This is a genomic window from Mesorhizobium sp. L-8-10 (assembly GCF_016756635.1).
GTDB lineage: Bacteria > Pseudomonadota > Alphaproteobacteria > Rhizobiales > Rhizobiaceae.
This window is the reverse complement of sequence record NZ_AP023263.1, coordinates 6,017,759-6,074,037: the sequence shown is the minus strand read 5'-3', so window position 1 is coordinate 6,074,037 and position 56,279 is coordinate 6,017,759. Positions and strand designations below refer to the sequence as shown.

General features: G+C 63.6%; 51 protein-coding genes and 1 tRNA gene. 30 read left to right on the top strand and 22 right to left on the bottom strand.

Annotated features, from left to right (window positions below; genetic code table 11):
* Positions 1 to 43: 43 nt before the first annotated feature.
* The 5 genes from JN280_RS28455 (at position 44) to JN280_RS28435 (ending at position 4,217) form a co-directional block, all read left to right on the top strand.
* Positions 44 to 181: a hypothetical protein gene (locus tag JN280_RS28455; protein ID WP_202307294.1), complete on the top strand. Its 138-nt coding sequence runs from the start codon at positions 44 to 46 to the stop codon at positions 179 to 181.
* 28 nt (positions 182 to 209) lie between these two features.
* The gene (locus JN280_RS28450) at positions 210 to 698 is read left to right on the top strand and encodes a TRAP transporter small permease (protein ID WP_202307293.1); all 489 of its coding nucleotides are present in this window, start codon (positions 210 to 212) and stop codon (positions 696 to 698) included.
* Complete coding sequence (locus JN280_RS28445; protein ID WP_244742187.1) at positions 695 to 2,011, top strand: TRAP transporter large permease; 1,317 nt, start codon at positions 695 to 697, stop codon at positions 2,009 to 2,011. Before JN280_RS28450 ends, JN280_RS28445 begins: the two co-directional genes overlap by 4 nt.
* Before the next feature lie 35 nt (positions 2,012 to 2,046).
* A complete protein-coding gene (gene dctP / locus JN280_RS28440; protein ID WP_202307292.1) occupies positions 2,047 to 3,009 on the top strand; it encodes a TRAP transporter substrate-binding protein DctP in 963 nt (320 codons plus the stop codon).
* A gap of 83 nt (positions 3,010 to 3,092) precedes the next feature.
* Positions 3,093 to 4,217 (top strand): alpha-hydroxy-acid oxidizing protein, encoded by a 1,125-nt coding sequence (locus JN280_RS28435; RefSeq protein WP_202307291.1) that lies wholly within the window; start codon positions 3,093 to 3,095, stop codon positions 4,215 to 4,217.
* A gap of 237 nt (positions 4,218 to 4,454) precedes the next feature.
* Here JN280_RS28435 and JN280_RS28430 read toward each other — a convergent pair whose 3' ends face one another.
* A complete protein-coding gene (locus JN280_RS28430) occupies positions 4,455 to 4,943 on the bottom strand; it encodes a hypothetical protein (protein ID WP_202307290.1) in 489 nt (162 codons plus the stop codon).
* A gap of 753 nt (positions 4,944 to 5,696) precedes the next feature.
* Between JN280_RS28430 and JN280_RS28425 the strand changes: the two genes are divergently transcribed.
* The 5 genes from JN280_RS28425 to JN280_RS28405 all read left to right on the top strand — a co-directional run bounded on the left by JN280_RS28425 (position 5,697) and on the right by JN280_RS28405 (position 8,599).
* The gene (locus tag JN280_RS28425) at positions 5,697 to 6,002 is read left to right on the top strand and encodes a DUF982 domain-containing protein (RefSeq protein ID WP_202307288.1); all 306 of its coding nucleotides are present in this window, start codon (positions 5,697 to 5,699) and stop codon (positions 6,000 to 6,002) included.
* A 210-nt stretch (positions 6,003 to 6,212) separates the two neighbouring features.
* Entirely contained in the window at positions 6,213 to 6,887 is a 675-nt protein-coding gene (locus JN280_RS28420; RefSeq protein WP_202307287.1) for an FkbM family methyltransferase, read from the top strand.
* A gap of 225 nt (positions 6,888 to 7,112) precedes the next feature.
* Positions 7,113 to 7,418: an ETC complex I subunit gene (locus JN280_RS28415; RefSeq protein WP_202307286.1), complete on the top strand. Its 306-nt coding sequence runs from the start codon at positions 7,113 to 7,115 to the stop codon at positions 7,416 to 7,418.
* Positions 7,419 to 7,468: 50 nt separating this feature from the next.
* Positions 7,469 to 7,545 (top strand) — tRNA-Arg (locus JN280_RS28410).
* Between the two features lie 313 nt (positions 7,546 to 7,858).
* The gene (locus JN280_RS28405; RefSeq protein WP_202307285.1) at positions 7,859 to 8,599 is read left to right on the top strand and encodes a hypothetical protein; all 741 of its coding nucleotides are present in this window, start codon (positions 7,859 to 7,861) and stop codon (positions 8,597 to 8,599) included.
* A gap of 460 nt (positions 8,600 to 9,059) precedes the next feature.
* Here the strand turns inward: JN280_RS28405 and JN280_RS28400 are convergent, their stop codons facing one another.
* A complete protein-coding gene (locus JN280_RS28400; RefSeq protein WP_202307284.1) occupies positions 9,060 to 9,305 on the bottom strand; it encodes a hypothetical protein in 246 nt (81 codons plus the stop codon).
* A 416-nt stretch (positions 9,306 to 9,721) separates the two neighbouring features.
* Between JN280_RS28400 and JN280_RS28395 the strand changes: the two genes are divergently transcribed.
* Positions 9,722 to 10,903: a phosphopentomutase gene (locus JN280_RS28395; RefSeq protein ID WP_202307283.1), complete on the top strand. Its 1,182-nt coding sequence runs from the start codon at positions 9,722 to 9,724 to the stop codon at positions 10,901 to 10,903.
* A gap of 224 nt (positions 10,904 to 11,127) precedes the next feature.
* On the opposite strand, the gene JN280_RS28390 is transcribed toward JN280_RS28395, so the two are convergent.
* The 7 genes from JN280_RS28390 to JN280_RS28365 form a co-directional block, all read right to left on the bottom strand.
* A complete protein-coding gene (locus tag JN280_RS28390; protein WP_202307282.1) occupies positions 11,128 to 12,471 on the bottom strand; it encodes a calcium-binding protein in 1,344 nt (447 codons plus the stop codon).
* Between the two features lie 170 nt (positions 12,472 to 12,641).
* The gene (locus tag JN280_RS28385; RefSeq protein WP_202307281.1) at positions 12,642 to 12,932 is read right to left on the bottom strand and encodes a hypothetical protein; all 291 of its coding nucleotides are present in this window, start codon (positions 12,930 to 12,932) and stop codon (positions 12,642 to 12,644) included.
* 159 nt (positions 12,933 to 13,091) lie between these two features.
* Positions 13,092 to 13,220: a hypothetical protein gene (locus JN280_RS40035; protein WP_274609041.1), complete on the bottom strand. Its 129-nt coding sequence runs from the start codon at positions 13,218 to 13,220 to the stop codon at positions 13,092 to 13,094.
* Entirely contained in the window at positions 13,217 to 14,479 is a 1,263-nt protein-coding gene (locus tag JN280_RS28380) for a hypothetical protein (protein WP_202307279.1), read from the bottom strand. The genes JN280_RS40035 and JN280_RS28380 overlap by 4 nt, the downstream gene beginning before the upstream one ends.
* A 9-nt stretch (positions 14,480 to 14,488) precedes the next feature.
* Positions 14,489 to 15,730, bottom strand: a complete 1,242-nt coding sequence (locus JN280_RS28375) for an MBOAT family O-acyltransferase (RefSeq protein WP_244743619.1) — start codon at positions 15,728 to 15,730, stop codon at positions 14,489 to 14,491.
* Between the two features lie 109 nt (positions 15,731 to 15,839).
* Positions 15,840 to 16,073: an acyl carrier protein gene (locus JN280_RS28370; protein WP_202307275.1), complete on the bottom strand. Its 234-nt coding sequence runs from the start codon at positions 16,071 to 16,073 to the stop codon at positions 15,840 to 15,842.
* 59 nt (positions 16,074 to 16,132) lie between these two features.
* Positions 16,133 to 16,636: a VOC family protein gene (locus JN280_RS28365; RefSeq protein WP_202307273.1), complete on the bottom strand. Its 504-nt coding sequence runs from the start codon at positions 16,634 to 16,636 to the stop codon at positions 16,133 to 16,135.
* A 191-nt stretch (positions 16,637 to 16,827) separates the two neighbouring features.
* On the opposite strand from JN280_RS28365, the gene JN280_RS28360 reads away from it, so the two are divergent.
* The gene (locus JN280_RS28360; protein WP_202307271.1) at positions 16,828 to 17,748 is read left to right on the top strand and encodes a class I SAM-dependent methyltransferase; all 921 of its coding nucleotides are present in this window, start codon (positions 16,828 to 16,830) and stop codon (positions 17,746 to 17,748) included.
* Positions 17,749 to 18,335: 587 nt separating this feature from the next.
* Here JN280_RS28360 and JN280_RS28355 read toward each other — a convergent pair.
* The gene (locus JN280_RS28355; protein WP_202307269.1) at positions 18,336 to 19,508 is read right to left on the bottom strand and encodes a cystathionine beta-lyase; all 1,173 of its coding nucleotides are present in this window, start codon (positions 19,506 to 19,508) and stop codon (positions 18,336 to 18,338) included.
* A gap of 187 nt (positions 19,509 to 19,695) precedes the next feature.
* On the opposite strand from JN280_RS28355, the gene JN280_RS28350 reads away from it, so the two are divergent.
* The 5 genes from JN280_RS28350 (at position 19,696) to JN280_RS28330 (ending at position 25,037) form a co-directional block, all read left to right on the top strand.
* Complete coding sequence (locus JN280_RS28350) at positions 19,696 to 20,397, top strand: phosphatase PAP2 family protein (protein ID WP_202307267.1); 702 nt, start codon at positions 19,696 to 19,698, stop codon at positions 20,395 to 20,397.
* Between the two features lie 256 nt (positions 20,398 to 20,653).
* A complete protein-coding gene (locus JN280_RS28345; RefSeq protein ID WP_202307265.1) occupies positions 20,654 to 21,682 on the top strand; it encodes an amino acid ABC transporter substrate-binding protein in 1,029 nt (342 codons plus the stop codon).
* 63 nt (positions 21,683 to 21,745) lie between these two features.
* Complete coding sequence (locus JN280_RS28340) at positions 21,746 to 22,936, top strand: amino acid ABC transporter permease (RefSeq protein ID WP_202307263.1); 1,191 nt, start codon at positions 21,746 to 21,748, stop codon at positions 22,934 to 22,936.
* A gap of 6 nt (positions 22,937 to 22,942) precedes the next feature.
* A complete protein-coding gene (locus JN280_RS28335) occupies positions 22,943 to 24,094 on the top strand; it encodes an amino acid ABC transporter permease (RefSeq protein WP_202307261.1) in 1,152 nt (383 codons plus the stop codon).
* A gap of 139 nt (positions 24,095 to 24,233) precedes the next feature.
* Positions 24,234 to 25,037, top strand: coding sequence for an amino acid ABC transporter ATP-binding protein (locus tag JN280_RS28330; RefSeq protein ID WP_274609040.1), 804 nt, complete (start codon positions 24,234 to 24,236; stop codon positions 25,035 to 25,037).
* A 300-nt stretch (positions 25,038 to 25,337) separates the two neighbouring features.
* Here JN280_RS28330 and JN280_RS28325 read toward each other — a convergent pair whose 3' ends face one another.
* Together JN280_RS28325 and JN280_RS28320 are read right to left on the bottom strand one after the other, a co-directional pair.
* Positions 25,338 to 26,558 carry an FAD-dependent monooxygenase gene (locus tag JN280_RS28325; RefSeq protein ID WP_202307258.1) on the bottom strand — a complete coding sequence of 407 codons (1,221 nt, stop codon included), beginning with the start codon at positions 26,556 to 26,558 and terminating at the stop codon, positions 25,338 to 25,340.
* 27 nt (positions 26,559 to 26,585) lie between these two features.
* The gene (locus JN280_RS28320) at positions 26,586 to 26,831 is read right to left on the bottom strand and encodes a zinc-finger domain-containing protein (protein WP_202315084.1); all 246 of its coding nucleotides are present in this window, start codon (positions 26,829 to 26,831) and stop codon (positions 26,586 to 26,588) included.
* A gap of 174 nt (positions 26,832 to 27,005) precedes the next feature.
* Here JN280_RS28320 and JN280_RS28315 point away from each other — a divergent pair, with 174 nt between their 5' ends.
* Both JN280_RS28315 and ppx read left to right on the top strand, forming a co-directional pair.
* Complete coding sequence (locus JN280_RS28315; RefSeq protein WP_202307256.1) at positions 27,006 to 29,213, top strand: RNA degradosome polyphosphate kinase; 2,208 nt, start codon at positions 27,006 to 27,008, stop codon at positions 29,211 to 29,213.
* Positions 29,210 to 30,724, top strand: coding sequence for an exopolyphosphatase (ppx, locus tag JN280_RS28310; protein ID WP_202307254.1), 1,515 nt, complete (start codon positions 29,210 to 29,212; stop codon positions 30,722 to 30,724). The genes JN280_RS28315 and ppx overlap by 4 nt, the downstream gene beginning before the upstream one ends.
* 38 nt (positions 30,725 to 30,762) lie before the next feature.
* Here the strand turns inward: ppx and rnd are convergent, their stop codons facing one another.
* Entirely contained in the window at positions 30,763 to 31,920 is a 1,158-nt protein-coding gene (rnd, locus tag JN280_RS28305) for a ribonuclease D (RefSeq protein WP_202307252.1), read from the bottom strand.
* Positions 31,921 to 32,035: 115 nt separating this feature from the next.
* Positions 32,036 to 33,274: an MFS transporter gene (locus JN280_RS28300; protein ID WP_202307250.1), complete on the bottom strand. Its 1,239-nt coding sequence runs from the start codon at positions 33,272 to 33,274 to the stop codon at positions 32,036 to 32,038.
* A gap of 207 nt (positions 33,275 to 33,481) precedes the next feature.
* On the opposite strand from JN280_RS28300, the gene JN280_RS28295 reads away from it, so the two are divergent.
* From JN280_RS28295 to JN280_RS28285, 3 genes are all read left to right on the top strand, one after another.
* Positions 33,482 to 33,898, top strand: coding sequence for a GNAT family N-acetyltransferase (locus JN280_RS28295; RefSeq protein WP_202307248.1), 417 nt, complete (start codon positions 33,482 to 33,484; stop codon positions 33,896 to 33,898).
* Positions 33,899 to 34,100: 202 nt separating this feature from the next.
* The gene (gene aspS / locus JN280_RS28290; RefSeq protein WP_202307246.1) at positions 34,101 to 35,891 is read left to right on the top strand and encodes an aspartate--tRNA ligase; all 1,791 of its coding nucleotides are present in this window, start codon (positions 34,101 to 34,103) and stop codon (positions 35,889 to 35,891) included.
* Between the two features lie 4 nt (positions 35,892 to 35,895).
* A complete protein-coding gene (locus tag JN280_RS28285; protein ID WP_202307244.1) occupies positions 35,896 to 36,558 on the top strand; it encodes a pyroglutamyl-peptidase I in 663 nt (220 codons plus the stop codon).
* Between the two features lie 230 nt (positions 36,559 to 36,788).
* Here JN280_RS28285 and JN280_RS28280 read toward each other — a convergent pair whose 3' ends face one another.
* Positions 36,789 to 37,994 (bottom strand): hypothetical protein, encoded by a 1,206-nt coding sequence (locus tag JN280_RS28280; protein WP_202307242.1) that lies wholly within the window; start codon positions 37,992 to 37,994, stop codon positions 36,789 to 36,791.
* Positions 37,995 to 38,286: 292 nt separating this feature from the next.
* Between JN280_RS28280 and parC the strand changes: the two genes are divergently transcribed.
* The 6 genes from parC (at position 38,287) to JN280_RS28250 (ending at position 46,602) form a co-directional block, all read left to right on the top strand.
* On the top strand, positions 38,287 to 40,539 hold the full coding sequence (gene parC, locus JN280_RS28275; RefSeq protein ID WP_202307240.1) for a DNA topoisomerase IV subunit A: 2,253 nt from the start codon (positions 38,287 to 38,289) through the stop codon (positions 40,537 to 40,539).
* Positions 40,540 to 40,709: 170 nt separating this feature from the next.
* Complete coding sequence (locus tag JN280_RS28270; protein WP_202307238.1) at positions 40,710 to 41,036, top strand: ArsR/SmtB family transcription factor; 327 nt, start codon at positions 40,710 to 40,712, stop codon at positions 41,034 to 41,036.
* Positions 41,037 to 41,047: 11 nt separating this feature from the next.
* A complete protein-coding gene (locus JN280_RS28265) occupies positions 41,048 to 41,314 on the top strand; it encodes a hypothetical protein (RefSeq protein WP_202307236.1) in 267 nt (88 codons plus the stop codon).
* 188 nt (positions 41,315 to 41,502) lie between these two features.
* On the top strand, positions 41,503 to 42,213 hold the full coding sequence (locus JN280_RS28260; protein WP_202307235.1) for a TetR/AcrR family transcriptional regulator: 711 nt from the start codon (positions 41,503 to 41,505) through the stop codon (positions 42,211 to 42,213).
* Positions 42,214 to 42,238: 25 nt separating this feature from the next.
* Positions 42,239 to 43,465 (top strand): efflux RND transporter periplasmic adaptor subunit, encoded by a 1,227-nt coding sequence (locus JN280_RS28255; protein ID WP_202307234.1) that lies wholly within the window; start codon positions 42,239 to 42,241, stop codon positions 43,463 to 43,465.
* Positions 43,462 to 46,602 carry an efflux RND transporter permease subunit gene (locus JN280_RS28250; RefSeq protein ID WP_202307233.1) on the top strand — a complete coding sequence of 1,047 codons (3,141 nt, stop codon included), beginning with the start codon at positions 43,462 to 43,464 and terminating at the stop codon, positions 46,600 to 46,602. Before JN280_RS28255 ends, JN280_RS28250 begins: the two co-directional genes overlap by 4 nt.
* 187 nt (positions 46,603 to 46,789) lie before the next feature.
* Here the strand turns inward: JN280_RS28250 and JN280_RS39605 are convergent, their stop codons facing one another.
* Entirely contained in the window at positions 46,790 to 49,450 is a 2,661-nt protein-coding gene (locus JN280_RS39605) for a calcium-binding protein (protein ID WP_274609039.1), read from the bottom strand.
* A gap of 555 nt (positions 49,451 to 50,005) precedes the next feature.
* Here JN280_RS39605 and JN280_RS28225 point away from each other — a divergent pair.
* Entirely contained in the window at positions 50,006 to 51,181 is a 1,176-nt protein-coding gene (locus JN280_RS28225) for an AI-2E family transporter (protein ID WP_202315081.1), read from the top strand.
* Between the two features lie 125 nt (positions 51,182 to 51,306).
* Positions 51,307 to 52,002 carry an SDR family NAD(P)-dependent oxidoreductase gene (locus JN280_RS28220; RefSeq protein WP_202307232.1) on the top strand — a complete coding sequence of 232 codons (696 nt, stop codon included), beginning with the start codon at positions 51,307 to 51,309 and terminating at the stop codon, positions 52,000 to 52,002.
* A 32-nt stretch (positions 52,003 to 52,034) separates the two neighbouring features.
* Here JN280_RS28220 and JN280_RS28215 read toward each other — a convergent pair whose 3' ends face one another.
* The 6 genes from JN280_RS28215 to hemB all read right to left on the bottom strand — a co-directional run bounded on the left by JN280_RS28215 (position 52,035) and on the right by hemB (position 56,170).
* Complete coding sequence (locus JN280_RS28215) at positions 52,035 to 52,931, bottom strand: DMT family transporter (protein ID WP_202307231.1); 897 nt, start codon at positions 52,929 to 52,931, stop codon at positions 52,035 to 52,037.
* A gap of 56 nt (positions 52,932 to 52,987) precedes the next feature.
* Complete coding sequence (locus JN280_RS28210) at positions 52,988 to 53,743, bottom strand: arginyltransferase (RefSeq protein ID WP_202307230.1); 756 nt, start codon at positions 53,741 to 53,743, stop codon at positions 52,988 to 52,990.
* Between the two features lie 116 nt (positions 53,744 to 53,859).
* Entirely contained in the window at positions 53,860 to 54,330 is a 471-nt protein-coding gene (locus JN280_RS28205) for an RDD family protein (protein WP_202307229.1), read from the bottom strand.
* Positions 54,331 to 54,430: 100 nt separating this feature from the next.
* Positions 54,431 to 54,670, bottom strand: coding sequence for a DUF2188 domain-containing protein (locus JN280_RS28200; RefSeq protein WP_202307228.1), 240 nt, complete (start codon positions 54,668 to 54,670; stop codon positions 54,431 to 54,433).
* Positions 54,671 to 54,759: 89 nt separating this feature from the next.
* Positions 54,760 to 55,113: a DUF423 domain-containing protein gene (locus JN280_RS28195; RefSeq protein ID WP_244742181.1), complete on the bottom strand. Its 354-nt coding sequence runs from the start codon at positions 55,111 to 55,113 to the stop codon at positions 54,760 to 54,762.
* A gap of 25 nt (positions 55,114 to 55,138) precedes the next feature.
* Complete coding sequence (hemB, locus tag JN280_RS28190) at positions 55,139 to 56,170, bottom strand: porphobilinogen synthase (protein WP_202307225.1); 1,032 nt, start codon at positions 56,168 to 56,170, stop codon at positions 55,139 to 55,141.
* Positions 56,171 to 56,279 lie beyond the last annotated feature (109 nt).

The window sequence follows — 56,279 nt, the reverse complement described above, 5'->3', positions numbered from 1 at the left end:
GCAGCCCTGAACCCCTTTTCGACCTGGTCATGCGCAGGCGCGCATGTTTGTCGCGCTGCAGGCGATCGCGCCGGACGTGGCGGAGAATGGCGTTGACAGCGCTGACGCGTCACCGCTCGGGACAGAGGCCATTTTCTTCATGCTTAAAATTTCTATTGAAGGAATTTTAAGTCTAAAGTAATTTCCTCCGATCGGGAGAGGGAGACTCCATGCAGCGGCAGCCATTCCGCGCGGCATTCCAGGCCGTATTCAAGTTCTGCGGGATAATTGCCTGCGCCGGGTTCGGTGCGCTGACCGTGATCGTCACCGCCGACATCCTGTTTCGTAACCTCGCCATCGCCAAATGGCCGTGGCTGAACGAAATCACCGAATACCTGCTGACCATCTCCACCTTCTTCGGAGCGCCATGGCTGTTGCGCGAGTACGGCCACATCAACGTCGACGTCGTTTTGCGGCTCGTGCCCCGCGCTGCGGCGCAAGTCCTGGGGCGGCTGGCCAATCTTTTCGGCCTGATGATCTGCGGCCTGCTTTTCTATGAAGCGTCAAGGGTGATCGTCGATACGCGCGGGGCGGGATCGCTGGTCTTCAAGAATCTGATCTTCCCCGAATGGTATCTCCAGATTCCCATAGTGGTTTGCTTTGGCCTGTGCACGCTGGAATTCCTCGGTCGGGTGATCGAGCGGAGGACCGAGGCATGATGACCTGGTGGGTGACCTTGCTCCTGCTCGGCGGCCTTCTGGCGGTGCTGTTCGCCATCGGCATGCCGGTAGCTCTGGCCTTCCTGGGTGCGAACATCGTGGGCGCCTGGCTGTTCCTGGGCGGAGAAAGCGGCCTGGAACAGTTGATCCGCAATGCCTCGATGTCGGTCAATTCCTTTGCATTGGCGCCGATCCCACTCTTCGTTCTGATGGGCGAGCTTCTGTTCCACTGCGGTCTCGCCTACCGTGCCATCGATGCCATCGAGAAGCTGCTGGTCCGGCTGCCGGCACGACTTGCCTGTGTCTCGGTCGTCGGCGGTACCGCCTTCGCGGCGCTCTCGGGATCATCCATCGCCAACACGGCGCTCCTTGGCGGAACCCTGTCGCAAGAGATGATGAAGCGCGGCTATTCCACCACGCTTTCGCTTGGCCCGGTCATGGCGGTGGGCGGGATCGCCGTGCTCATCCCGCCGTCGACGCTGGCGGTGATGCTCGGCTCACTGTCGGGAATCTCGATCTCGGAACTTCTGATCGGGGGCATCATGCCGGGCGTGCTGATGGCCGGGCTGTTTCTGGCCTTTGTGGTGTTCGTTGGTCTCTTCGTTCGCGCTTCGGCGCCGCGCGAGGCGTTGGATGCCATCCCACCGCTCGGTCAGCGGATCTGGCCCTTCATGCGCGACGTGGTGCCACTGTTCGGCATCTTCGTCGCCGTGATCGGCGGGATGCTGGCCGGCATTGCCACCCCGACCGAGGCTGCCGCGCTCGGTGTGCTCGGAGCCTTCATCGCGACGCTGGCCTATCGCAGCTTCACCTTCGCATCCTTTGCCAAGGCCATGACTGAAACGGCAAAAATCTCCGTCGCGATCCTGTTCATTATCGTCGCCTCGACGACCTTCTCGCAGATCCTGTCCTTTTCCGGCGCCACGACGGGGCTCATCCATCTCGTGACATCGGCCGACCTTCCGCCGATGGCGCTGGTTCTTGCGATGCTGGCGGTGCTTCTGGTGCTGGGCTGCTTCATCGATCAGATCTCGATGATGATGATCACCCTGCCGCTCTTCATCCCATTGGCCAAGGCTGCCGGGATCGACCTCGTCTGGCTCGGTCTGATGATGCTGGTCGCCATAGAGCTGGGTCTGCTGACGCCGCCCTTCGGCATTCTTCTGATGGTGATGCAGGGCGTGGCGCCCAGCACTCCGCTGACGAAGATCTACCGTGCCGCGGTGCCCTTCATCCTGATCGAACTTCTGGTGCTGATGGTGATGATCCTGGCGCCCCAACTGACACTCTATCTTCCTTCGCTCATCCGCTGAGACACACGAGCGGCGAACCAATAGGAGACTGACCCATGACCTTTGCCCGCCCCTTTTCGCTGGCCCTTGCACTGGCCGCCCTTGCCAGTGCCGCCAGCGCCGAAGAAGTCACGTTGCGTGCGATTTCGGCGTTCCAGGCCGGCACGAGTTTTGCCAAGCCGTTCGAGGAATTCGTCGCCAATGTGAACGAGAACGGCAAGGGCGTGGTGCAGATCCAGATGATCGGCGGCCCCGAGGCGATGCCGCCGATGGAGATCGGCAACGCCCTGCGCGGCAAGGTCGTCGACCTGGCCAACTCCACGGCGGTCTTCCATGCCAATCTGGTGCCCGAAGGCGTCGCGCTGACGCTGACCAACCGCAGCATGGCCGAACTGCGCGAGAATGGCGGCTACGAGTTGATGAACAAGCTTCACGAGGAGAAGGCCGGCATCCACTGGCTGGGCCGGCTGGCGCAGAACATCCCCTACCATATCTATCTCGCCAAGGCGCCCGAGAATGAAAGCGTCAAGGACCTCAAACTGCGCTCGGTGCCGGTCTATCAGGCCTTCTTTGCCGCGCTCGGCGCGCAGCCGGTGCAGATGGCGCCTGGCGATGTCTACACGGCGCTCGAACGCGGGGCGGTCGACGGCTACGGCTGGCCGGCAATCGGCGTCTTCGACCTCGGCTGGCAGGAAAAGACCAAGGCCCGCATCGACCCGGGCTTCTACAACGTCGAGACCGGCATCTACATGAGCCAGAAGGCCTGGAATGCCCTGTCCGACGAGCAGAAGGCGTTCCTTCAGAAGGAAATGGTTGCCATGGAGGATGCCGCGGGCAGCTTCATCACGCTGGCCGAAGAAGAGGGCAAGAAGCAGCAGGAGGCCGGCATCGCCATGGTCGGCCTGCCGGCAGACAAGGCCGCTGCATTCGAACAGACGGCACAGGACGCCGGCTGGCAGATGATCATCTCGGCCAGCCCCGAGAATGGCCCCAAACTGCGCGAACTGCTGACGAAGTGATCCGCCGGTCAAGAATGCCTGACCGATATCTGCCGGCCCCGGACGCTGATCGGGGCCGGTGCGTCCCCCGATAGAGCCGAATTATGACCGGCATTTTCAACGCTCATGACTTCCAGAGGAAGGCCCGCCAGCGCCTGCCCAGGATGATCTACGATTTCATCGAGGGCGGCGCAGGGGATGAAAGCGGGCTTGACGCCAATCTCGCCGCCTTCAGGGCATGGCAGTTTCTGCCGCATCGCCTTCGGGACGTCAGCCGCCGCGATCTGACCGCGCAGTTGTGGGACCGCAGCTACAGCCTGCCGATCTATATCGCTCCGACCGGGTTCAACGGCGCGCTGCGTCCCGGTGCGGATGCGATGCTGGCCCGCGCCGCCGCCCGCGCTAGCATCCCCTTCGCGCTCTCCACGGCCTCGTCGGAATCCATCGAGGAGATCGCCCGTGCCGGCGACGGCGACAAATGGTTCCAGCTTTACGTCCTGCACCGCGAGATCTCGGCTGCCATGTGCTGCCGGGCGCGCGATGCCGGTTATTCGACGCTCATGCTGACGGTCGATGTCCCCCTGAACGGCTATCGCGAACGCGACATGAGGAACGGTTTCGGCCTGCCGCCGCGCTATACGCCGCGCTCGATCTGGGACGGCATCACCCATCCCGGCTGGTCGCTCGATTACCTGCGCCATGGCGTGCCGAAACTCAAGAATTTCGAGACGACCGGGACACAGAACGCCGAGGTGCAGGCCGCATTGATGAAGCGGCGGATGGATGCCAGCTTCGATTGGGATGCGCTGGCCGGGCTGCGCGATCTGTGGCCGGGAAAACTGATGGTGAAGGGCATCCTGCGCAAGGACGACGCCCGGCGCTGCGCCGATCTGGGGGTGGATGCGGTGATCCTGTCGAACCACGGCGGCCGGCAGCTTGACGATACCGTCTCCCCGGTCGCCGTCTTGCCCGAAATCGCGGCCGAACTCAAAATCCCCGTCTTGATCGACAGTGGCATCAGGCGGGGGGCGGATGTGGTCAAGTCGCTGTGTCTTGGTGCCGGCCTGGCCGGCATCGGGCGGCCGGCGCTCTACGCCGTGGCGGCTGAGGGCGAGGCTGGCATCGACCGGTTGATCGCCATCCTTCGCGACGAGATGGACCGCGCTCTGGCGATGCTGGGCGTTGCAGCCCTGTCGGAACTGGAGGCGTCCCTCATGCGATGCGTGTGACCGGCCGATCTCCGACAACGAGCGCGCCCTGGCTCGACGTATTCCGCCTCGCTCCCCGGGAGCCTGATCCCCCGCCCAGGTTCGAGCGCATCCTGAGCCTGAGGATCATCGATCACGACGGGCTTGCCAGCGTTCCCGGCGTCTCGCCGTCCTCATAGATGCCGAAAACGCCGCCGCACCCGTCGGTCGCGTCTTCGACGACTTGGTCAGGTTAGGCGAGCCGATCGTTCGGCGCGCTTATGGCGACGAAGCGCAGGCCGGAAAAACGCTCGGCGATGCGCTCCTGTTGGCACAACAATATGGCTGCGCCTTCCACTGGCGGGCGGCTTCACGGCGCGCTCTCCAGTCGATATGCTTCTTCGGCTTTGGGCTGCGGAATCGAACAGGACCGTCCTTCAGTCTGGGTCTATTGTTCATACTCAATTGATCGACAAATCTGAAACAAATGCAAACAGTAATCCAAATGCATGTGGTGCAGGCGGGTGTCATTCCGGAGATGAAATAATGTGGAAAATTGCGTTTCTGTCTGTAATTGTTGTCGTTGTTGCCGGTTGTCAGGCGACAAGCCAAAGCAATATCAATCCGGAATTGCAACCCGCTTTCGGTAGCAATCGCGGCGCACCGGGCGGCAACCCGTATCTCGAGTGGCAGCGGGGCTTCTAAGGCGAAGATTGCCCAGGCCGTGCCTCGACCGCCTGACTTGATGGCCGATGTATTCAGACGCATCGGCGTCTCCGGGGTTGCTGGCGACAACTGCTCTGGCCGGTGGCGCACCAATCCCGATGGATCACGCAAAGCGGCTCCCGATCCCAGGCTGATCCCGATTGTCGACAGGTCCGATCGTCGGAGCGTGCGGCTGCGCGCCGCGCATGTCGGCGTGAAAGCCAGGCGGCGAGGACGGGCCGTGACGGCGACTGAGGCCGTGTGGATGCATCGGCATTCCACGCCGGACTGGCAGGAGCGGCGCCGCTATCTGGTCGAGAGGATGGAACTATTGCGAGCCGCTTGAAAACGCAGCCGCTCGAAGATTGCAACACACCGCCGGCGCGCTCGCGATGGCGGTGCCGGCTGTTGGGGGAGCGGGCTTGCGGGTGGCGGCCTTGAAGACCATTTATTGCTCAGGTCGCGGCGGATCTGGCCTGCGGCCATCGCTTGCTCAAAGAGACCACGCAGCAATCCGAGGAAGTGATGATGGACGACAAGTGTCCTTTGCCCGCAGAGATCTGCGATGAGGCCGCGCCGCGCCGGGTCGCCACGACTTGGGAAGCCATCGAATGGATGGCTCGGTTGAGCCCGCCAAATTCCGGTCCCAAGGTCCGCCATGCGCACCTGTCGCGACGCGCTCGACGGCCGGTTGGACGTGCATTGCAGGCGATGAGGGATGCCGTCGGCGAACTGGGGCATACGCGCCGTCCAGCATGAGGGCCTTGGAACGCAGGGAGCGGCGCCTCACGCGCCGCTTCACAGCAGGAGGAGCCTATGAACAGGAAGAATTTTGCACGTGCCGTTTTCTTAAGGAACGGAGAACGCCTTCGGCGCGAGGTCACATGCGTCGGTGAGGCGCTTGCGTTCCTGGCCGAATGGCCGCAAGCGCGCCGTGGACCAATCTACGACGCCGCTTCCCGGGCCTGCGAAGCTGCCCAGCGCGGCGAGATACCAGCCTCCTATGCGTACGAGGCCTTCACCGGCTTCGCCCGCGCAGCGAACATCCTCGACCAGGCGCCTGTCGAGATCGAACCGTGGATGGTCGCCTCCAAGCCCGGTCGAGGTGGCATTCCAGCCTAGTCGGCCTGGTGGGACTCTCGAGGATAGCGCAATCGACATCGTCGGGCACCGCTCGACATGGCTGCAACGGCGTTTGCTCGGCGGTCGGCGCAAGCCTGGGGGCAGGTGGTACCGCTGGGGGCGCCGCACCGGCAAACATGTGATCGGCGGTTTGTGGTCGCATTCCGACTATGATAGCGCCCTTCGATCGAAAGGGAGCGAACGGGCAAGATGCTCGAAATTGACGAGAGCTACTGGAATTCCTGGCTCCGGTGGCATCTTTACCGGAGGTTCCGCAAACGGCCTCGTGACGCCTTCAAGGGCGCTTTGCTGAGAATGCGAAGGCTGCTTCGGGAGTTGCCCGAGGGAGCGCTTGCGATCGACTGCGGGGCGAATGTCGGCGACGTCACCGCGTTCCTGCTTGCCAGGGGCCTCAAGGTCATCGCATTCGAGCCCGACCCCGCAGCGCTCGACGTGCTGCGTTCGCGCTTTCCTGAAACCCCTGGCTTGACGATCGAAGCGAAGGCCGTCGGGGCAAAGCCCGGGCGCGCGCCTTTCTACCAGACGCAGTCGGCATCCTCAGGCGAGATCGCCGACACGATCGCTTCGTCCTTGGTGCGCCGCGACGTCCATATGAGCGCGCCGGTATCGGAGGTCGAGATCGTCGATCTCGTGGCATATGTCGAGGCGCTGCCCGAACCGGTGCGGCTATTGAAGCTGGACATCGAGGGTTACGAGGCGGAGGTCCTCGAGGCCATCCTCGACGCGGGCCTCGATCGCCGGATCGATCTCATCCTGGTCGAGACCCACGAGCATTTCTCCGAGCAACTCTCGCGCCGTCTCGGCGCGATCCGCGAGAGGATGGCAACCGGGCGGATCGACAACATCTGCCTGGGGTGGCGCTAACGCGCTTCTCCCGAAAGTGTTCAGCGGTTTCGGGAAAAGGACATGCGCCAAAATCAAGAACCTACGGCATCCTTCTTCACAAGCACGCCGCAGGACGTTCCAGGGTCGCCAGCCTCCTCGGGCGAAGGCGAGTCGTCGGATGGCTTATGTCTTGCCGTTGGCCCTAATGCACAGTATTGACGCCACAGGTCGAGGCGCCTCGCGCCGAAGCAAGGAATGAGGGACATGTCCGCACGCATTTTCAGCCCCGCCAAAACGGCGATGCAGTCCGGTAAGGGCAAGACCGGTCTCTGGGTGCTCGAATTCGATCCGGAAATGCCGCGCAAGATCGATCCGCTCATGGGCTACACCAGTTCGGGCGACATGAAGAGCCAGATCAGGCTGACCTTCAGTTCGCAGCAGGAGGCGGTCGCCTATGCCGAAAAGAACGGGCTCGCCTATCGTGTCGAACTGCCCAAGGAAACGCGCCGCCGGCAGATTTCCTATGCGGAGAATTTCCGCTATGACCGCAAGACCCCGTGGACGCACTGAAGCTTCCGATCAGGCGCATCCACGGCTTCGCCGGCTAGGCCGGCGCGGACGGTCCCGTAGCTCAGCTGGATAGAGCACCGGCCTTCTAAGCCGATGGTCGCAGGTTCGAATCCTGCCGGGATCGCCAACGCATCAAGTGGAAATAATTATCTTTTTTGGCTTCGATGGTGCGTCGCGAAAGCCCGAAGTCCGCCCTGTAGACCCGTAGCGCGCTATGGCAGTTATGCGAACGTTATGGGCTGCCGCTCATTCGAATCCTGACACGTGACAGGTGAAGGAAGTACCCCTCCGGCCGACGAGTTCCGTCGCGGCCGTTGGCCGCGTTCCAACATTTCATCCGCCTTGTACTCATCTTTCCTGCTGTTCCATGGCTGGCAGCATGGAATGACCTTGACTAGGATACGCCCGCATTGGACGGGCGGTCCGTTTCGGGGGCATCAATGCGAACAGGGCTTTGGATCAGTCTGGCTCTTGCGCCAGCTGCAATGTGGCAAACTTGCGTAGCGAGTGAGCTGCAAATCCCCGCAGCGCGGTATCCCGATCTTCCTGAAACGGCTTCGGAGCTCCGGGATTTCGTACCGGTTGGCTGGTACTTCGAAGCAAAAGCGGAAGGTGATTTGAACCGCGATCGAGTCAACGACGTCGTATTCGTACTGCGGGAGGACAATCCGGCCAACATAGTGGCGAACCTGGACGGGCTGGGCTCCAATAGCCTGGATACAAATCCACGAATCCTTGCCGTCGCGTTTGGCACTGAAGGCCGGGCAAACTACCGTCTCGCGCTCGCCAATCACACCCTCATACCAAGGCACGAAGACCCGGTTTTGGACGATCCATTCGCCAGCCCAGGAAGTTTGGCAGTCGCGAGAGGAGCGTTCTCGGTCACTCTCGGCTTTTTCGCCAGCGCGGGCGGTTGGGAGATGGGGCAGACGAAACTGACGTTCCGTTTCCAGGATGACGGCTTTGAATTGATCGGATTGGACCGAAGCCGGACGCATCGCGGCACAGGCGAGACGGAAGAAGTCAGCATCAACTTGTCGACGGGCCGTGCAAGCACGATTATTGGCAACATCGCGGAGGACGAAGCCCAAGAAGCGAAGTGGCAATCTCTCAGGGGCGCCAGGCGCTATACTATCGACCAGATAACAGACGCACTGCGGTTCGACCCCCGCGAACCCTAAAGCATGTCTCCCGAAAGTGGGCACCGGTTTCGGGAAAAAGACAGTGCGCCCCGAGCGCGTGTTCCACCAGTGCAGGAAGTATCCACCCAGTGAGTTGTCGCTTGAACTGGTAGCTGGCAGGCGGTTTGTCCGGGTAACTGGATGGATCGAAGCCCTGCGACAAAGTCCGCCTTGGGCGGTTGAGCGAGCCGATGGGCCGTAACGTGAGTGAAGCCTGAGCAGGCCTCGAAAGTGACGTTGCGGATGCCGACCCGCCTGTCTTTCGGGGAAGGCTGCGGGGATGGGGAAGCAACCGTCATGCGCACCCATCTCGATCCGCCGGGGTAATGGGCACGGCACGTCGGCAAAGGTGGAACGCGTGATCGGGGGAGGTCCGTTCTGGCCGGCGCGAAGGCCCCGCCGGGCTTGCCAGCCCGGCCATCGTCCTCCGTCGGCGCATAGTCCTCGATCTCTTTCAAGCCTATGTCCGGCGCTTCTTGGACCTATAGCGGACCCAGACATATCCGCCGACGACGACCAACGCAGGCAGGCCGATGCCGAGGGTCGGGCTGGGCGCGGAACGACTGACGCCGCCCCTATCCGCGTCTTCGTTCTGTAGTTGCGAATCGAGACCGCCAACGACAACGCCTGCGAGCACGGTTGCGCCGGCGACGGTTGCCAGGAGCATCGGCATAGCGCCGGTCGAACTCAACAATCTGAGCTTCATCGTTTCTCTCCACGTGCACTGCGCGTTGCCTGGAGGACCATCGAGGTTAGCGGTGATCGGCCGGGACTGCACCTGTGCGTAGGGCGTAATCGACTTAAGCAGAATTGATGCTCCCGCGCCTCGGACCGGTCGGCGCGCTCAGCGCTTCCGCCATATCGAGCTGCTGTCTCTCCTGCCTTCGGTGCTCATGGCACGGCCGCCGCCATGCTCGCCATGATCGCGGCCGTGATCGGCGAATCGATGGGAGCAAACGAGGGGATCGGCTACATCGTGTCTTCGGGCAGGAGAACAGCGATACGGCCGTGGTCATCGGCATGGTCCTGTTGCTATCCCTCATCGGCTGGGCTTTCTATGAGATCGTTGAACTGATCCGGCGCCGTTCACTCGGTCGCTGTCAGCTTGCTTGAGGTGAAATGATGGCACGTGTCTTCCTCTGCGTTCTCGATTCCGTCGGATGCGGCGGCGCGCCGGACGCGGCACGTTACGGCGACGAAGGGGCCAACACGCTGCTTCACATCGCCGAGGCATGTGCTGGCGGCCGCGCCGAGCAGGGGCGCAGCGGTCCGCTTGACATCCCCAATCTCGATTCGCTGGGGTTGGGAGCTGCCATCCAGCTCTCCTCCGGCAAGGCGGCACCCGGTCTGGGCGCCGTTGCGGCCGGGCGCTGGGGCGTCGCGGAAGAAAGCTCGGCCGGCAAGGACACGCAGTCGGGCCATTGGGAGCTCGCCGGCGTGCCCGTCACCCGCGACTGGCACTATTTTCCGCGCACGGTCCCGGCTTTTCCCGCAGAGCTGATGGGCGAACTGGTCACCCGTTCCGGCATTCCCGGCACGCTCGCCAATTGCCATGCGTCGGGAACGGACGTGATCGACCGGTTCGGGGTGGAAAGCATCACGAGCGGCATGCCGATCGTCTATACCTCGGCCGACAGCGTCGTGCAGATCGCAGCCCATGAGACGCATTTCGGGCTCGGCCGGCTGCTCGATCTGTGCCGGGTCGCGGCCGAGCTGTTCCATCCGCTCAATGTCGGCCGCATCATCGCCAGGCCTTTCGTCGGCGAGGCGCCCGGCAGCTTCGTCCGGACGCCCAACCGCAAGGACTTCGCCATCGCGCCGCCCGATGGCACGATCTGCGACCGGGTGATCGCCGCGGGTGGCGCGGTCCACGCGGTGGGCAAGATAGGCGATATCTTCGCCCACAAGGGCATCACCGATGTCGCCAAGGGCGCCGACGACATGGCGCTCTTCGACCGCGTGCTCGACTGGTGCGACAGGGCGGAGCCCCGCGACCTTGTCTTCACGAACTTCATCGAGTTCGACAGCCTGTGGGGGCATCGCCGCGACGTGGCGGGTTATGCGAGAGCGCTGGAGGCGTTCGATGCACGGCTGCCGGAACTGACCGGCCGGCTGCGGCGGGGCGATCTTCTTGTCATTACTGCCGACCACGGCAACGACCCGACCTGGCGCGGCACGGACCACACCCGCGAGCGTGTACCCGTGCTTGCGACCGGACCCGGCATCGACGGCAAGGAACTCGGCATCATGCCTTATGCCGCGGTCGCCGAACTGGTCGCTTCGCATCTGGGGATCGGAAGGTGACGTCTGGCTTCCAAGCGCAGGCTGAACGAACCTTCAATTCCCGATTCAATTATGGCGAGCCGCGCGCATTCGAAAGCGCTTGGGTGTCACTGTCACCTTGAAGCGACGCCTCGGCGCGAACGCAAAATCCTGGCCGAGGTCCTGAAGGTGATGTCGGAAGGGTTACGGGCCTCGGAGCCAGCCGGCAGCCCGCAACCTCGAGCCGGGACGTGCGGGATCTGGCTTCAGAACATCATTATGTCGTCCGCCGACAACGCGTAGCCATTCTCCAGAACCGCAATGAGCACCTTGGAGGCTGCCCCGTTGCCGTCCGCATCGAAGTAGAGCGATTTGCTGGGGGCGTCCCACATGAAGCGGTCGTCGGCGTCGAGCGCCTCGGTGCCGGTGCGGAACGACGAAGCGCCGAGGGCGCCGGCATATGTCGGGTGATCCACAAAGATGAGATCGTCCGCATCGAAGTCGACAATGGTGTCGGCGCCGGCCGTCGCCATGGTGGCGTAGCGGAAGATGAACTTGTCGGCGCCCGACACTCCGAAAAGGCGATCGTTTCCGGCTTGGCCTTCCAGGTTGTCATTGCCGGCGTAGCCCACCAGTAGGTCGTTGCCGGCGCCCCCATAGATGCGGTTATCCCCGTTGTTGCCGTTGATGCGCTGTGCCACCTCGTTGCCGGTCATGTTGATGGCCCCGGTGCCGCTAAGCGCGGTGGTGGAGAAAGTCTCGATATGCTGTCCTGCTGCCAACTGGTAGCTGGTGTAGGTGTAGACGACGTCATTGCCTTCTCCGGCCGCTTCGATGACGCTGTCGCCGGCATTGTCGACGTAATACCTGTCGTCGCCCGCGCCGCCCGTCATCTTGTCGGCACCGCCGCGACCGTTCAGGATGTTCGCGCCCGAATTGCCCTTGATGATATTGTCAATCTCATTGCCGGTGCCGTTGATGTCGGCTGTTCCCTCCAGCGTCAGCATCTCTATCCGGCCGGACGCATGATCCGGGTCGATCAGGCTGAAACTGACCGACGCGATCACGAGATCGTTGCCACTCCCGGCCATACCGGAATCCTCGACATAGTCGCCGGCGTGGTCGACATAGAAGGTGTCGCTGCCGACACCGCCGATCATGATGTCGGCTCCGGAACCGCCGTCCAGCCAGTCGTTGCCGTAACCTCCGTCGATTATGTCTTCGCCGGCGCCGCCATGGATGATATCAGCGCCATCGCCGCCGTAGATGGTGTCGAAACCGTCATTGCCATAAAGCTGATCGTTTCCTCGTCCTCCGTCTATATAGTCGTCGCCCATCCAGCCGGTGATCTGGTCGCCGTCCTCGCCGCCATAGATCTCATCGTTGTTCGCGCCGCCGTCGATGATGTCCGCACCATCGTCGCCGTAGATCTTGGCGCTACCCGCTGCCACATCGCTGTAATCGATCGTATCCTCACCTTGTCCGCCGTAGATGTGAACTGTTCCGCCAAATGACGAGAATATCGTATCGTTTCCATCAAGTCCGTAGATGACGTCCGAAACGGCATTGTTGATATTGTCGGCGCCAAGGGTTCCTACATAAGTCGGCATTGTCCCGTCTCCGTGTTGTTTTCGAGGGACGCACCGCTAACAGGGATCGGCACCGCGCGTATGGACGAGGCGGAAGCACTTATCGCAAAAAGGGAACTCAGGACATATTTTCGTTTTGATTTCGAATTTCGTCGCCGATCGAGATTTCGAAATCGTGCGAAGTCGCCGCACTAGTTCGGTTTGGGCTTGAGTTCCTGGTCGGCGCGCTCGATCAGCAGCGAAAGCTGTTCATGGACAGCCCTTGCCGTGCGCAGCGTCATTCGCAGCCTGGCGGCGATGACGGCTTCCGGGTCGTTTCCGGCGTCGACGTCTCCGTCGATGACCAGCGTGCCAAGCGACAGGCAGACGACACCGCCCATCAGCCTGCTTTCTATGATGAGGTCGGTGAAGACGCTGGCTATACCGTCGTCGCGTATCTCGAAGCGTTCCTGACCCACAGCGATTGTCCGAGCTTTGCTCATTTTCTTACTCCTCGTTTGGCGCGGCCGCCGCCGCCGCGCCATCCGCTTTCCCGTAGGATAACGCCGCCGCCCCCTTGAAGTTTTCAGCACCAAAGGGATGAGCCCGCTTCTACGATTGGATAGGGGTGGTGGCCTCGAAAAGGCCACAAAGGCTTCCGCTCAGACGTTGTCGTATACGAAGCTGCTGCCGCCGCCGGCATAAAGAATCAGCACGAAGCCGGCGAGAACCGCGAGGGCAAAGACAAAGACGGCGACCCAGTTGATGTCCTTGCCCGGTCCGTCGGTCATGGTGTTGCCTTCTGTCCGACGGTCGTCCTCTCCGGTGCGCCATAGACATCGGACAGCGGCCGTTTCGCGAAGGTCTTGCCGATCTTCTCTTCGAGCAAACCGACAACGAGACCGATGACGCCCTGTCCGTGGCGCAGGTGCAATATGTCCAAATAGTCGGCGGGTTGCGGCTCCGCCCAGACCGTATCGCTGCGGAAGATGATGTTCGGCGCCCCCGCGGCGGCAAACTGCCGCTGGAGAGCAGCGGTCATCGACCGCACATAGTCGACCGAGGCGGGATCGAGCTTCAGCTTGGGATTGAGCGGCGGCATGAAGACGATCACAGGCTTGCCCGTTGCGGCCAGGGTGCGAAGATTGGCCGCGAACAGCCGCATGCCCAGCCCCTCCTCGCCGAGGTCGCCCATCAGCATCAGGTTGCGGTAGCTGCGCAGGCCGGCGGCAGCTTCGGGGATGGGAAGCGTGGCGATGTCGGGGAAAAGCCAATTCATCCACGTGCCGACCATCGGCCCGTCCCGGACATGTTCTGCAGGCTTGCGCTGCGGGAACGGTGGAAGGGGAGAGGGCGACAGCCTACCGAAAAGGGCGAAACGGTCACGTATGACCGGAAGCGCCCCTGCAAGTAGCTGGAATCCGATTTCATGCGGCCTGAGCAGCCGCGCCATCACGGCGAAGTCGAACCGCGTCGCGCCGGGAAGCCCGAGGACGGAGGCGCGCTGTCGGGACAGCGTGAATTGCAGCAGGTCGTTGAGCATCCAGACCGGGTTCGCCTCGACGACATAGGCATCGATTTCGGGCTGATGGGCCGCGAACAGTACGGCGCGCCTGACATCACCCATACGCACGCCCTGAAGCAGATATTCCTGGATCCTGACCGGCCGCCCGTCCATGGAAACGAGATAGCGCGCCAGCACATCGGTCATTTCGTAGCCCGACTTGCCCATCAGGCGCCATTCGGACGGCGCTTTGCGGATGGAAATCGGCGAACCCGAGATCCAGGCGATGTCGAAGCGCCCGTCATCCTCGCCGGGTGAACCGAGCGCGGAGCCCGGCAGGAAGCCGCGCGGATCGTCACGGTCGAGCCAGCGCCTTATGGCGCTCGACGAGCCAGCGTCCGGTGTCGGAAAGACGGGGATCGGCACAAACGCCCGCGCCACATCGAAAGCGGCGAGGGCGGCGGCGACGACCACCAGGGCGATCACGATCTCGCGGAACGTCCAGGCGCCGAAAGTGCGTTCGATCCAAGGCTGAAAATCCAGCATGTCAGCGCCCTACATCGGCGTGCCGAGGAACAGGCGGCCATAAAGCGCCAGCGCTTGCCCGCTGTCCAGGACCAGAAGGGGCAGGCTGAGCGACACGTAGGAGAACACCAGTGCGGATTTGAGGGCATGGCCGTACCAGGGCTCCGGACCGGGCTTCTTGCCTGCGCGCCGCCGGCGCTCGGTCAGCCAGCGGTGCGCGACGGCAATCGTTCCATGGAAGATGCCGAACACCACCATCGGCAGGGCCAGGCCGTGCCAAAGCGCAATGACCATGATGCTGGCGAAGGCGGCGGCGTAGTGACGGCCGGGGCGCATGCCGCCAAGCGGGACGAAGACGTAGCGCTGCGTCCAGCGCGTGAGGCTCATGTGCCAGGCGTTCCAGAAGGCCTGCGGGTTGGTTTTCAGGAATGGATTGGCGAAGTTCTCCTTCAGCTTCAGTCCGAGGATGCGTGCGGCCCCGATTGCGACGTCGCTGTAGCCGGAGAAGTTCGCGTAGAAGAACAATCCGTAGAGCAGGAGCGCGCCCCAACTCGCCCACACCGACGCGTCGCCGCCCCGCCACATCACCGCCGCGCCGCGCTCCAGGAGCATGCCGACCGCGAAGATCTTCACGATGCCGAGCATGACACGGAAAATGCCGACCGCGACATCCCCCGCCTTGGGCCATCGGGACGAAGGCTTGTCCGCTCTCACTTCCTCATATTCGGCAATGGGACCAAGTGCGAGGATCGGCGGAAAAAAGCCGTAATAGAGCACGCGATCGAAGCTCAGCGGCGGCAGCAGGCCGAGATAGATCTTCAGCAGCAGGTCGAGCGCGCGGAAGGTCGCGAAGGAAAGACCCAGCGGCACGACGATGCCGACCAGGGCGTCCGCGAACCCGAAGCCGGGAGCCGCCGCCCAGAGAACCTTCGCCGCGAATTCGTTGAGCGAGGGGACAAAATGTGCAGGAGCGAGCTTCCACGCCACCATCGGCGCGAGGGGAACGACGACGACGACGGCAAGAGCGAGGTTCGCATTGGAGGGCCGCCGCTCCGCCTGCGCGGCAAGGTGCTGCAGCAGCCAGACCGCGACCCAATAGGCAATGAAGAAGGGCAGGAAGCGCGGCGCCTGGGCGTAGATGAGATAGAGCCCGGCGAGGGTCGATGCGACCCGGAAGGCGACCGGGTGAGGGAAGGCGGCCCTGACGGCGAGCAGGATCGGGACCAGGAAAAAGAGATCCAGGAAGAAGCCGAAGAAACCGCCGCTGCCCATCACGCATGCCTATCGAGTGGACAGGGTGAAAAAGGGCAGAACGTCGAGCGCCTTGGCAAGCTTCTGCGTTCGGTCCTTGCAGGGGGCACTTCTCAAGATTGCGGGCCGCTCAGACGTCGACGCTCTTGTCCCGGAGGACGGCCCTAGCGATTCCGATCGAGCGCATCTTCATGATCTCCCTGGTCGACAGCCTGACATCGAACTCGCTCTCGATCGCCGCGACAAGGCGCATGGCCGCGAGGCTGTCCCAGTTTTCGACCGTGTCGGGTGAACTGTCGTCGTCCAGTGCGGAAGAAGAAACGTCCAGTTCCTCGGCGAACAAGGCGAGAAGTCTGTCGCTCATGAGCCCCCTCTTGGAATGCTTGCGTTGGACCCGACCCATATCGTCGAGGGAGAGGTAATTCAACTCGGCTGGACGTCGACGGGCGGTTGTCGGAAATCGGCCCGGCCGAGAAACGATAGCAGCGGGTCGGGTCCGGCGCCGTCAACCATGGCGCGCGTCATCATCTCCACGATCAGCCCGGCGCGGGTCGCGACGAAGGCAAGGCGCCTCTTGAACACCGCGCCGAAGCATGGAGCAACAAGCTGGATGCCGCCCTCGGCCTCGAGTTTTTCAAGGTCGCCGTCGAGGTCGTCGGAAAACAGGCAGACATGGTCGAGCCCGCCGCCTTTGGACAGGCGGGAGGCGACGGGGTTAGGCCCTTCGGGCAGCGGCGCCACCAGCTCGATGGGCACACTGTCGAGATAGACGAGCAGCGCGCAGGAGACGTTCTGGATCGGGTCGACCGACGGCGGTACGACGATCACGGCGCCCTGACGGGTCCAGGTCCTAAGGGCGCGGTCCATATTCGGCACGACGTAGCCGTAGTGGAAAACCTTTCGAGGGTCGAAGACGATGTCGGTCATGGTGTGCCGAAGCCCGTGGTTGCCGTGCCAGCCTGTCGTCGATATAACGCATGCCTCCCGAAACTGTGCAGCGGATTCGGGAAAAAGACATGCGCTAAATCAAGAACCTACAGCGCGTCGCGTGGATCCTTCTTCACGCGACGCGCTGTAGTCTCGGCAAGTCTGATCGAACCCGGCGGAGCGCGAAGTCAATGCAGCGGATCGATGCGCGCTACCCGGTCCTGAAGGCGCTACTGGAGACTCAGCTCGCCGCCGCTCCGGCTCACGAGAAATTCTTCAGGCGCCGTTTCGAAACGATGGACGATGCGCAGGCTGCCAGTCTTGACGAATTTGCCGGACATATTGCCAGGCTCGTCGGCGACGAACTCGAAGAACATGTCGAGGACTACGTCTGGCTGTGCAGCCAGCAGGTGAACGAGGAACTCCATTTCCGGCGGCACGGGCGCTATCGGCTGAACACCTTCGAAGAGGCCTATCGCGACGTCTACTCCAACAAGGAGTATATGACCCGCTACATGAACGGCCTGCTGATGACGCAGCTGTGGTGGAGCAATCATACCAGGGCGATGGAGTTCTACCGCACGAGCTTCCTGGCTTCGAATACCGAGGGCTATTCACATCTCGAAATCGGTCCGGGGCACGGCCTCTTCCTCTATTTCGCGGCTGCCGATCCGCGCGCCGGCAAGGTCTCGGCCTGGGACATCTCGGATGCCTCGATCGCCATGACGGCGAAAGCATTGCGCAGGCTCGGCCTCGCCGAACAGCCGGCGCTGGAATTGCGGGACCTGTTCAGGGGCCCCGTCGGTTCGTTCGATAGCCTGGTCTTCAGCGAGGTTCTCGAGCATATGGAGAAGCCGGCCGAGACGCTGGCCCTGGTGCGTTCGCTGCTGGCGCCCGAAGGTCGGCTGTTTCTGAACATGCCGATCAACAGCCCCGCGCCGGATCATCTGTTCAATGCTGAAACTCCGGAGGAATTGGAGCGGTTCGTCGTCGACGCCGGTTTCCGGATCATCGATAGGGCGTTCTTTCCCGCGACCAACCAGACGCTGGACGCGGCGCGCAGGAAGAAGCTGACCATTTCCTGTGTCTTCGTCGCCGGCAGAGCCGACTGATACCACCGGTCGATAGGATCGAACGGTGAAGAGCGAGACCGCGGGTCACGCCCGTTGGCGCGCAAGCCAAGCGGCCCCGGATGGGCCGCGCCCGTGATTGAGGTCGGGTGGGTATGCAGAGCATCCACCCACTGGGCGCGTTGGCATCAAGCCCGCATGGATGGGTCAGCCTCCAGGCCTGCCGGTATGATACCGCGCCTCGAGACAAGCACTCCGGCGTCCTGTTCGCGACGGAACGCCGGAAAGACATTTGGCGAAAGCGTGGCGAAATCGTCGCCGTTGCCGTAATTCAGCCAATTTCCGTGCCGTCTATTGCAACATCTCAGGTAACACAGGTTAGGGTCGCCCGACGGTTCGCGCCGGGGTGAGCGCGTCGTGCGGGATGTGGCGGGAGGCATGGTGCGGGCGCTTCGCCCGCAGGAGGACGACGATGATGAACACCGACAATGCCATTGCGCCGCTGGTCCTGGTCTGCGTGTCGCTGATTGTCGCGGCTGCCTTCTCCGGAATGATCGGCTACTGATCCCGGGGCGTTGCACGTCCCCGGGGCGTTGCACGTCCCCGGGGCGTTGCACGTCCCCGGGGCGCTACACGTTCTGCACGGCGGCCAGTCCGCGAGAGATGTCCTCCTTCAGGTCCTCGATGTCCTCTAACCCGATCTGAAGGCGGATCACCGGCCCTTCGGTCGGGCCCTTGGCGACGATGCGGTCGCCGAGGTAGACGGGAACGGCGAGGCTCTCGAAACCGCCCCACGAATAGCCCAGGCCGAATATCTGCAACGCGTCGAGGAAGGCATGCGCCTGCTTCTTTCCGCCGCCACGCAGAACCAGGGAGAAAACACCGCTCGACCCCGAGAAGTCGCGTTTCCAGAGCGCATGGCCGGGGTGGCTTTCCAGCGCAGGATGCAGCACGCGGGCCACTTCCGTCCTGCCTTCCAGCCAGCGTGCGATGTCGAGCGCGCTCCTGCGATGATGTTCCAGCCGTACGCCCATTGTGCGCAGGCCGCGGAGGACCTGATAGACGTCGTCGGGCGACGCGCAGCAGCCGAGCGTCAGAAAGGTTTCGTGCAGCCGCTCCCAGCAGGCGGCGTTGGCCGAGACTGTGCCAAGCAGCACGTCGGAATGGCCGGCCGGATATTTCGTGGCCGCATGGATGGTGACGTCGGCACCGAAATCGAGCGCCCTGAAATAGAGCGGCGTCGCCCAGGTGTTGTCGGTCATGACGACTGCCCCGATGGCGTGGGCGGCCGTCGCGATCGCCGGGATGTCCTGCATCTCGAAGGTGTTCGAGCCGGGCGATTCGGTGAAGACGACCTTGGTGTTGGGCTTGAACAGTGCTGCGATGCCGGCCCCGACCAGCGGATCGTAGTATTCGACGTCGATGCCGAGCCGCTTGAGCATGGAGTCGGCGAAGTTGCGGGTCGGTGAGTAGACGGAGTCCGTGATCAGCACGTGATCGCCTGCCGACAGGAAGGCCAGCAGTGGGACGACGACGGCGGCGAGTCCGGACGGGACGATGATGGTGCCGACCGATCCCTCGAGTTCGTCCATCGCATTGGCCAATGCGTCGGATGTCGGCGTGCCACGGGTGCCGTAGGTGTATTTCTGATTCCTGTCCGCCAGCGTTGCGGCATCCGGGAACAATACCGTCGAAGCATGCACGACAGGCGGATTGACAAATCCGAAATAGGAGTGTGGATCGTTGCCAATGTGGGCGAGGCGCGTATTGATGCCCTTGCCGCCAATGTCGCTCTTTGCCATGAGATCAAGCCTGTCCAGAAAAGAAGCTACGCATAAGGGCCCGGCCGAGCCTTCGCAACCGTCCGGCGATCGCGATCCGCTTGGCCAGCGCGAGACGTCTCGGGCAGCGGCGCCGGCGTTGCGGCCGCACCAGCGCCTCGCGGCGGCGTTCGGCGGAGCGAACGACCGGCTTTGGCATCGGCCGAACATGCGGGGCGGATCGATCTGGACGCGCGAGCTGACCTTCATGGTGGTGGTCGGTCTTGCGCTTGCCGGCGCGGCCGCCCTGACGGATGCGTGGGTAGTTGGCCATGTGCGCACGAGCCGGGCGCCGTTCATCGGTTGGATGGCCGCAATCACCGATCTTGGCCGCTCGCACTGGTATCTAATCCCCGCTGCGGCCATCTTTCTCGGTGTCGGCTTTGCCGATTGGACGCGGGCCGGGTTCCGGGGCAGGGCGCGGCTCGCCCGGGTCTTCGGGCAGGCCGGTTTCAGCTTCGCCGCGGTGGCCATCCCGGGCATCCTGGTCAATGTGCTGAAGGTGCTGTTCGGCCGCGCGCGACCGGTGCTTTTCGAGCAGCACGGCGCTTATCACTTCGACCCGCTCTCCTTCGGCTATGCGTTCGCAAGCTTTCCCTCGGGCCACTCCACGACCGTGGGCGCGGTAGCGGGAATATTGATGCTCTGGTACCCGCGCCTGACCTGGCTTTTCGCGGCGGCTGGGCTTTTCGTCGCCTCGACGCGGGTGGCGTCGCTGTCCCACTATCCGTCGGACGTGATGACGGGCTTCCTGTTCGGACTGACCTGCGCCATCGTGCTCGCGCGCTTCCTCGCCACGCGAGGTGTCGTCTTCCGCCTGCAGCAAGGCAAAATGTTCCCCAGCGTCATCGGTCGGGCGGCGCGAAAATAGCTTGCCGGCTCATTGCCGCCAAGCTCCCAAGCCCTCGCGGGACAACAGTTTCTTTGGACTGCTTGCCGCGATTGGGCCAGCCCGGCCATTCGTACTTGACCAGCGTCGAATAATCGCCTTCGATAGAATTTGGAGCGGGAGGAAGAGCGTTGGTGACGCTCTGTCATGCATGTTCCGGGAGAGACCGGAGCAGGATGATGTCTCCGCACCGCAAAAGGCAGGGCTGGATCCTGGAAAACAGAAGAGGGTTGTGGGTATGAAGAACGCACTGACAGGCATGCTGGGCGTTGCAGCGCTGGCGCTGACCGCTTCGGTGGCCTCCGCCGCCACGCTTGACGACGTGAAGGCCAAGGGCTTCGTGCAATGCGGAGTGAACACTGGTCTTTCCGGGTTTGCCGCGCCGAACGACAAGGGTGAATGGTCGGGCTTCGACGTCGATTATTGCAAGGCGGTCGCCGCTGCGATCTTCGGTGATCCGACCAAGGTGAAATACACACCGACCACCGCGAAGGAGCGCTTCACGGCTCTTCAGTCGGGCGAGATCGACGTTCTGATCCGCAACACGACCTGGACGATCAGCCGCGACACGGCGCTCGGTTTCAACTTCACGGGCGTCAACTATTTTGACGGCCAGGGCTTCATGATCAACGCCAAGAAACTGCCGGGCGTGAATTCCGCGCTGCAGCTTTCGGGCGCCTCGGTCTGCGTGCAGGCCGGCACCACGACCGAGCTCAACCTCGCCGATTACTTCAAGGCGAACAAGATGGAATACAACCCGGTCGTCTTCGAGAAGCTGGAAGAGGTCAACGCGGCTTATGATTCCGGCCGTTGCGACGTCTATACCACCGACCAGTCCGGCCTCTACGCCATCCGCCTGACGCTCGCCTCGCCGGATGACCACGTCGTGCTTCCCGAGATCATCTCCAAGGAGCCGCTCGGGCCGGCGGTCCGCCAGGGCGACGACCAGTGGTTCGACGTCATCAAGTGGGTGCATTTCGCACTTCTGACGGCGGAAGAGCTCGGCATCACCCAGGCCAATGTCGAAGAGATGAAGACCAGCGGCAGCCCCGAGGTGAAGCGGGTGCTCGGCGAGGAAGCCGACACCAAGATCGGCACCGACCTCGGCCTGGGCAACGACTGGGTCGTCAACATCGTCAAGGGCGTAGGCAATTACGGCGAGGTCTTCGAACGCAACATCGGCGCGGCCAGCCCGCTGAAGATCGCGCGCGGCATCAATGCGCAGTGGTCGAAGGGAGGGCTGCAATACGCGCCGCCGATCCGCTGACGGCATGACCGCCTCCGGAAGGCGGGTGTCCCGCCTTCCGGTCTTCGGATCGAAGGAGGATAGATGGCGTCTCAGGAAACAATCCGTCACACTGCCCCGGCACGGGCGTCGTTCCTCAACGACCCCAAGGTCCGCGGGATCTTCTACCAGGCTGTCGTCTTCATCGTCCTGGTCGCTCTCATCTACTGGATCATCGGCAACACCGTCGAGAATCTGCGGCGTGCCAACATCGCCTCCGGTTTCGGGTTTCTCTCGGGCCGCGCCGGCTTCGACGTAAGCCAGAGCCTGATCGAATATTCTTCCGATTCGACCTATGGGCGGGCCCTGTTGGTCGGGCTCCTCAACACCCTCCTTGTGGCGGTCACCGGAATCGTCACGGCATCGATCATCGGTTTCCTGGTCGGCATCGGCCGGCTTTCGAAGAACTGGCTCATCCGCAAGATCTGCACGGTCTATGTGGAAGTCTTCCGCAACATCCCGCCGCTGCTGGTCATCTTCTTCTGGTATCTGGGGGTGCTTTCGGTGCTGCCGCTGCCGCGCGAAAGCATCGAGCTGCCTTTCGGCACTTACCTGAACAGCCGCGGACTCTTCACGCCCAGGATGATCTGGGGCGACAACGCTTGGCTCGTGGGCGTCGGATTCCTGCTGGCGATCGCCATGTCCTGGTTCGTGGCGCGCGCAGCGCGGGCCCGCCAGATGGCGAGCGGCCAGCAGTTTCCGGTATTGTGGACCTCGCTGGGCCTTTTGATCGGCCTGCCGCTGCTCGCTTTCGCCGCCAGCGGCTTCCCGCTCACCTTCGAATTCCCGACACAGTCGACCTTCAATCTCACCGGCGGCCTCCAGATCAAGCCGGAGTTCATCGCACTTTATCTGGCGCTCTCCTTCTACACCGCCTCCTTCATCGCCGAGATCGTGCGCGCCGGCATATTGGGCGTGAGCCGTGGACAATCGGAGGCGGCCGCAGCGCTGGGCCTGCGTCCGCGTTCGACGCTTCGCCTGGTGATCGTGCCCCAGGCGCTGCGCATTATCATTCCGCCGCTGACGAGCCAGTATCTGAATCTCACCAAGAATTCGTCGCTGGCGGTCGCGGTGGGTTATGCCGATCTCGTCGCCATCGGCGGAACGATCCTCAACCAGAGCGGCCAGTCGATCGAGATCGTGGCGATATGGATGATGGTCTATCTCGGCCTCAGCCTGGTGACATCGGCCTTCATGAACTGGTTCAACGCCAAGATGGCCCTTGTGGAAAGGTAGAAGACGATGCGTGAAGTCTCCTACGTCCGCACGGAGATGGCGGCAATCGAAAAACCGCCTCGGGACGAGGCCGGACTGGTCGCCTGGGCGCGCAGGAACCTGTTCGCCTCGCCCGCCGACACGGTGCTCACATTGCTCGGGCTCGTGCTCGTTGCGATCATTCTGCCGCCCTTCCTCAGTTGGGCGCTGTTCGACGCGGCATGGACCGGTACGGACCGGACCTTCTGCGCCACCGTCGCCCAGGGCGGCCTGCAGCCCGACGGTTGGTCCGGGGCCTGCTGGCCGTTCGTAAAGGCCAAGTTCCTGCAGTTCATGTTCGGCCGCTACCCGTCCGAGGAGCGCTGGCGGGTGATCCTGGTCGGCATCATGTTCGTGGCGCTGCTGGTGCCGCTGCTCATCCCGCGTGTTCCACGCAAGGGGCTGAACGCGATCCTTTTCTTCGGCCTGTTCCCGATCGTGGCCTTCGTCCTGCTCGTCGGAGGCTGGTTCGGGCTCCGCCATGTCGAGACCGCGCTCTGGGGCGGCCTGCTGGTCACGCTGGTTCTGTCCTATGTCGGCATCTCGGTCTCGCTGCCGCTCGGCGTTCTTCTCGCCCTCGGCCGGCGGTCGAAGCTGCCCGTCGTGAAGATACTCAGCGTCGTCTTCATCGAGACCGTTCGCGGCGTGCCGCTGGTCACGGTGCTGTTCATGGCGAGCGTGATGCTGCCGCTCTTCCTGCCGCCGGGCACGACTTTCGACAAGCTGCTGCGCGCCTTGATCGGTGTGGCGCTGTTCGCCTCGGCCTACATGGCCGAGGTGGTCCGCGGCGGCCTGCAGGCGATCCCCAAGGGACAATATGAGGGGGCTGATTCGCTCGGGCTCGGCTACTGGCAGAAGATGGGGCTGATCGTGTTGCCCCAGGCACTGAAGCTCGTCATCCCGGGTATCGTCAACACCTTCATCGGCCTTTTCAAGGACACCAGCCTGGTGTCGATCATCGGCATGTTCGACCTGCTGGGCATCGTGCGGCAGAGCTTCTCCGACGCCACATGGGCGTCGGCGCAGACGCCGATGACGGGGCTCGTCTTTGCCGGCTTCATTTTCTGGATTTTCTGTTTCGGCATGTCCCGCTACTCGATCTTCATGGAGAAACGGCTCGATACCGGCTATCGTAGATAATGGACCAACGCGCCGGTCCGGCGGCCGCATCAGGGCCCGGGAAAAGCCGATGCGTGGAAACGAAAGGTCGAAGCGTCCCCCGATGCGTGGCGCTTCGGTGACGCAGCGACAATAACGAGCCACGAAAAGGGAACCATCGATGGCCACCGAAAACGCAGTAAGCGCCGACGACATCCGGGTTGACGGCTCCAAGATGCACATATCCGACACGGAGGTAGCGGTCGAGATCGACGGCATGCACAAATGGTACGGCGAGTTCCACGTCCTGAAGGACATCAACCTGACGGTGATGCGCGGCGAGCGCATCGTCATCTGCGGACCTTCCGGCTCGGGCAAATCGACGCTGATCCGCTGCATCAACCGCCTGGAGGAGCACCAGAAGGGAAAGATCGTCGTCGACGGCAAGGAATTGACCAACGATCTCAAGAAGATCGACGAGATCCGCCGCGAGGTCGGTATGGTGTTTCAGCACTTCAACCTCTTCCCGCATCTGACGATCCTGGAGAATTGCACGCTGGCGCCGATCTGGGTGCGCAAGATGCCGAGGAAGCAGGCCGAGGAGATCGCGATGCACTTCCTCACGCGGGTGAAGATTCCCGAGCAGGCCAACAAATATCCGGGCCAGTTGTCGGGCGGCCAGCAGCAGCGCGTCGCGATCGCCCGCTCGCTCTGCATGAACCCGCGCATCATGCTGTTCGACGAACCGACTTCGGCGCTCGATCCCGAGATGATCAAGGAAGTGCTCGAGACGATGGTAGGGCTGGCGGAGGAAGGCATGACCATGCTGTGCGTCACCCACGAGATGGGTTTCGCCAAAAAGGTCGCCAATCGCGTGATCTTCATGGATGCCGGGCAGATCGTCGAACAGAACACGCCGGCCGAGTTCTTCGACCATCCCAAGCACGAGCGGACCAAGCTGTTCCTCAGCCAGATCCTGCATTAGGGCGCCGCGCGTCCATTCGGACGCGCAAGGGACGCTCCATCACTTTGAGCCGACGCATCGTGCTTCCCGAAAATCGAATACGGTTTTCGAGCCGAAGCGGTAGGCGTCGCCCCCACGGAAGCGCCGATCCCGTCGGCGCCTCCGTCGTCTCAAGTTGCTTGCTGCCCATGCATGCACAACCGAAGGCTCGGACGACACGCTGGGCTATTCTGCAGTCGGTGTGATTTCTCATCGACCCGCTTCCTATGGCCCTCTACATAGCTCGCTCCGCACGATCGGGGCCCGGCAGACGCCTGACGGCTAACTCTCCGCTTCTGGGACCGTCCAGCCATAGAGCCAGTCGAGATCGGCTGCGAGCTTCGCGCCGGGAAGCACCGCCAGGACGAGATTGCGGGCGAGGGCGACCGGTCCCGAGGCATGCCAGGTGAAGCGATTGAGCGCGCCGCGCTTCGAAACCTGCGCGATGCGGGGGCGGCGGATCGCCTCGTATCGCGCCAATGCCCCGCCCATATCGGCGGGCGCGGCCGCGACGAAGGCCGCGAGCGTTGCGGCATCTTCGATTGCCATTGCGGCACCCTGAGCGGCGAAGGGTGTCATGGCGTGCGCCGCGTCACCGATCAGGACCACCCGGCCGGCGGCTGTCCACTGCGCAGCAGGGGCAACGGTATGAAGCGGCCACAAGGTCCAGGGACCGGCCTCCTGCGCCAGCCGAGCTATGCCGGGGGCGGTGCCGCGCAAGGCTGCCGCGAGCCCGTCGGGGTCTGCGGCTTCCGGGCGGATCTTTGCAAAAGCCTGGCCCTTTGCGAGCGCGACGAGGTTGACGGCGCTACCGCCGCGGACGGGATAGGCGATCAGGTGGACGGAACGGTGCATGAAGGCCGTCACAACGTCGGAGCGCGCGATCGACTGGAAGGCGCGGCCGGCGGGGCTTTCCGCGCGCAGAGTGCTGCGCCAGGCCACGTCTCCGGCGAACCGGCTCTTGCCGTTCGCCCCGGTGAGTTCGCGGATCGAGGACCAGACGCCGTCGGCTCCGACGAGCAATTCGCCCGAAATCTCTTCGGTCGTGCCGCCCCGTTCGACAGCGACGGTGACGCCGTCCGGCCGGGACGCGAAGCCACTGACGACGGCGCCGGTCGCGAGCTTGATGTTGTCGTTGCTCCGCAGGCGCGCCAGCAAGGCGCCCTGCAGGTCGGCGCGGTGGGCGACGAGATAGGGGGCGCCCCAGCGCCGTTCCGCGCCGCCTCCGAGCGGAACCCGGGTCACTTCGCGCAGAGTGCGCGCATCGCGCAGAACCACCGCTTCGGGCCGCACGGCCAAGGGGCTCAGGGCATCGATAACGCCGAGCGATGCAAGGATGCGCGTCGCATTCGGCGAAAGCTGAAGTCCGGCGCCGGCCTCTTCGAGGCGCGGCGCGCGTTCATAAATCTCGACGAAGCAGCCCCGAGCCGCGAAGGCGAGCGCCGCGGTCAGGCCGGCTATACCCGCCCCCGCGACGATGATCCGCCTGGCTTGCCCCGTCATCGCCGTATCGGCCGACGGTCCGCCTGGTCAGGCGGCACGTTCGATGTAGATGCAGCCTTCCGGACGGGTTTCGTTCGCCTTCAAGGACGGGTCGTAGCGGAACAGCGTCGAACAATAGGGGCAGACCTTTTCCGCGTCGCTGCCCATGTCGAGGAACACATGCGGGTGGTCGAAGGGCGCGTCGGCCCCCACGCACATGAACTCCCTGACGCCGATCGTGATGACCGGATGCCCGGCATCGTTCTGGAAATGTGGGATTGAGCCACCGGCCATGGAAAAACCTCCGGAATGATCGCTGCGGGCGATCACGAAATCGCCGCCGGTTTGTATCATATGAGCATCCAATGCAAGCGGCATGAAATCAAACTGTCGCAAAACACTGTCAGGAGATAGATTGCTCTTGAAGTCAGCCGGCTTGCGGAAAGCCGGCGAGGGGAACCACGTCAGATGACCGAATTGAAGCCTATCCAGACCGAGTTCGTCACCGTCGCAGCAGCTCCGGGCGGCCCCGAAGGCAATCCGGACCGTTTCGTGAACCGCGAGTTCTCCTGGCTCCAGTTCAATCGCCGTGTCCTGGAACAGGCGCAGAACGCGAGCCATCCGCTTCTCGAAAGGGTGCGGTTCCTATCGATATCAGCCGCCAATCTGGATGAGTTCTTCATGGTGCGCGTGGCGGGGCTCGCCGGGCAGGTGCGCGAAGGCATCGCCATGAAGAGCCCGGACGGGCGAACGCCCGAACAGCAGCTCGACCAGGTGCTGCGCGAGGTCGAACGGCTGCAGGAGGACCAGCAGAAGATCCTCTCGAAGCTGATGGACCTGCTCAAGAGCGAGGGCATCCAGAGCATCGGTGCCGATGCGTTGAGCCGCGACGACAAGGCGTGGCTCGAGGAACATTTCCTCGATTCCGTCTTCCCCGTGCTCACGCCGCTGTCGATCGATCCGGCGCATCCCTTCCCCTTCATTCCCAATCTCGGCTTCTCGATCGCCTTGCAACTGCGGCATTTGAAGAACGGCGAGGAGATGACGGCACTGCTGCGCCTTCCCGTGGCGCTCAGGCGCTTCATCCGCCTGCCCGACCGCAAGTCCGCAGTGCGCTTCATCACGCTGGAGGAGACGGTCAACCTGTTCATCGGCAAGCTCTTCCCCGGTTACGAGGTGAAGGGCTCGGGCACGTTCCGCATCATTCGCGACAGCGATATCGAGGTCGAGGAAGAGGCCGAGGATCTGGTTCGCCTGTTCGAGACGGCGCTGAAGCGCCGGCGCCGCGGCTCGGTCATCCGCATCGAGTTCGACAGCGTGATGCCCGACGTGCTGCGCGACTTCGTGGCCGGCGAACTCGGGGTCTCGTCGGGGCGCATCAGCGTGCTCACGGGACCGCTGGCGGTGAACCAGATCTCAGAAATCGTGGCGGTCGCCCGCGACGACCTCAAGTTCAAGCCCTACAATCCGCGCTTTCCCGAACGCATCCGCGAGCATGGCGGCGATTGTTTCGCGGCGGTCCGCGAGAAGGACATTGTCGTCCACCATCCCTATGAGTCCTTCGACGTCGTCGTGCAGTTCCTGCGCCAGGCGGCGGCCGATCCGGAGGTGGTCGCCATCAAGCAGACGCTCTATCGCACCTCGAACGACAGCCCGATCGTGCGTGCTCTCATCGATGCCGCCGAGGCTGGGAAGTCGGTGACGGCGCTGGTGGAGTTGAAGGCCCGCTTCGACGAAGAGGCGAATATCCGCTGGGCGCGAGACCTGGAACGCGCCGGCGTCCAGGTGGTTTTCGGCTTCATCGAGCTGAAGACGCATGCCAAGATGTCGCTGGTCGTCCGCCGCGAGGACCAGAAGCTGCGCAACTATGTGCATCTCGGCACCGGCAACTATCACCCGATCACGGCCCGCATCTATACCGACCTTTCCTATTTCACCTGCGATCCGACGATTGCGCGCGACGTTGCGCAGATCTTCAATTTCATCACCGGCTATGCCGAGCCTGCCCAGGAGATGCGGCTCGCCATCTCCCCCTACACGCTGAGGAGCCGAATCCTCGGCCACGTCGCCGACGAGGTGCGCCATGTTCGGGAGGGGCGGCCCGCGCGCATCTGGATGAAGATGAACTCCCTGGTCGATCCGATCGTGATCGACGCTCTTTACGAGGCGAGCAGCGCAGGCGTGGAGATCGATCTGGTGGTGCGCGGCATATGCTGTCTGCGGCCGCAGGTGCCCGGTCTTTCGGAGAACATCCGGGTCAAGTCGATTGTCGGCCGTTTCCTCGAGCACAGCCGCATCTATTGCTTCGGCAACGGTCATGGGCTGCCGTCCGACGAGGCCATCGTCTATATCAGCTCGGCCGACATGATGCCGCGCAATCTCGACCGGCGGGTCGAGACGCTGGTGCCGATCACCAATCCGACTGTGCATGAGCAGGTGCTGGGCCAGATCATGCTCGGAAACATCATGGACAATCAGCAAAGTTTCGAAGTATTGCCTGACGGAACCTCGCGCCGGGTCGTGCCGGACGAAGGCGAGGAACCGTTCAACGCGCAGGAATATTTCATGACGAATCCGAGCCTGTCCGGCCGTGGCGGAGCGCTGAAGTCCCATGCTCCCAAACGCATCGCGCAGTTCAAGCGTCAGAAGAAAGCGAACGCAGCCGTCAAAGCATGATCGGAAATTCCCAGGGCCGGCTCCAGGACCGTCGGCCGCTATCCATCATAGATATCGGCTCCAATTCGATTCGCCTGGTCATCTATGAGGGCATCGCACGCTCGCCGACCATCCTGTTCAACGAGAAGATGCTGGCCGGGCTCGGCCGCGGCATCGTCACGACCGGAAAGCTCGATCCCGATGCCGTGAAGCGAGCGGTCGAGGAGTTCCGCCGCTTTCGCGCCCTTTCCGAGCAGGCCGGCGCCGAGCAGTTTTTTGTGATCGCCACGGCCGCCGCACGCGAAGCACAGAACGGAATGGACTTCATCCATCGGGCCGAAGAGATCCTGGGCACGCAGATCCGTGTGCTCAGCGGACGGGAGGAGGCTTATTACTCGGCGCTGGGCGTCATCTCCGGTTTCCACCCGGCAAACGGGATCGCCGGCGACCTCGGCGGCGGCAGCCTGGAACTGGTCGACATATCAGGCGAGACGATCGGCGACGGCATTACCTTGCCGCTCGGCGGTCTGCGCCTGCAGGACATGTCGAAGAGTTCCCCGGCCACGGCGACGCGCATCGCGCGCAAGGAACTCACCCGCGCGAAATTGCTGGAGGCCGGGCAGGGCAGGCCCTTCTACGCGGTCGGCGGCACCTGGCGAAACCTAGCCCGGCTGCACATGAACACGATCGACTATCCGCTTGCAGTCATGCACCACTATGAGATGGGCGTGGAGAGCTCGGCCACCTTCCTGAAGCAGGTCGTGCGCGGCGATCTCGATAAGATCAGGGGCATCGAGCGTGTCTCGAAGAGCCGTCGTGCGCTTCTGCCCTATGGCGCGGCCGTGTTGCAGGAAATCATCGCCGCGCAGAAGCCGTCGAAGATCATCATCTCCGCACTGGGCGTGCGCGAGGGTTTCCTCTATTCCCTGCTGTCACCGGGAGAGCAGCGCAGTGATCCGCTGATCTCCGCATCGGAGGAACTGGCTTTGCTGCGGGCGCGCTCGGTCAACCACGCGCATGAACTCGCGGAGTGGACCGGCTCTGCCTTCCAGGCCTTCGGCGTCGACGAGACCGAGGACGAGGCGCGCTACCGGCGCGCCGCCTGCCTGCTGGCCGACATCGGCTGGCGCGCCCATCCTGAATATCGCGGCACCCAGTCGCTCAACATCATCGCGCATGCGTCCTTCATCGGGGTTGACCACCCCGGCCGCGCCTTCATCGCGCTCGCCAACATGTTCCGCCACGAGGGCGTGTTCGACGAGGCCATCTCGCCGCAGATGCGGGCGCTGGCGACGCCGCGCCTTCTTGAACGGGCGCGGCTGCTGGGCGCGGTGCTCCGGGTCGTCTATCTTTTTTCGGCCTCCATGCCAGGCGTCATCCCGACGCTGAAATGGGAGACGCGCCCCGGCGGCGGGCTGGCCCTGGTCATTCCGCGTTTGCACGCCGCCTTGAACGGCGAACGCCCGGCCGGGCGTCTCGCGCAGCTCTCGAGACTCACCGGCCGAAACCTGGAACTGGTCGTGGGAGATTGACGAGCACGGGGAGGCGGGACCGTCAGGTCCGGTCTCTCTCAGGTTCCGGTTTCGAAGACGGCGATCCTGCGCCGCTCGAATTTGAGTGCGATCTCGCCGCGCACGAGGCGCAGCGCCTGCTCGCCGAACACCTCGCGCCGCCAGCCATGCAGGGCAGCTACGTCCGCCTTTTCTCCCTCCGAGGCGATGCGGTCGATATCGTCGCCGGAAGCGAGCACCTTGGCGGCGACGCCTTCCTTTTCCGCTGTCAGGCGCAGCAGCACCTTCAGGAGTTCCGCCGCAGCGCTCGATCCCTCCTGCGTCTGCTGGGGCTTCGGCAGCTTCGGCATCTGCTCCTTGGGAATTTCGAGTGCGGCATTCACCACCGAAAGCAGTGCTGTTGCGACAGAGGAGCGTTCCCAGCCCTTCGGCGTGGTGCGCAGGCGCGCCAGTGCCGTGGCGTCGCGTGGCTGCTGCTGCGCAACCTCGTATATGGCGTCGTCCTTCAGCACCCTGCCGCGCGGCACGTTGCGTTCGCGTGCCTCACGCTCTCGCCAGGCTGCGACCGCCTGCACGACCGCGAGCTCGTGCGGCTTCTTCAGGCGCATCTTGAGGCGCTTCCACGCGTCCTCCGGATGCGGGTCATAGGTCTCGCGCGCCGTGAGGACGTCCATCTCCTCGTTCAGCCAGTGCGCGCGGCCTTCGCGCTCCAGCTCGTCCCGGAGATGCCGGTAGACGTCGATCAGGTGGGTGACGTCTGCGAGCGCGTAGGTGAGTTGCTTGTCGGACAGCGGCCGGTGCCGCCAGTCGGTGAAGCGGGAGGATTTGTCGAGATGCGCGCCGGTGATCTTCTGCACGAGCTGGTCGTAGGAGACGCTGTCGCCGAAACCGCAGACCATGGCGGCAACCTGCGTGTCGAAGACCGGATGCGGGATCAGTCCGCCGCGATGGAAGATGATCTCTATGTCCTGGCGTGCGGCGTGGAAGACCTTGGTCACCGCCTCGTTCGCCATCAACTCGAAGAACGGCTTCAGATCGATGCCTTCGGCCAGCGGATCGACCAGCGCGTTCACGCCGGGAGCTGCCATCTGGATGAGGCAGAGCTCAGGCCAGAACGTCGTTTCGCGGATGAATTCCGTGTCGACGGTGACAAATTCCGCTTTTTCGAGCGCCATGATGGCGCTTTCGAGCTCTTTCTGAGTTTTTATCAATTCCATGAAAAATCTTTAGTCAGGAACGATCACGTCTCTCCATTTCAGCCCGGGCCGCCTGCGTCAAGCCGCCAAGGGCCCATTTCTCGCTCATTGGCCGGGTGAGGGAGGTTCTGGCGCGCTATTCGACCTTGTCGCCGTCGCCGTTCCGACGGGCCAGCCGGGCAAAGACGGTCGATGTCCTGAGCAGCGCGATGAAGCGGCTCCGGCTTCTGGCCGGGACGCCGGGACGCGCGCCCATGCGGTAGACGATGATCAGGATGAAGACGGCGTAGACCACGGCACTGAAGACGAACAGCCAGGACGGCCCCAGCCGCTGCATGACGGTCGAGGCGATCAGCGGCCCGCCAATCGCGCCGAACGAATAAAAGAGCATGAGTGCCGCGTTCACCAGCACGAATTCGCCCTTGTCGGCGCGGTCGTTGGCATGGGCGGCGGAGAGCGAATAGAGCGGCATCGCGAAGGAGCCGAAGACAAAGACGATGATGAAATTGGCGAGCGGGTTGCTGCCGGCCAGGAATGCGAGCGCCAGGGCCGCCACCATGGCGCAGCCGGTTGTCGCGAGCAGGACCATGCGCCGGTCCCGGCGATCGGAAAGATAGCCGAGCGGATATTGGATCATGGCCCCGCCGATGATGCCGACGCTGACGAAGGTGACGACGTCGGTCACCGACATGCCGATCTGCTCGGCATAGACCGGGCTCAGCGTCCGGAACGCGCTGTTGGTCACGCCGACTGCGATGCAGCCGATCGCCGCGAGGGGAGAGATGCGCCAGGCGCGGCCGAGATCGAGCTTCACGTTTTCCGGCGGCGCCGGGTTCGACCGGTCGCCGAGCGAGACGGGCACGAGCGAGACTGTGATCATGATCGACATGATGGCGAAGATGGTGAAACCGTCGGCGCCGAATATGGGAATCAGAAACTGGCTTCCCGTGACCGCGCCGATGTCGACCATCCGGTAGATGGCAAGGACGCGTGCACGATCCTCGTTTCGGACGCCGGAATTCAGCCAGCTCTCCATGATCGTGAAGAGGCCGGCGAAGCAGAAGCCTGTCGCGAAGCGGATGAGCGACCACATGACCGGGTCGATGACCAGGATGAGCATCAGCGTGCCGGCCGATGCGATCGCGGCCAGGGCCGAGAAAGACCGCACATGCCCAACGGATTTCATGATCGCAGTGATCGCCAGGCAGCCCAACAGGAACCCCCCGAAATAGGCGGTTCCCATGAAGCCGATGACGGCCGGAGAGAAGCCTTCCTGCGCGCCGCGAAGCGCGATGAGGGTGCCTTGGAGCCCGTTGCCGCCGAGCAGGATGCCGGCGGCGACCAGAAGGGGGATCAGCGGGCGGATTGAGGACATCAGAGCGGTTGGCGAAGCATCGTCGACCTGTATAGAGCGATGACGCCGGCAATGCGACACGATCGGCCCTGGAGCGACGCATTTCGCAAGCTGTCCCAATAGACTATCCTGCGTCGCGCAATCGTTCCGTTCCGGGTGCGCTGATCTTGCCAGCAAAGCTGCGACACGCGGCGAGCGGCTGCGTTCTGCGAAAGCGCGAGCAAGACGATGGTAACGTTGACGGTAAGCAACACCGTCGCCGATGAGGTCGGCGACATGATCGGCGAGGGGCTGGACGCATATAATGCCGGCGAAGCCGGACCATATGGCGAGGAAGCGCTGTGGGTGGTTGCGCGCGACGACGCCGGCGCCGTCCAGGCAGGGCTCAAAGGCAAGATCGAATATTCGTGGCTGTTCGTCGACTGGCTCTGGGTCAGTCCGGCGCGCAGGCGAAGCGGTCTCGGCAGCCGGCTTCTGGAGAAGGGCGAGGAGGTCGCGCGGGAGAAGGGCTGCATCGGAGCCTTCCTGGGTTCGTTCACTTTTCAGGCGCCCGATTTCTACAAGCGGCAGGGCTACGAGGAATTCGGGCGTCTCGCCGACTTCCCGCCGGGACACGAGATGGTGTGGCTCAAGAAGTCGCTTTGAAGGGTCCGCGGCCCGGTCTTGCGCCCGACGCGGCGGCTGGGAGACACCGGTCACGATCCTCTCCGAGCCGGTTCCCGGCGCTCGCGCGCGTCCTCACCTTGACAAAAGCCGGTACCCATGCGCTTTTCGCGCCACTTTTGGACCGGCCGCTTCTGAGCGGTGCCGGTTCGTGTGAAATCCTGCAAAACCGGAATTTTGGTCCATGCATCGTTACCGCAGCCATACCTGCGCCGAACTGAAGAAATCCGACGTCGGCAAGACCGTCCGCCTGTCCGGCTGGGTCCATCGCGTCCGCGACCATGGCGGCCTGCTCTTCATCGACCTGCGTGATCACTACGGCCTCACCCAGATCGTCGCGGATCCGGACTCGCCTTGCTTCAAGACCGCCGAGACGGTGCGCGGCGAATGGGTGATCCGCGTCGACGGCGAGGTGAAGGCGCGTACGGCCGAGACGATCAATGCCAATCTCGCAACCGGCGAGATCGAGATCTTCGCGCGCGACATGGAAGTCCTGTCCTCGGCCAAGGAACTGCCGCTGCCGGTCTTCGGCGAGCCGGACTATCCCGAGGACATCCGCCTCAAATACCGTTTCCTCGACCTCAGGCGCGACACGCTGCACAAGAATATCGTTGCGCGCACCAGGATCATCGCCGAAATGCGCCGCCGCATGGGCGAGGCGGGTTTCACCGAATATTCGACGCCGATCCTCACCGCTTCGTCGCCGGAAGGCGCGCGCGACTTCCTGGTGCCGTCGCGCATCCATCCCGGCAATTTCTATGCGTTGCCGCAGGCGCCGCAGATCTACAAGCAGCTGATCATGGTGTCGGGCTTCGATCGATACTTCCAGATCGCACCCTGCTTCCGCGACGAGGATCCGCGCGCCGACCGGCTGCCCGGCGAGTTCTACCAGCTCGACCTCGAAATGAGCTTCGTCGAGCAGGAGGATGTGTTCCAGACGATGGAACCCGTCATGCGCGGCGTGTTCGAGACCTTCGCCGAGGGCAAGCCGGTGACCAGGGAGTTCCCGCGCATCGCCTATGACGTCGCAATGCGCAAATATGGCTCAGACAAGCCCGATCTGCGCAACCCGATCGTGATGGAGGACGTGTCGGAGCATTTCCGTGGCTCGGGCTTCAAGGTCTTCGCCAACATCCTCGCCAACGATCCGAAGGCGGAGGTCTGGGCGATCCCGGCCAGGACCGGCGGTTCGCGCGCCTTCTGCGACCGCATGAACAGCTGGGCGCAGGGCGAAGGCCAACCTGGCCTCGGCTACATCTTCTGGCGCAAGGAAGGCGAGAAGCTGGAGGGTGCGGGCCCGATCGCCAAGAACATCGGCGAGGAGCGCACCGAGGCGATCCGTATCCAGCTCGGCCTCTCCGACGGCGACGCGGCCTTCTTCGTTGCGGGCGATCCCAAGAAGTTCGTGAGCTTCGCAGGTGCTGCGCGCACGCGCGCCGGCGAGGAACTGAACCTCGTCGACCGCGACCGGTTCGAACTCTGCTGGATCGTCGATTTCCCGTTCTTCGAATGGAACGAGGACGAGAACAAGATCGACTTCGGCCACAACCCATTCTCGATGCCGCAGGGCGGCATTGACGCGCTCAATGGGCAGGAGCCACTCTCGATCAAGGCGTTCCAGTACGACATGGTCTGCAACGGCTTCGAGATCGCCTCCGGCGGCATTCGGAACCATCTGCCCGAGACGATGGTCAAGGCCTTCGAGATCGTCGGTCTGTCGCGTGAGACCGTGGAAGAGCGCTTCGGCGGTCTCTACCGCGCCTTCCAGTACGGCGCGCCGCCGCATGGCGGCATGGCCGCGGGCATCGACCGCGTGGTCATGCTGCTGGTCGGCGCGAAGAACCTGCGCGAGGTGACCATGTTCCCGATGAACCAGCAGGCCTACGACCTGCTGATGAGTGCGCCGGCAGAGGCGACGCCGCAGCAACTGCGCGAACTCGGCCTTCGGGTCGTGGCCCAGAAGAAGGAAGACTGAGCCGATGACGAGCGCCGGTCCGGAACGCCCACGCATTCTGGTGACCGGCTTCTCGGCCTTTCCCGGCGCGCCGGTCAATCCGACGGAACGGCTGGTGGCGGAATTGCGCAACCGGCTGCCCGAACTCGCATCGGTCGGTGCCGTCGCGGCGGTAGTCCTCGACGTGGATTATGCCAAGCTGCCGGAAGCACTTCGTCGTCTGGCGGCGGCACAACAGCCCGATATCGCGATCCATTTCGGGCTGAGCGCCGCGGCAACAGGCTTCGTGCTTGAGCGCCTGGCGCGCAATGCCTATGGCGGCAAGCCCGACAATTCCGGCCATGTTCCGGAGGCAGCCAGGATCTGCGACGGTGACGACGTACTTGCGTCGACGCTGCCACTGGACGCGTTGCATGTCGCATTGGCGGCCGCGGGTATTCCGGTGGACTGGTCGGACGATGCCGGCGGCTATCTCTGCAACTACCTGTTTTACCTCTCGCGTTCGCCGGTGCTCGATGAATTCGCGCCCGGAATGTCCGGCTTCATTCACGTGCCGCCGCTGCGGGAAGGCGAGACCACCGAGGTGGCCGGTGCCATGGACCTGGAAACTCTTGTCGAGGGTGCGTTGCTCGTGATCCGGCTCTGTGCCGAAGCGTGGGGGGCGCAGCGCACCGGTACGACGGCGTAGCCGAACCTGGCGCCCAAGGTAGGTGCCGAAGCATCGAGCTTGCAGCCAGTCGTGAATTCCGTGGATCCTCGGTCGGCGCCGTGCGGGTATGGCTTGGATAGCCGCATGCCGTTTCGGCCCGCCAGCCCCGAGCAGGACGACGCGCCCCAAGCGACCTCTGGCGCCGGGCGTTTCGCAAGCAAAGGCCCGGCGTCGCGACCGGGCCTTCGAGGTTTCGTGGGCGGGGCCGACTACTGCGCGTCGTCGCCGTCCTCATTGGCGGTGACCGAGACGCCGAGCGTCTTCACCAGATCCTGCGGCGAGGACGACATGGCGCCCGCCATGATGACGGCGAAGGGCACAGGCGCCGACGGTTCGGCCGAAATCTGGAGGCTCCTCGGATCGTCGAGATAGGCAGTTACCGCCTGAGTTGCCTGCGTGGTGAATTCGGGATTGTTGAGCGTGGCCAGCATGAAGGGGAGGAGGGCTTTCGCCTGGTTGGCGATGTCGGCCGGCTTGGCGTTCTGCTGGGCCGCGACATAGTCGAGAACCTTGCCGGTCAGTGAATCGTCGTCGAAGCGGATGCTGGTCGCGTTGAAGGTGAGTTGCTGCAGCAGTCCGAGCATGGCGAGCCCCTGGCTGGAAGCGTCGCCCCCGCTCTCGGCCATATTCTTTTGCATGTCCTGCATCGACTTGATGAAATCGGGCGTATAGCCGCCGAGGTCGAAGGTCAGGCCGAGCGTACCGGCCTTGTCGACGGTGATGTCGTACTGGTCGAGGGCGAGCCGCCCGTCGCTCGGCTGCCAGGAGCCGGCCAGTTCGAAGCTGCCGTTCAGCGACTGAAACCCGAGCGCCTCTATCACCTTCTTGCTGTCGGCGTCCTCGACCAGCGACAGGTCGGCGGTGAAGCTGTCGGCCGAGCCGTAGAATTCCATAGCATTGCCGCCTTCGGGCGGGGTGATCTCGAAATGGACGCTGTCCATGGTGAAGGCCTGCTTGTCGCCGATCTTCACCGACATGCTCTCCATGTCGGCCGTGTCATACATCATGAAGGCGGCCATCGGGTCGGCGGAATCTTCTGCGGGAAGCTTGAGGCCCGTGATCTCGATGCCGGCGATATCGATTGTGGCGCCATCCTGCGTCACCGAATAGTTGGGCAGCGTGGCGGAGCCGATCGTGTAGGCGCTGTTCTCTTCCGTGATGTCGCTCAAGGTGACGTCGCCGATGGCGACCTTGGTGGGCTGGCCGGGGGCGGCCACGGTCACGCCCTGGATCACCATCTTGGAGGCATCGCCGCTGACCCCGGTCCAGGACAGCTCGCCGCCCTGTTTGGCGAAGGCCGCCTTCAGGCGCTCGGCGACGGCGGTCGCATCCTGGGCAAAGGCGGAAGAAATCGGAAATGCGAGCAGAAAAGTGGAAAGTGCAATCCTGTGATGTACGGAACGACGAAGTGGCATCGGAGGTATCCTCGACAAAAAATGAGAAAATGGCCGCGCCTCCCTGTCGGGATAGAACCTGACCGGAAGATGACGCTCGCGCGGCACTTGTCCAAAATTTTCCGGAAAAAGCAATGAGGGCGCCATGCGAAAGGCAACGAATGATTGCGAGCCCCCCAAGGGCCCTGCAGCGACTGGAATCTTGCTCCAGGAATGTATTGTACGTGGCGGTTCGGGATGAATCGGATACAAGGGCAAATCCGCAGCGCCGGTGCCTCTTGCCGCGAATCGCCATCCCGGCTAGTGCGGGCCCATGGGAAAAGGCCTAGTTCCGCCGGATTCCGGCGATGACGACAATATCGAACCGGTCGATCTGAAGAAGGCGCTCGAAGAGCGCTACCTCGCTTATGCGCTCTCGACCATCATGCACCGGGCGCTGCCCGACGTGCGCGACGGGCTGAAGCCGGTCCATCGGCGCATCATGCATGCGATGCGGCTGCTGCGCCTCAGCCCGGACCAGGGCTTCGCGAAATGCGCCCGCATCGTCGGCGAGGTGATGGGCAAGTTCCACCCGCATGGCGACCAGTCCATCTATGACGCGCTGGTGCGCCTCGCCCAGGATTTCTCGGTGCGCTATCCGCTGGTCGACGGACAGGGCAATTTCGGCAATATCGACGGCGATAACGCAGCGGCAATGCGCTACACCGAAGCGCGCATGACCGGCGTCGCCACCGCGTTGCTCGAGGGCATCACGGAGGACGCGGTCGATTTCCGCCCGACCTATAACGAGGAGGACGAGGAACCGGTCGTCCTGCCGGGCGCCTTCCCGAACCTCCTCGCCAACGGCTCCTCCGGCATCGCCGTCGGCATGGCGACGTCGATCCCGCCGCACAACGCGGCCGAACTGTGCGACGCCGCCCTTCACCTCATCGACCATCCCGACGCGACGGTTCCCGAACTGATGCATTTCGTCCAGGGGCCGGATTTCCCGACGGGCGGCATCATCGTCGACGACCAGGCCTCGATCCGCGAGGCTTACGAGACCGGTCGCGGCGGCTTCCGTGTCCGTTCGCGCTGGCATCAGGAGGATCAGGGCCGAGGCACCTGGACCATCGTGGTGACCGAGATCCCTTATGGCGTGCAGAAGGCGCGGCTGATCGAAAAGACAGCCGAACTGCTCATCGCGCGCAAGTTGCCTCTGCTCGACGATATTCGCGATGAAAGCGCGGAAGACATCCGCATCGTGCTCGTGCCCAAGAGCCGCACGGTCGATCCGGGCCTGCTGATGGAATCGCTGTTCAAGCTCACCGAACTGGAGAGCCGCATTCCCCTCAACATGAACGTGCTGTCGCGCGGCAAGGTGCCCAACGTGCTTTCGCTGAGCGGCGTGCTCCGGGAATGGCTGGAGCATCGCAAGGAGGTGCTGGTACGCCGTTCGCGCCATAGGCTCGCAGAGATCGAAAGACGCCTCGAGGTCCTTGGCGGCTATCTCATCGCCTATCTCAACCTCGACGAGGTGATCCGCATCATCCGCGAGGAGGACGAGCCCAAGCAGGTCATGATGGCCCGCTTCTCGCTTACCGACGTGCAGGCCGAGGCCATCCTCAACATGCGGCTGCGCGCCCTGCGCAAGCTCGAGGAGTTCGAGATCCGCAAGGAGTTCGATGGACTGACGGAGGAGAAGAAGCAGATCGAGGCGCTGTTGGCATCGGACGACAGGCAATGGCAGACGATCAAATGGGAGGTCGGCAAGGTTCGCGACCAGTTCGGGCCTGAGACGGCGATCGGCAAGCGCCGCACCACCTTCGCCGATGCGCCGGACCACGACATCGAGGACATTCAGCAGGCGATGATCGAGAAGGAGCCGGTGACGGTGGTCGTCTCGGAAAAGGGCTGGCTGCGCGCCATGAAGGGGCACCTGACTGATCATTCGCAATTCACCTTCAAGGAAGGTGACGGGCTGAAGCTCGCCTTCCCGGCGCAGACGACAGACAAGATCATCGTCTTCACCACCGGCGGCAAGTTCTACACGATCGGCGCGGATCGCCTGCCCGGCGGTCGCGGCCATGGCGAACCGATCCGCATCATCGTCGACATGGACAACGACCAGGACATCGTCACCGCCTTCGTCCATGACCCGCAGCGCAAGCTGCTTCTGGTCAGCCACGACGGCAACGGCTTCCTCGTGCCGGAGGCGGAGGTCGTCGCCAACACCCGCAAAGGCAAGCAGGTGATGAACGTGAAGTCGCCCGACGAGGCGCAGCGCTGCGTGCCGGTTTCCGGCGACCATGTCGCGATCGTCGGCGAGAACCGCAAGATGCTCGTATTCCCGCTTTCCGAGATTCCGGAGATGACGCGCGGCAAAGGCGTGCGGCTCCAGAAATACAAGGATGGCGGCGTGCTCGACATAAAGACCTTCGACACGGGCGAGGGCCTCACCTGGCAGGATTCCGCCGGGCGTGTCTTCACCCGCGGCCGGGAGGAACTCGCCGAGTGGATCGGTGCGCGCGCCTCGGCCGGGCGCATGGTGCCCAAGGGTTTCCCGAGAACCGGCAAGTTCGGATAGCGGCTCCAGTCTCGCAAACGATCTCTTGCACTCACCGGTGGTCGCCCGCGATCTTCGGAAGATGTCGGCGCGCGTATGTCGGAGGGACATATTCCACAAAAAACGCAGCAGGATTGACATCCTGTCTTTCATATGTAAGAAATTATTGACATATGAAAGACAGGATCGAAATGACAGCGTCCGACGGCGACCGTCTTCTCGCGGCACTGGCCGCGCTCGCCAGTCCGCACAGGCTGCGCATCGTCGCTGCACTGGCGCGAGGCGGGCGCAACTATGTCAGTCAGCTCGCGCGTGAGGTCGGCATTAGCCGCCCGCTGCTCCATATGCACCTGAACAGGCTGGAGGAGGCGGGGCTCGTGACCAGCCGGCTCGAACTGTCGGACGACGGCAAGGCGCTCAATTTCTTCGAGGTGGCCGCATTCGACATCGCGGTTACGCCCGAAGCGATTGCTGCGGCGGCTGCGACCCTCAGCAACGAAACGACGAAGATCGACTGAAAGGATAGCCGATGGACCATGTGCAGAGCGGGATGATCATGGGGGCGGCGGTGCTGACCCTGGCAACGATCATCATCGTCACCGTCATCATCCAGCTGTCGGCGACATGGCGCGCCAGGGCGCAGCTGGCGCGCGAGGACGAATACAAGAAGCTTGCCGAGCAGGCGACCGCGGCCAGCACAAGTGCTGCCGCGGCGGGGCATAGGCTGGCCGACGACATCTCGGAGATCAAGACGAGGATCGCTTCGATCGAGAAACTCCTGCGCGAGGTTGCGTAGAGCGCCGCACGTCCAGCGAAGAGGTGTCCGGGAGGACGTGGTGCCCGAAGGGCCGCCGCCCGCGCCGTTCTGACGAAGTCGTGATCGATCGTGGCTTGCCAGAATCGGGTTTTTGCAGTGCAATATCTTGCTTGCGAATGATCATTCGCATAAATTGAGAATGAACATTCGCTCTCAATGAGGCCGTTATGGACGAAGTCCCGTCAGCCGATCGCGGTCCAGCAGTCGCCGATGCCGGCGAGCCAGACGTGGCTTCGCCCGGTGAACCGCAGGCCGCTTCGCGCGCCGAGCGGCGCGACATGCAGATCCAGCGCATCATGGATGCAGCCAAGACCTGTTTCGTGCGGCACGGCTTCCAGGGCGCGTCCATGCAGCAGATATGTGCCGAGGCGGGGATGAGCCCCGGCGCGCTCTATCGCTACTTCGCTTCCAAGGAGGCGATCATCGAGGCGATCACCGAGCAGGATCGGCGCGAAGATCTCGAGTTGTTCGGGGTCATGATCGGGATGTCCTCGGCAGTCGATGGGATCGTCGCCGTAGCGATGGCCCATATGCATCACATCCACGAACGCGGGCTTGCCCCGCTCTTCGCGGAGATTCGTGCCGAATCCATGCGCAACCCCGCCGTGGCGCGCTGCTGCATGGAGAATATGGGGCAGGCCCAGGTCATGCTCCAGGCCTATCTCGGCGCTGCGATCGAAAGAGGCGAGATCGATCCGGTCACCGATCTCGCAACGCTGATGGCGACGCTCATGTCGATCGGCGAGGGGCTCATGCTCAACGACCTTCTTGCCATGGGCTTCGATGCCGACCGCCTGGAGAAGGTCTTCCGCACCATCGCGGAAGCGGTTCTGCGCCCGACCAGGCCTGCGACCGACATTACTGCCCAGACTGCCTGATACACCCGTTTTCGCGAGTAGACCGATGTCCGCAAAGAATAAACTGGTCATGCCTTTCGCCGGCCTGCTTCTGGCTGGTGTTTCCGTGGTCTTCATGCCGCCGCCGGTCTCGGCCGCGCAGCAGCCGGTGCCGGCCGTTCAGGCCCCGCCGGCGATCCGTGTTGCCGTCGCTCGCAAGCGAGAATTGGTCGAGACGCTGTCCGTCACAGGCACAGTGATTGCCCGCGAGGAGGCGGCGGCCGGCACTGATCTCGGTGGGCTGACGGTCGTGCGGCTCAATGCCGACGAGGGCGACAAGGTCAGGAAAGGCGACGTCCTGGCCGTGCTCGACCGTTCACTGCTCGACACCCAGCTTGCCCAGATGGAGGCGAGCAGGGTCCAGGCGGAAGCTAGCGTCGCCCAGGCGCAAGCCCAGATCGGCGATGCCGAGATCGGCGTCCGCCAGGCGGGCGAGGCACTGGAGCGGGCGAGAGCGCTGCAGAAGAAGGGTGTCGCCGCGCAGGCCCAACTCGACGACGCAGTCAACGCCTACGACAGCGCAAAGGCCAAGCGCGTTTCGGCTGAAAAGGCGCTGGCCGCGGCCGAGGCCCAGATCGGCGTCATCGACGCGCAGAAGGAGAACGTGCTCGTGCAGATCGACAAGACCGAGGTGAGGGCGCCCGCCGACGGTCTTGTCCTGTCGCGCAACGCCACGCTGGGCGGTATCGTCTCGGCCGCCGGCGGTCCGCTTTTCCGTATCGCCATCGACGGCGAGTTCGAGCTGTCGGCGGATGTCGCGGAGACGGTGCTGCCCAGGCTCGCGGTCGAGATGCCGGTGGAAGTTGCGCTCGCCGGTTCGACGGAGGTGGTTGAAGGCAGCATTCGCAGGATCGCGCCGGAGGTCGACCAGGCCTCCCGTCTCGGCTCCATCCGCATCGCGTTGGCGCCCGGCTGCGGCGCGCGCGGGGGCAATTTCGCGCGCGGCGAGATCGAGGTGCTGCGTCGCGAAGGCGTCGCCGTTCCGGCGTCCGCCCTCGTCTACCAGGGCGCCGACGCTTTCCTGCAACTCGTGGAGAACGGCAAGGTCAAGACCGTGCCGGTGACGGTCGGCGCGCGCACGGGCTCTTTCGCGGAGATACGGTCAGGCCTTGCCGAAGGCCAGGAGGTGGTGGCGCGTGCCGGAACTTTCGTCGCCGACGGCGACATGGTGACCCCGGTGCGGGACGACGTCGCGACCGCGCGTGACGACCAGACGGGGGCGATCAAGCCATGAGCTGGAATTTCTCCGCCTGGTCGATTCGCAATCCGATCCCGCCGATCCTGCTCTTCATCGTGCTGACGGCGCTCGGCCTGATGAGCTTCGCCAGCCTGCCGGTCACGCGCTTTCCCAACATCGACTTCCCGCTGGTCGCGGTGACGGTGACCGATCCCGGCGTCGCGCCGAGCGAGCTCGAGACGCAGGTGACCAAACGCGTGGAGGACGCCGTCGCCAACATCTCCGGCGTTAAGAATGTCACCTCGACCATTACCGAGGGCAATTCCCAGACGCTGGTCGAGTTCCGCCTCGATGTAGAGACGCAGACCGCGGTCAATGACGTCAAGGATGCGATCGAGCGCATCCGCTCCGACTTGCCGGCCACATCGGACGCCCCCGTTGTCAACCGGGTCGATGTCGAGGGCCAGGCGATCCTCACCTATGCGGTATCGGCACCGGCCATGACCATTGAGGAACTGTCCTGGTTCGTCGACGACACGGTGATCCGCAAGCTGCAGGGCCTGAAGGGTGTGGCCCGGGTGGACCGCTATGGTGGCGTGACGCGCGAGATCAAGGTCGAGATCGATCCCGACCGGCTGAATGCGCTCGGCCTGACGGCCTGGAACGTCAACGCCGCCTTGCGCGCGGCCAATGTCGACATGACCGGCGGCAACAGCAAGTTCAACGAGCGCGACCAGTCGATCCGCACGCTCGGCGGCGCCAGGACCGTCGCCGATCTCGAGAAGCTCGAGATTCCGCTGTCGGGCGGCCGCAAGGCCAGGCTTTCCGACATTGCGACGGTGACCGACAGCTGGGCGGAACCGAAATCCTTCGCTCGCGTCAACAACCAGACGGTCGTTTCCTTCGGCATCTTCCGCGGCAAGGGCGAGAGCGACGTCGACGTGAGCGAACGCGTCTCGGCTGCGATCGCGCAACTGGAGAAGGCCCATCCCGACGTCACGATAACCAAAGTCGACGACTCCGTTGCCTATACCGAAGGCAATTACGACTCGGCCATGGAGACTCTGATCGAAGGCGCCATCCTTTCGGTCATCGTCGTGTTCATCTTCCTCCGGGACTGGCGCGCGACACTGGTTGCGGCGACTGCCTTGCCGCTTTCCATCATACCGGCCTTCTGGGCGCTTGACCTGCTGGGCTTCTCGCTCAACCTCGTCAGCCTGCTCGGCATCACCCTGGTGGTCGGTATCCTCGTCGACGATGCGATCGTCGAGATCGAGAACATCGTGCGCCACGTGAAGATGGGCAAATCCCCCTACCGCGCCTCGCTGGAGGCGGCGGACGAGATCGGCCTGGCGGTCATCGCCATCTCAGCGACCATCATTGCGGTGTTCGCGCCGGTCAGCTTCATGAGCGGCATTGCGGGTCAGTACTTCAAGCAGTTCGGCCTCACCGTCGCCGTGGCGGTGTTCTTCTCGCTGCTTGTGGCCCGGTTGATCACGCCGATGCTGGCCGCCTATTTCCTGCGCGGCCACGGCCATGACGAACCCAGGCCGGGTCTCGTCATGCGCGGTTATGTCAGGCTGCTCAGGGCTACCTTGCGCTATCGCTGGCTGACGCTCGCCGCCGGTATCGCCTTCTTCGCCGGCTCCATCTACGCGATCGGCTTCCTGCCCTCGGGGTTCATCCCCAAGGAGGACGCGAGCCGCATCGTCTTCTCGCTCGAACTGCCGCCCGGCAGCCGGCTCGAAGACACGCGCGCGACGACCGACGAGGTGACGCGGCTGATGCGCACCGTTCCCGAAGTCGAGAACGTCTATGTAATCGGCGGATCGAACCCGACAGGGACGCTGGAGCCGCGCCGCGCCACGGTCGTGGCCGACCTCCGGCACAAGTCCGAGCGCGATGTCACCCAGGCCGAGATCGAGGAGATCCTGCTGAAGAAGCTGGAGGTTGTGCCGGATCTGCGCGCATACTTCGTCAACGACCGGGGCGAGCGCGCGCTGGCACTGGGCGTGATGGGGACTGACGGCGCCAAGCTCGACGAGGCCGCGCGGAAAATCCAGAGCGCCATGACCGCGACCGGCAAATTCCGCGCGGTGACTTCCAACGCCGCGCTCGACCGGCCTGAAATCATCGTGGTGCCCGATTTCGATCGGATGGCGGAACTCGGCATCTCGACGGCAAAGCTTTCCGAGACACTGCGCGTCGCAACGATTGGCGATGTCGACGCGAATCTGGCGAAGTTCACGGTCGGCGACCGCCAGATCCCGATCCGCGTGCAGCTCGACGAGAAGGCCCGCCACGATCTTTCCGTGGTAAGCACCCTGCCGGTGCCGACCGCGTCGGGCACGATGGTGCCGCTGTCCTCGATCGCCGGGATCCGGTTCGGCCAGGGGCCGTCTTCGATCCAGCGCTTCAATCGGGAGCGCCGCGTCGTGATCGGCGCCGACATGGCCGCCGGCCAGGAGATCGGCACAGGGCTCGACATCGTCTGGGGACTGCCGGAGGTCAAGAGCCTGCCCGATGGCGTGCGCATCCAGGAGACCGGCGACGCGGAAGTGATGGGCGAGGTCTTTTCCGGCTTTGCCATGGCCATGGTCACGGGACTGATGCTCGTGCTCGCCGTGCTCATCCTGCTTTTCGGCTCGGTCTTTCACTCCTTCACGATCCTGGGTTCCCTTCCCCTCGCCATCGGCGGTGTGGTCGCCGGCCTTTGGCTCACCAATTCGGCCGTCTCCATGCCCGTGGTCATCGGTATCCTGATGCTCATGGGCATCGTCACCAAGAATGCGATCATGCTGGTCGATTTCGCGGTTGAGGAGGTCAAGCAGGGCATTTCGCGCAGCGAGGCGATCGTCGATGCCGGCCGCAAGCGGGCACGACCGATCGTGATGACCACGATCGCCATGTCGGCGGGCATGATCCCGGCCGCCCTGGCTCTCGGCGACGGCGGCGAGTTTCGCGCCCCGATGGCGGTGGCCGTGGTCGGTGGTCTGCTGGTCTCGACCTTCCTGTCGCTGGTCTTCGTGCCGTCCTTCTACACGATCATGGACGACGCGGCGCTCGGTACCGCGCGGCTGTTCCACTGGCTGGTGAGGCCGAACGCCAAGGATGAGCCGGGCGACGACCATGGCCAGGGCGCGACCGTGCACTCGCTGCAGCGCCCGACAGGGTTGCCGGTCGCTGCGGAATAGGCGCCCGTCCCGACTTCCAGGACGCAGTCTCTGCAACGACAAAGCCGCCCGGTGCGAGACCGGACGGCTTTGGCGTTGGCGAGAATATCGTGAGAACCTGCCGGGTCGTATTACGTGTCCGAATGGACGCGCGGCGCTCCAGTGCGGCGCCGCGGACCGGGCCTATACTGGCCCGGTCCGCAGGGTATCAGATCACCTGGAAATCGTAGTTGGTGAGGGCCAGGTTCGGGGCCAGCGTGGCGAAGTGGACACCGTAGTATTTGGATCCGCTGCCGTCGGCGTCGTAGAACAGCCTGCCGGTGTCGATGTCGTAGATGATGCGGTCGTCGGCGTCATGGGCGACGCCGGCCGTGCTCTTCCAGAACTTTGCCGCCGACAGTGTGCCTGTACCGCCGAGCGCCGCCATGACGGCATTGTCGAGCTGGATCGTGTCGGCCGCGACGTTGAAGTCGGTGATGCGGTCGACATTGCTCCAGGAACTGAGCGCGGTGTTGAATACGAAGTAGTCGCTACCCGCGCCGCCCGTCAGCCTGTCGTTTCCCACGCCGCCGAAAAGCACATCGTTGCCGCCATTGCCGTTCAGCGTATCGTTGCCGCCATTGCCGTAGAGCCGGTTGACACCATTGTTGCCGATGACCTGCTGGGCGAGCTCGTTGCCGGCGAGGTTGATGGTCCCGGTGCCGGCGACGGACGTCGTGGCGACGATCTCGACACTTTGCCCGGCAGCGAGCGTGTAGTGAACCGAGGCAAAGACGGAGTCAGTACCCTGACCATAGGTTTCGACTACTCTGTCGGCCGAGCTGTCGACATAGAGCCGGTCATTGCCATAGCCGCCCGCCAGCACGTCGATGCCGATGCCGCCGTTCAGCGTGTCGTTGCCATTGAAGCCGTAGAGTGTGTCGTTGCCACTGCCGCCGTTGAGAACATTGACGCCGTTGTTGCCGTTGATGCGTTGGGCTAGCTCGTTCCCGGTAAGGTTGATGGCCACCGTCCCGGCGATGGAGGTGGTGGCCAGGAGTTCGATGTGCCGCCCAGCGGCAAGCGTATAGCTGACGCTGGCGAGAGCGGTGTCGGTGCCGCCCCCGGCGACTTCGACGATAATGTCGCCGGCATTGTCGACATAGAGGGTGTCGTTGCCGGTGCCGCCGTTCAGTGTATCGATACCCGCACCGCCAATCAGCGTATCGTTCCCTCCGCCGCCATTCAGGTAGTTCCGGCCTGCATTACCCGAGATGCGTTGGGCGAATTCGTTCCCGCTCAGGTTGATCGCTGCTGCCCCGGCCATGGAAGTGGTAGCCAGGGTTTCGACGTGCTGGCCGGCAGCAAGCGCATAGCTGAGGGTGGCGAGGACGGTGTCAGTACCGCTTTCGGCTGCTTCGATGACCTGGTCTCCGACATTGTCGACGTAATAAATGTCGTTGCCCGTACCACCTTCCATGCGGTCTGCTCCGAAGCCCCCGATCAGCGTGTCGTTTCCGCTCAGACCGATGAGGCGGTCGTTGCCGTTGCCAGAGGCCAGCGTGTCGTCGCCGCTGTAGCCGGTCAGCGTATCGGTGCCGTTGCCGCCGAACAGCACGTCACGATAGCCGGTGCCTTCGACGGTGAGACCGGCGGAATTCGTGTTGAAAATGAAGCTGGCGGCGCTGAGCTGGGCCCTCGAGACTCCCTTCAGCGTTATGGACTCGGTATTGCCGTAGAAGCCGAGTGTGATGACAGCGTTGCCAGACGCGTCGTTGGTGATGAAACGGGAGAGCGTGGTGAAGTCGGCGACCCACAAGGCCGACAGGTCGATCTTGTCACTCGCCGTGCTGAACCCTTCGATCGTGTCACGGTCGAAATCGCGGGCGGTGTAGAGATAGACGTCATTGCCGGCGCCACCGATCAATGTGTCGTCCCCGTCCATGCCGAGCAATTGGTCGTTGCCGCCGCCGCCGCTGAGAACGTCATTGCCGCTATAGCCGGTTAGCGCGTCGTTGCCGTTACCGCCGAACAGGACGTCGCGGTAGGAGGTGCCTTCGACGCTAAGGGCGGTCGAGCTGCTGTTGAAGATGAAATTGGCAGCGCTGAGCTGCGACGCGGCTACACCTTTGAGCGTAATAGACTCGGCGTTGCCGTAGAAGCCGAGCGAAATGACCGCGTTACCGAGCGAATCGGAGCTGATGAAACGCTTCAGCGTCGTAAAGTCGGCGACGTTCAGTGCCGTGAGGTCTATTTTGTCGGTATTGGCGGTGAGGCTGAAGCCTTCGATCGTATCCCGGTCGAAGTCGCGTGCGGCATAGAGATAGACGTCATTGCCTGCGCCGCCGATCAACGTGTCGTCGCCTTCTTGACCGTGGAGCTGGTCATTGCCTGCGCCACCGCTCAGCGTGTCGTTGCCGCTGTAACCATTGAGCGTATCGTTGCCGTTGCCCCCGAACAGCACGTCCCGATAGTTGGTACCCTCAACCGTGCGTGCGGCCGTACTGCTATTGAAGATGAAGTTGCCGCCTGTCAGCCATGCCTGGTTGATCCCGCGAAGCGTGATGGATTCGGTGCTACCGTAGAAAGCAAAGGTAATGACCGCATTGCCGAGCGAATCGGAGCTGATGAAGCGCTTCAGCGTCTCGAAATCGGCAATGTTCAGGGCCGAAAGATCGATTCTATCGACGCCCCGCTGGAAGTCGGTGATCGTGTCATTATCGAATTCACGCGTCGTGTAGGCGAAGATATCGCTGCCGTCGCCGCCGATCAGCGTGTCGTTGCCGCCGAAGCCGTTGATAATGTCGTTGCCGGCCTTTCCGTCGATCGTGTCGCCAGAATTGGTTCCATTGAGAGGATTGTTTCCACTATCACCGTCGATTATCGCCATGTCTTGATCTCGCAGAAGTTGAACAGCCCGCAAGCCGCGAGACGTCGACGACGTCATGCAGGTGCGCCTGAGATTTTCTCGGGATGAGTTATGCTGGTTTTACGGGTCGCCTGCGCAAACGCTCAATGCGTTCGGGCTTGCCGAATTCCCGGCAGCGGGAGATCGCAGTTGCTCCGCTGCGGAACTTGCCGGGAATGCTCTCCTTTCGCCTTGCCAAGCAGATTGGTCTTTGACCCGCGAGCACGAGTCGTCTGATGGGGGCAACGAACCTATCGCATAGGTCGTATCGCATGGCAATCACACGCAGTTCGATCTTGCGAAGATTCCTCTGCAGTGACCGCTGCGTGGCGGATGACGCAGCGGCAACCGATCGCGGCGCCGCGGTCGTCATCAATCTGCCGAAGCGATTTGGCATATGGACGGGAATGCTGCACAATGCGACGGCCGAGGCTGGGATTATCTCGACCAGGGCACGGGCATCCGGACCGCTTCCGGTTGGAGTAAGCGTATTTGAACCTGTCGAGTCCACGCAAGCCGACCGGCGCGCCGCGCCTGATGGGCCCTTCGGCGCCGCCTCGGGCGGCGGTGCTGCCGCCTTTGTCGGCGGCACGATGGCTGCTGCTGCTGATCATCGCCGCGGGCATCTATTTCTTCCACGGTTTCCTGGTTCCGGTGCTTGCGGCCCTGGTGATCACCTTCGCGAGTTGGCCGCTCTATCGCCGGCTGCTTGATAGCGTACACGGCAACCGCACCCTCGCGGCGGCCATCGCCATCATGCTGATCGTCAGTTTCCTCGTCGTGCCGATCGTCGTCGCCGGCAGCTACGCCGTGACGGAAGTTCGTGAATGGGTAAGTTGGGCCGTCGAAGCCAACAAGATCGGCGCCGCCACGCCGCACTGGATCACGGTGCTGCCCATCGTCGGCGATTGGCTCGACGAACAATGGACGCGCCATATCGGCCACCCCGGCGCGATCGGCCAACTGATCCAGCTCGTCAGCGGCGACAACATAGGCAGCATATACCGCGCCGTGGTGGCGGCCGGAGGTGGCGCCTTCAACCTGCTGCTGACGCTGCTCTTCATGCTGATCGCGCTCTTCTTCACCTATCGTGACGGCGAGGCCTTTTCGGCCAAGGTCGACCGGCTAGGCGAGCGCATCCTCCCGATGCGCTGGGAGCGGATCTCGCGGGTGGTGCCGGCGACGATCAGCTCGACGGTGACCGGCCAGACGCTGATTGCCATCGGCGAGGGCATCGTGCTCGGCGTCGCCTACTGGATCGCCGGCGTGCCGTCGCCGGTGACGCTTGGCGTGCTCACGGGCCTCATGGCCCTGATCCCGGGCGGCGCGCCGCTGTCCATGTCGCTGGTCTCGATCTATCTCGTCGCCAGCGGATCTTGGATCGCCGGCCTGGCGCTGTTTGCCTGGGGGTCGCTCGAACTCTTCATCGTCGACAAGACGATCCGGCCGAGGCTGGTCGGAGGACCGATCAAACTTCCCTTCCTGCCGACTTTCTTCGGGCTGATCGGCGGCGTGAAGACGATGGGCTTCCTTGGCCTTTTCATCGGGCCGGTGCTCATGGCGCTTCTCGTCGCGATCTGGCGCGAATGGCTTCACGAGGTCGAGATGACCGAGGCCGCGGCGCAAGCCTTGCCGCCGACCGATCCCGCGGCCGCCGTGGTGGTCGAGCCTGGCGGAGACGCCTCCCAGTTGAAGAAGGTCCAGGCCGGCTGATCGCTTATATCCCGCTTGCCTGACAACGGCATGACGACTGGTTGTTCGTTGCGCGAACGGCTGGTGGAAACCGTCCCTGCGTCATGCCACAAAGGGCAAGGTCCATTCTTTGACGGGGTCGTGTCATGGAAAAGACGGTTCTGATATCGGGCGCGACGGGTAATCTCGGTAGGGCTGTGGCGCGACTGTTCGAAGCCGGCGGGGCGCGGCTTGTACTGGTCGGATCGCGGAACGAAACGCTCGACGCCGCCTATCCCGGGCTGCCGTCGCGTCACCTGAAGCTGGCCGCGGACCTGACGGACAGGGAGGCCGCATCGCGCATGGTCGCCGAGGCGGAGCGGAGATGTGGACGCATCGACGCGATCTGCGCCATCGCGGGGGGATTCCATGCAGGCGAGGCGGTGCACGAGACGGCGCCGGCCGACTGGGAGATCATGATGAAGCTCAACGTGTCGACCATGGTGAACACGGTGAGCCCCGCCATTCCCGGCATGATCGCGCGGCGGGCCGGCAAGATCGTCACCATAGGCGCGAACGGCGCGACCAGGGGCGGTGCGAATATGGGCGCCTATGCCGCTTCGAAGAGCGCGGTGATGCGGCTGACGGAATCGATGTCGAGCGAGCTGCGCGGCCGCGGCATCAATGTCAATTGCGTGCTGCCGAGTATTATCGACACGCCCGAGAACCGCAGCGCCATGCCCAACGCCGACCCGGCGCGGTGGGTCAAGCCCGAGCAACTCGCCGCCGTCATCGCTTTCCTCTGCTCCGACGGTGCTTCCGCAATTCACGGCGCGCTCGTACCGGTCGTGGGCCTGTCCTGACGGCAGGAGCCGTCGGCACGGGATCCGGCGCTTCAGGCCGCATGGCGCGCCGCGAATGTGGCCCTGCGCCGGCGGCCCTGCGCCACTTGCCACAGCGAATGGCACACGAGAGCGGTGATGAGGATCGTCCCGCCGATCAGGCTGTTGCGCGACGGGGTCTCGGCGAAGATCATCCACACCCACACCGGCGCCAGCACCGTTTCCAGCAGGTAGAACATCGACACCTCCGGCCCCGAGAGATATTTCGGCCCATTGGCGAGGCAGAAGAAGGAGATCGGCATCACCACGGCCCCGTTGAAGATGATCCACCAGGGAGCGTCGATGCGGTATCCCGTCCTGGCGACGAAGAAGAGGGCGACCAGAAGAGGTAGCAGAACGCCGACCAGCGCGGTGAAGCCCATGTCCTTGCCGCTCGCGCGGCTGGTCGTGATCGCGGCGGCGAGCAGCAGCGACGAGAGGAGCGCCACGAGGTCGCCGAAGAGATTCCCGCTGCCGATCGAATCGCTCACGATGACGAGGACCCCGACGATCATCGCCGCCATGGCGATCAGGGTCGCCGGGCGTGGCCGTTCCTTAAGGAAGATCCAGGACAACAACGCCGAGAATATGGTGTTGAAGACCAGCATGAACACCAGGTTGGCGGTCGAGGTGTTATAGACGGCGGTGATGAATGTGATCGAGGCAAGGCCGTAGAGCACCGCCACCGCAAGCCCCGTCCGGCCTGGAATGAGCTGCGGGGCCTTCGGCGTGATCGACCGCCACACTGCCCAGATGACGAGCGCCGCGACGAAGGTAGTGCCCGCGCGCAGCATCAGGATCGACCACGCCTCGCCATGCGACAGCCGGATCAGCGGGATGTCGATCGTCAGCACCAGACCGCCGATGGCGGTGAGCAGCAGGCCCTTGGAGTGGTCGGATCGGCTGGACAAGGAAGGCTCCCGTCAGGAGGGCGACGGCAGCGTTGGACGGGCCGGCGTGTGAGACGTCAGGGTTGCCCGGCATACCTGTCCCAGCCCTTGGGGCCGAGATGTTCCTGCGGCTGGAACCGGACCTTATAGCTCATCTTGCGCGAGCCGTTGACCCAGTAGCCGAGATAGACATGGGGCAGCCCTGCCGCCTTTGCGCGGGCGATGTGGTCGAGGATCATGAAGGTGCCGAGAGACCGCTCCTCCATGTCTGGGTTGTAGTAGGAATAGACCATCGACAGCCCGTCGGCCATCCTGTCGGTCAGCGCCACGGCGATCAGTTCGCCCTCGCCCTTGCCGGTAATGAAGCTGTCCGGTCCGCGACGGCGATATTCGATCACCTTGGTGTCGACATGGGTATCCTCGACCATCATCGCATAGTCGAGCACGGTCATGTCGGACATGCCGCCCCGGCGGTGGCGGGCGTCCAGATAGGAGCGGAAGAGGGAGTACTGCTCGGTGGAGGGTTCCGCGTCGTGCATGGCGCCGACGAGATCCGCATTGCGGTGCAGCACGCGTTTCATGTTCTTCGTCGGCCGGAACTCGCCGGCGAGGATGCGCACCGAGATGCAGGCCCGGCAGGCTTCGCAGGCGGGGCGGTAGGCGATGTTCTGAGACCGCCGGAAGCCGCCCTGGGTAAGCAGATCGTTCATCTCGGGAGCCTTGTCGCCGACCAGATGCGTGAACACCTTTCGCTCGAACTGGCCCTCGATATAGGGGCACGGGGAGGGCGCGGTCAGGAAGAACTGCGGCGACTGGGTCGGGTGCTGCGTCATCGGCTTCGGCGTGGATCCCACGAATCATTCTACCTTGGCCGCGCCTGCGAAAATTTCAACAGGAGAATGAAGCCGCCGGGATCTACCACGCCTTCACAATCGCGGGGGCCGCCTTCTCAACGGTCGTCGCGGGTGACCACGGTACCGAGAAGGAGGTCGTGCAGCGTGCGCTTTCGGTCGGCAAAAAGCGAGACCAGAAGGACGAGCGGGGTAAGCACCACATTGCCCGCCCAGAAGAGCACGGTATGGACGACCGCCAGCAGGCCGTCGACGGGTCGGCCATCGAGCCTGTCGAGCCGGATCCTCATGATCCGCATCCCGGTCGTCGCCTGGTTGCGGCCTCCGAGCGTGCACCATACGTAAAGCAGCGCCACGGCCGGCGCGAGAACGCCGAACAGCGACCAGCCAAGACCGAAGGTCAAAAGGCCGAGCAGGAAAACCAATACGCCGAAGGGGATCAGCAGCAGGCCGATGATCAGATAGTCGATGAGGAAGGCCATGATGCGCCTGGTGCGCACGCCGTCATAGGCGCGCGCATCGTCGAGCCTTGTGGAGATGATTTCGCCGTCGAGAACCCGGGTATTCATAACTTTCCTCATGGAGCGCCACGCAACCGTCGACGCCCATCAGGAGATGGGAATTTGGCGAAGAAATTCAAGATTTGCGCCTCGGGCGATATCCGGCGGGTCAGCCGTCCACGTCGGCTTGAGGCCGGTCGTCGCCGCGCGATACTTCTTCATGCCATTCGCCGTTGCCGTCCTGATAGACGATGCCCGTCGTCTTGCCGGACACGTGTTGCTCGCCGGCGGCGCGCTGCGCTGCCTTCAGTGCTTCTTCATGGGTCCGGAACGTCTCGGAAAACGCGCCGTCCAGCTTGTAGGCCCAGCCTCCGTCATGCTCGACGATATGATAGGTAACATGAACCACCGGCTCCTCCTTGAATGCAGCCCCTGAATGGCAAGCTAAGAAGAGGAACCGTTCCTTCAAGGGGGCGCGGGCAAGGGGAGCGGGCGAGGTCAGTCTCCGGTGCGGCGTGCCGCGAGAGCGGAGGCCGCGACCGCCAGCCAGCCGAAGATCATCAGCACGCCGCCGGCCGGTGCCGCCATGGGGAAGAGCCGGGCGCCGGCATAGTCGCGCATCAGAAGGTCGCCGCAGAAGGTCAGGACGCCCAGCAGCAGCGCCAGTCCGGCCAGGCGCAGTGCCTGGCCGCGCGCGGCAAGCCCAAGGGCGAGGAATGCCGGCGCATGCATGAGCAGGAAAGACGCCGCAGTGCCGACATTTGCGCCGCCCGCATGCGTTGCAACGGCCGAAAGCGCCACGCCGGTCGCGCCGCAGAGGCCCCCGAAGACGACAAGGACACGGTCGGCCATGATGGCTCTCCCGGCCATGACGTCGCTATGGCTTCAGCATCCGGGCCACCTCGGGAGCGAAATAGGTAAGGATGCCGTCGCAGCCCGCCCGCTTGAACGCAAGCAACGATTCAAGCATCGCCTTCTCGCCATCGATCCAGCCATTCGCCGCCGCGGCCTTGATCATCGCGTATTCGCCGGACACCTGGTAGGCGAAGGTCGGCATCTGGAATTCGTCCTTCAGGCGGCGGATGATGTCGAGATAGGGCAGGCCGGGCTTGACCATCAGCATGTCGGCGCCCTCGGCGAGATCCTGCTCCGCTTCGCGCACGGCCTCGTCGGAATTGGCGTGATCGATGTAGTAGGTCTTCTTGTCGCCCTTGAGCAGCCCGGCAGTGCCGATCGCGTCGCGATAGGGTCCGTAGAAGGCAGACGCAAACTTCGTGGCGTAGGACATGATCGCGACGTCCTGGAAGCCGTTGGCGTCGAGCGCGTCGCGGATCGCGCCGATCCGGCCGTCCATCATGTCCGAAGGCGCGATGATGTCGGCGCCGGCGGCTGCCTGCAGCACGGCAGCCGCGGCGACCTGCTCGACCGTCTCGTCATTGACGATGATGCCGTCGCGCAGGATGCCGTCATGCCCGTGGCTGGTGAAGGGGTCGAGGGCCGCATCGGTGATGACGCCGATCTCGGGCACTGCTTCCTTGATCGCCCGCGTGGCCCGGTTGATGATGTTGTCGGGGTCGAGGATATGCGAGCCGGTCTCGTCGCGCAGGGAAAGCTCGACATTGGGGAAGGTCGCGATCGCCGGAATGCCGAGCTTCGCCGCCTGTTCGGCCTCCTTCACGGCCTGGTCGAGGCTCATCCGGAACACGCCGGGCATGGCCGCCACGGGTTCGCGGCGGTCCCTTCCGTCGACCACGAAGATTGGCCAGATCAGGTCGTCCACCGTCAGGCGATTCTCCTGGACGAGGCGCCGCGACCAGTCCGCCTTGCGCATGCGGCGCAGACGACGGCTCCCGGTGATATCGTCGACACTGCGATTTCCTGCGGCCTTTGCGGGAGTGAGCTTGTTCATCGGGCAGTCTCCAGAATGGGTGATTTCTAGCATGGCGCTCGGACATGACCAATGCGCCCGCCTGTGTCAGATCGCCCTGCCCGGGGCGGACACCAAATGCCTTGCGGGC

Coding starts and splice junctions, on each gene's coding strand:
- JN280_RS28375 (WP_244743619.1), bottom strand. CDS start 15,730: ATGGGCAGCGGCGGTTTCTTCGGCTTCTTCCTGGATCTCTTTTTCCTG.
- JN280_RS28335 (WP_202307261.1), top strand. CDS start 22,943: ATGCGTGAAGTCTCCTACGTCCGCACGGAGATGGCGGCAATCGAAAAA.
- JN280_RS28340 (WP_202307263.1), top strand. CDS start 21,746: ATGGCGTCTCAGGAAACAATCCGTCACACTGCCCCGGCACGGGCGTCG.
- JN280_RS28400 (WP_202307284.1), bottom strand. CDS start 9,305: ATGAAGCTCAGATTGTTGAGTTCGACCGGCGCTATGCCGATGCTCCTG.
- JN280_RS28365 (WP_202307273.1), bottom strand. CDS start 16,636: ATGACCGACATCGTCTTCGACCCTCGAAAGGTTTTCCACTACGGCTAC.
- JN280_RS28205 (WP_202307229.1), bottom strand. CDS start 54,330: ATGAATACCCGGGTTCTCGACGGCGAAATCATCTCCACAAGGCTCGAC.
- JN280_RS28445 (WP_244742187.1), top strand. CDS start 695: ATGATGACCTGGTGGGTGACCTTGCTCCTGCTCGGCGGCCTTCTGGCG.
- JN280_RS28260 (WP_202307235.1), top strand. CDS start 41,503: ATGGACGAAGTCCCGTCAGCCGATCGCGGTCCAGCAGTCGCCGATGCC.
- JN280_RS28405 (WP_202307285.1), top strand. CDS start 7,859: ATGCGAACAGGGCTTTGGATCAGTCTGGCTCTTGCGCCAGCTGCAATG.
- JN280_RS28325 (WP_202307258.1), bottom strand. CDS start 26,558: ATGACGGGGCAAGCCAGGCGGATCATCGTCGCGGGGGCGGGTATAGCC.
- JN280_RS28285 (WP_202307244.1), top strand. CDS start 35,896: ATGACGAGCGCCGGTCCGGAACGCCCACGCATTCTGGTGACCGGCTTC.
- JN280_RS28225 (WP_202315081.1), top strand. CDS start 50,006: ATGGGCCCTTCGGCGCCGCCTCGGGCGGCGGTGCTGCCGCCTTTGTCG.
- JN280_RS28395 (WP_202307283.1), top strand. CDS start 9,722: ATGGCACGTGTCTTCCTCTGCGTTCTCGATTCCGTCGGATGCGGCGGC.
- JN280_RS28355 (WP_202307269.1), bottom strand. CDS start 19,508: ATGGCAAAGAGCGACATTGGCGGCAAGGGCATCAATACGCGCCTCGCC.
- JN280_RS28315 (WP_202307256.1), top strand. CDS start 27,006: ATGACCGAATTGAAGCCTATCCAGACCGAGTTCGTCACCGTCGCAGCA.
- JN280_RS28450 (WP_202307293.1), top strand. CDS start 210: ATGCAGCGGCAGCCATTCCGCGCGGCATTCCAGGCCGTATTCAAGTTC.
- JN280_RS28270 (WP_202307238.1), top strand. CDS start 40,710: ATGACAGCGTCCGACGGCGACCGTCTTCTCGCGGCACTGGCCGCGCTC.
- dctP (WP_202307292.1), top strand. CDS start 2,047: ATGACCTTTGCCCGCCCCTTTTCGCTGGCCCTTGCACTGGCCGCCCTT.
- JN280_RS28220 (WP_202307232.1), top strand. CDS start 51,307: ATGGAAAAGACGGTTCTGATATCGGGCGCGACGGGTAATCTCGGTAGG.
- JN280_RS28370 (WP_202307275.1), bottom strand. CDS start 16,073: ATGAGCGACAGACTTCTCGCCTTGTTCGCCGAGGAACTGGACGTTTCT.
- JN280_RS28415 (WP_202307286.1), top strand. CDS start 7,113: ATGTCCGCACGCATTTTCAGCCCCGCCAAAACGGCGATGCAGTCCGGT.
- JN280_RS39605 (WP_274609039.1), bottom strand. CDS start 49,450: ATGGCGATAATCGACGGTGATAGTGGAAACAATCCTCTCAATGGAACC.
- JN280_RS28280 (WP_202307242.1), bottom strand. CDS start 37,994: ATGCCACTTCGTCGTTCCGTACATCACAGGATTGCACTTTCCACTTTT.
- JN280_RS28320 (WP_202315084.1), bottom strand. CDS start 26,831: ATGGCCGGTGGCTCAATCCCACATTTCCAGAACGATGCCGGGCATCCG.
- ppx (WP_202307254.1), top strand. CDS start 29,210: ATGATCGGAAATTCCCAGGGCCGGCTCCAGGACCGTCGGCCGCTATCC.
- JN280_RS28455 (WP_202307294.1), top strand. CDS start 44: ATGTTTGTCGCGCTGCAGGCGATCGCGCCGGACGTGGCGGAGAATGGC.
- JN280_RS28295 (WP_202307248.1), top strand. CDS start 33,482: ATGGTAACGTTGACGGTAAGCAACACCGTCGCCGATGAGGTCGGCGAC.
- JN280_RS28385 (WP_202307281.1), bottom strand. CDS start 12,932: ATGAGCAAAGCTCGGACAATCGCTGTGGGTCAGGAACGCTTCGAGATA.
- JN280_RS28345 (WP_202307265.1), top strand. CDS start 20,654: ATGAAGAACGCACTGACAGGCATGCTGGGCGTTGCAGCGCTGGCGCTG.
- JN280_RS28420 (WP_202307287.1), top strand. CDS start 6,213: ATGCTCGAAATTGACGAGAGCTACTGGAATTCCTGGCTCCGGTGGCAT.
- JN280_RS28390 (WP_202307282.1), bottom strand. CDS start 12,471: ATGCCGACTTATGTAGGAACCCTTGGCGCCGACAATATCAACAATGCC.
- JN280_RS28265 (WP_202307236.1), top strand. CDS start 41,048: ATGGACCATGTGCAGAGCGGGATGATCATGGGGGCGGCGGTGCTGACC.
- parC (WP_202307240.1), top strand. CDS start 38,287: ATGGGAAAAGGCCTAGTTCCGCCGGATTCCGGCGATGACGACAATATC.
- aspS (WP_202307246.1), top strand. CDS start 34,101: ATGCATCGTTACCGCAGCCATACCTGCGCCGAACTGAAGAAATCCGAC.
- JN280_RS28250 (WP_202307233.1), top strand. CDS start 43,462: ATGAGCTGGAATTTCTCCGCCTGGTCGATTCGCAATCCGATCCCGCCG.
- JN280_RS28360 (WP_202307271.1), top strand. CDS start 16,828: ATGCAGCGGATCGATGCGCGCTACCCGGTCCTGAAGGCGCTACTGGAG.
- JN280_RS28195 (WP_244742181.1), bottom strand. CDS start 55,113: ATGGCCGACCGTGTCCTTGTCGTCTTCGGGGGCCTCTGCGGCGCGACC.
- JN280_RS28330 (WP_274609040.1), top strand. CDS start 24,234: ATGGCCACCGAAAACGCAGTAAGCGCCGACGACATCCGGGTTGACGGC.
- JN280_RS28425 (WP_202307288.1), top strand. CDS start 5,697: ATGAACAGGAAGAATTTTGCACGTGCCGTTTTCTTAAGGAACGGAGAA.
- hemB (WP_202307225.1), bottom strand. CDS start 56,170: ATGAACAAGCTCACTCCCGCAAAGGCCGCAGGAAATCGCAGTGTCGAC.
- JN280_RS28210 (WP_202307230.1), bottom strand. CDS start 53,743: ATGACGCAGCACCCGACCCAGTCGCCGCAGTTCTTCCTGACCGCGCCC.
- rnd (WP_202307252.1), bottom strand. CDS start 31,920: ATGGAATTGATAAAAACTCAGAAAGAGCTCGAAAGCGCCATCATGGCG.
- JN280_RS28350 (WP_202307267.1), top strand. CDS start 19,696: ATGCGGGGCGGATCGATCTGGACGCGCGAGCTGACCTTCATGGTGGTG.
- JN280_RS28300 (WP_202307250.1), bottom strand. CDS start 33,274: ATGTCCTCAATCCGCCCGCTGATCCCCCTTCTGGTCGCCGCCGGCATC.
- JN280_RS28435 (WP_202307291.1), top strand. CDS start 3,093: ATGACCGGCATTTTCAACGCTCATGACTTCCAGAGGAAGGCCCGCCAG.
- JN280_RS28380 (WP_202307279.1), bottom strand. CDS start 14,479: ATGCTGGATTTTCAGCCTTGGATCGAACGCACTTTCGGCGCCTGGACG.
- JN280_RS40035 (WP_274609041.1), bottom strand. CDS start 13,220: ATGACCGACGGACCGGGCAAGGACATCAACTGGGTCGCCGTCTTTGTC.
- JN280_RS28255 (WP_202307234.1), top strand. CDS start 42,239: ATGTCCGCAAAGAATAAACTGGTCATGCCTTTCGCCGGCCTGCTTCTG.
- JN280_RS28430 (WP_202307290.1), bottom strand. CDS start 4,943: ATGCGTCTGAATACATCGGCCATCAAGTCAGGCGGTCGAGGCACGGCC.